We start from the raw sequence: 57,671 nt of genomic DNA, 5'->3' as shown, positions 1-57,671 counted from the left end.
GAAGCGGCCGTGGCGAGCCCGAAAATCATGTGGCCGCAGAAGACGTGTCTGAACAACAAACGCCGGAACAAAACATGGTGACTTACATAAAGTCGGAAATCGCCAGGTTGATCAATCGTCCGGCACAGGATATTGATGTGCGGAAAGGCTTTTATGATATGGGGCTTGACTCGGCGCATTTGCTGAAGCTTGTAAAGATATTAGAGCAGACTTTTCAGCAGCAGTTTTATCCGACACTGCTTTTTGAATATTCATCTGTCCGCCGCCTTGCGGATTACCTTATCAATGAAGCGGGCTGTGTGCTGAAAGATTCGGCCGAAGAACGGCATACATCAGAAGCTGACATTGCTGATGAGGTTCTGTTTTTTGAACCCGCCTGGAAAGATCAGCCGCTGGAAACGGCAGTGCAGAACGGGCAAAAACACACCCGTCATCTCATTATCGCTGCCGATGCAGGACCCCGTCTCACCGATGAACTCGGCACATATTGCCCGGAAGCGGAAGTGATAGAACTAAAAAAGGAGCATGAGGCTGCAGATGAGCAGTTTGAAGCAGATGCCGAGCGCATATTTCGTATGCTCAAACGGGAACTGACAGACCATCCGAAAGAACATACATTGATTCAGCTTGTATGTGCCGCTGAGGATGGAGCGGCATTGTCTTCCGCTCTCGGGGCTATGCTGAAAACGGCACATCTTGAAAATCCGGCTTTTCGCACTCAGGTGATCACCTTCTGTAACAAGAATGAGAGATTGCCAAGTGAGACGGCTGCAATCATTAGAACAGAAGCAGACTGCTCTTATGCGGGCTGCACAGACATTCGGTATAAGGACAATATGCGGCAGATCAGATTGTTCGAACGTATTGAGAAACCGGACGGGCAGACACAGTCTCCTTGGAAACAAAACGGCGTATATGTCATTACAGGAGGCCTCGGCGGTCTTGGATTTCTGCTTGCCCGTCACCTTGCAGAAAAAGAAAAGGTGAAGCTCGCACTCATCGGCCGTTCGCCGGAACAGTCTGAGAAGATCAGCAGACTGAAAGCATTGGGCGCAGAAGTTCTTTACGTTCAAGCGGACATCGGCAGCAAAGCCGAAACAGAGCGGGCATTTGCTCAGATTACAGAAACTTTCGGCCGGCTGACGGGCATTTTTCATTGCGCCGGTGTTTTAAAAGATCAATTTATCATCCAAAAAGACAGTTCTGATTTGAAGCAGGTGTTCCTGCCGAAAATCAGCGGCCTGATTCATGCGGACGAAGCTTCACGGCATGAACCGCTTGAATTTTTCGCCGTATTTTCCTCATTTTCGGCGTTGGCCGGAAATGCGGGCCAGACAGATTATGCCGCAGCGAACGCTTTTATGGATGAATATATGAAATATCGCGATTGCAAAGCGGAAAAAGGCGAACGGACCGGGGCTTCTATGACGATCAACTGGCCGCTTTGGGAAGATGGCGGCATGCAGGTTGACAGCTTGATGAAAGAGATCATGAATGATGCAACCGGCACCAGCCCGATTCCGGCCGGGGAAGGGATGGCTTCACTTGAATATATGCTGCGTCTCGGCAAGCTGCAATCCGTTATTTTATACGGGAAGGAGCCGGCTGTAACTGAAAGCATGGCCCGATTGGTTCCGATGGCAGACAAGAACCGCTCTTCATTATCCCATGCAGCTGTCAAGAGAAGGAGCCGAAAACAAGAGAGACACACAGAAGAGCACGATATTGCGGTAATCGGATTGGCAGGAAGATACCCGCAGGCGGGAAGCATCGATGAATTTTACCAAAATCTGCGCTCAGGTAAAGACTGCATCACAACAATGCCGAAAGACAGGTGGAAAGGTTATCCTTTCTCCTATGAAGCAGATCAGTTCTATCGTTACGGAGGCTTTTTAGATCGCATAGACTGCTTTGATCCGCTGTTTTTCAATCTGACTCCGCGCCAGGCTGAAATGATGGACCCGCAGGCGCGGCTTTTTTTAGAGACGGCTTGGGAAGCTTGTGAAGATGCCGGTTTTTCTCAGGACAGAACGGCGCGCGGGCCATCTTCACAAAAGAGAAAACGCGTCGGGGTATTCGCAGGTGTGTTTTGGAGCCATTATGAGCTGTTCGGCGCTGAAATCACACAGCGGGGCACACCGCTGTCTATGGGCGTGACGCCTGCCTCTGTTCCGAATATCGTGTCTCACTGCCTGAACTTTACAGGGCCGTCAATGGCTGTTGATACGATGTGCTCTTCTTCGCTCACATCCATACATTTGGCATGTGAAAGCATTAAAAGGGGAGAGTGCGAATTCGCCATTGCCGGCGGTGTTAATGCGGTGACACATCCGCATAAATATGCGTTTTTGGCGAATGCCGGATTTCTGTCTTCAGAAGGCGTCTGCAAAAGCTTCGCCGCCGGCGGTGACGGCTATGTGCCGGGAGAAGGCGTCGGCGCGGTGTTGCTGACAACCGTTCAAGAAGCGGAAAGAAGGGGCTGTCCGATATATGGCGTCATAAAAGGCTCCGCTTTAAACCATGTCGGAAAAACATCCGGTTTGACAGTGCCTGATCCGGCATCACAGGCGGAAGTCATTACAGATTCTTTTCAGAGTGCCGGCGTTGATCCGGAGACACTGAGCTATATTGAAGCCCACGGAACAGGCACGTCTCTGGGTGATCCGATTGAAATTGAAGGGCTGAGCCGCGCATTCCGCAAATGGACAAACAAGAAGCGGTTTTGCGCCATCGGCTCTGCCAAATCAAATATCGGCCATTTAGAAGGAGCCGCCGGAATCGCCGGATTAACAAAGGTGCTTTTGCAGCTGAAGCATGGAGAAATCTTTCCGTCATTGCACGCGGACACGCTGAATCCCCATATTCCATTTTCGGACACGCCGTTTTATGTTGCGGATCGGCTGGTAGAATGGGAACGGCCGTTACATCCTGACCAGCCGAGAAGAGCGGGTTTAAGTTCTTTTGGCGCCAGCGGGAGCAATGCCCATTTTGTCATAGAAGAATATCTGCCGCCGCAGGCTGAAAAGAAATCGGTGAGTATACGGGAAGACGAGCCGGTTCTGTTTCTGCTTTCGGCAAAAAATGAAGAACGCCTATTAGAATATGTAAAACGGTATGACCGCTTTTTACGGGAAAAAGAAGTCAACCTTAAAGACCTGGCCTACACGCTTCAAGCGGGCAGAGAAGCGATGCCTGAACGGCTGGCATTTATCGTTACATCCGTTTGCGGCCTGCAAGCGAAACTGAAAGATGTGCTTGAACGGAAAACAGAAATTGAAGGGTGTTTCCGCGGACGTGCTCACGACGATATGTCATCAAGTGGAATGGCCGAGTTTTTGAAAAACAAGCAATATTCCAGATTGCTCACTGAGTGGACAAAAGGAGCCGCCGTTGACTGGAGCCGGTTATACGAAGGAGAGAAGCCGAAACGGGTCAGCCTTCCTGTATATCCGTTCGCGAAGGAGCGGTATTGGGTGCCTGTGCCTGCGGATATCCGGAAACAGACAGACGAACCGGCGGAAAACCAAAAGATCATTCTTCAAAAAGAATGGAAGCAGCAAGATCCGGCGGAATCTGAAGCATTATCAGGAACAGTAATGATACTTGCAACTGATAAGACGAGGCGATTGGCCGATGCTCTTTTTAAAGGAAACGGCCATATTGAAACGATCTGCTTCATTCATCAGGCAAAAGACGGCGCCGATTATTACGCCGCCGCATCGGGGCGAAACCTTTACGGCAGAGTGCGGGAGTCTCTTAAAAACAAACAGATACTCGGGGTCATCGACATAACCGCATATGATGCGGAATATGAACGGCAGGAAGAGATAGAACACGGAAAGCTTGCCTTTTTACAGCAGGCTCTTGAATCATTCCGTCATAGAGGCGCTGTGTTCAGCCAAGTGACACACCGCCTCCAGCCTTTCAAGGAAAGTAAACCTCTGATGCAAGGGGCGAAAACGGCGGGGCTGTACCGGATGCTGGGCGCTGAGTATACCAACATTCATTCTTTTACGATAGATAGCGATTGTGCGATTGAGCACACAGAAGAATTAAGCAGACAGATTGAGACTGAATTTTTACAGCCGCGGGCCAAAAGCGGCAGTGAATGCTGCTACAGGCTGAATCGCCGTTATGTGCCGTTTCTGAAGCAGGGTATGAATGTTTCGGCTGCGCCTGAGCTTTCCTATTCGTCTGATGATGTGCTGTTAATAACGGGCGGATCGCGCGGGATCGGCGCAATTGCGGCGGAGCATGCCGTTTCATGCGGATGCAGGAAACTGGTCATCATGGGGCGGGAGCCGCTTCCTGATTCCTCAAAGTGGGCAGACATGAAAAACGACGGCATTCTCCCGGAAAAGGCCGAGCGGATGCAGAGGTTAGCCGAGCGGGGCGCGGAGATCCGTTATTACAGCGTTTCTCTTACGGATCAAAAGGGCCTCCGGAAAATGACAGACAGCATCCGCGGCACGATGGGACCGATTACCGGCGTTTTTCATTGCGCGGGTGCAATGGGAGAACACCCCGCTTTTTATAACAAAACCGAAACGGAAATCGAAAGCGTTTGCGCGCCGAAAGTAACAGGGCTTCGCAGTCTCTATGAAGCCGTTCAGAATGAGCCGCTGTCGTTTTTTATTTTGTTCTCATCCGTTTCGGGTCAGATCCCTTCGCTTGCTGCGGGGCAAAGTGACTACGCGATGGCTAATTCATTTATGGACTCTTTTGCAAATCATCAAGCAGGTAAAGGAAACGTGTTTGTTAAAGCTGTTCAGTGGCCCGTCTGGAAAGAAACCGGCATGGCTGAAGGCCTGCCGGAAACACCTGCTTATCAAAAATCAGGACTTTCCAGGCTGTCTGCCGAAGACGGACTGAAGTTTTTAGATTACATCATATTAAACGGACAAAGCTGCGGAATTCCTTGTGTTCCCGAAGACAGTGAGGCTGATTTTGGTGATCTTTTGAAGGTGAAGAAATCTGAAGCTCCCGTGAAAAAAAGCATTTCCAGTGACCAAAAGGTGAAGGATACGATTCGTCAATGGGTGCGCACCGTTTTCAGCGAAGAACTGAAAATGACGGATGAGCAGATAAAAGATGATATGCCGTTTGATGAATACGGGATTGACTCAATACTCTTTGCGGAATTGGTTCAATCATTGCAAAAACGGATCAGCATAAAGCTAACACCGTCCTTCATGCTTCAATATCAAACGATTACAGAAATGGTTGACTATTTCGCAGTGCATCATAAAGCCGATTTTGTGACAAAAGAAAATGGTTTCGTTCAAGACATGGACGTCCAGCCTGATGTAACCGCCGCCGCTGAAGAGAGAACATCCATGAAGCCGAAAGCGGATACCGAAGACGATATTGCCGTCGTCGGCATGTCCTGCCGTTTTCCGGGGGCGGGCGGAACGGATGCTTTTTGGGAGCTGCTGATGAAAGGGAACACCGCCATCCGGCCTGTCCCCGCATCGCGCTGGCATGCAACAGCGCATACAAAGGATTATGCGGGATGGACTGATGATATCGACATGTTTGATGCGGGCTTTTTCGGCATCTCTGAAAAAGACGCGGCAATTATGGACCCGCAGGCGCGGATCATATTAGAAGAAGCGGTTCATTCCGTTTATGATGCCGGGTACGGACAAAAGGATTTGTCGGGCCGGAAAGTCGGCGTGTACATCGGCGGCAGGGCGCAGCCTTCAGCCGGTATGGAACATATCCTGCAGGCGCCTAACCCGATTTTGGGGGCGGGGCAAAACTATTTGGCGGCCAACATTTCACGATTTTTTAATGTCACAGGGCCGAGCCTTGTCGTGGATACAGCATGTTCCTCAGGGCTGATCGGGCTGTCCTTTGCAAAAGACGCCCTTTTGGCCGGCAGGATTGACGCGGCCTTAGTCGGTTCGGTGAGTCTGCTCTTATCTCCGTCCGCGCACCGGTTATTCGGAGCGCGCCATATTTTAAATGAGAACGGCGTGTTTCATATATTCGACCGTGAATCAGCGGGAGAAGTGCTCGGAGAAGGAGCGGGGGCGGTGTTTATCAAGCGATTGAGCGATGCGGTGCGGGACGGAGACCGTATTTACGGCGTCATAAAAGCCGTCTCGGTAAACAATGACGGCAGGACGCTCGGTCCCGGTTCACCGAATATAAGAGCGCAGAGAGACGTCATTCAAACTGCGCTTAATATGGCGGAAAAGTCGCCCGAAGACATTGGATATATAGAAGTGAATGGAGGCGGTTCCCCAATCGTTGATTCGGTGGAAATCAAGGCGCTCTCAGATGTCTATCAGCTGGACCGGAAAACGCTTCTGCCCTGCCGGATCGGATCGGTGAAACCGAATGTAGGGCATTTGCTTCTGTCTTCAGGACTTGCGGGCTTCATCCGATGTGTGCTGAGCGTCTATCATAAGCGGATTCCGCCTTTCTTATCAGCGCGTGAGCCATTTGAACATTATGACTTTGAAGCGTCGCGTATTCATTTTAATCGTGAACCCGTTGATTGGCATTCAGAGAAGAAACCCCGCGTCGCAGCTCAGAGTTCATTTCCTGACGGCGGGACAAATGCTCATATCCTCGTTGAAGAATACAGGGGTGAAAGGCAGCGGGAACATCACCGGGCGCCCCAGCCGCCGGAATTCAGAAAAAAACACTACCCGTTTTTGGGCGGCTGGAACAGCACGGAAAATGAAGCGGAAAAAACAAGTAATGAAAAAACGGACATTGTGGATCTTTTAAAGAGATATGAGAAAAAAGCAGAGACAAGCACTGCACCTGCAGACTCGTTTTGGCAGGTGACAACGTGACGTTTTTAAAAGGGGACTAACCATGAAAAAAACAGTGAATCTGCGCCTGACGGCAGAACATCCCATTATGAAAAACCATCTTATTCACGGAGAATCTGTCATGCCCGGTCTGGCCTATATTGATATGCTGTATCAGCTGGCAAAGCAATGCCTTGATCTTTCATTCCGTTCCATCTGTCTGAAACGGATGACCATTTATCATCCTTTATCAGTGAAACGGTCAGAGCAGCTTGATGTGAGTGTCATATTCAGTAAAGAAAAGGAGTTCTGGACAGCCTCGATTTGCGGGGCGGATTCCGGGACGGTTTTCTTATCAGCGGAGGTGCATGAAGGAGTCTTCTCATCAGATAGACGCCTTGACGCAGGGGAGAAAAAACAACAAGCCGCACTTCCGTCAGTCTCTTTGCATACAGTTTACGAAGCCGCGAGGAGCCGCGGACTGTCGCATGACGGGCTGATGAAGCCGGAGGGAGAGATCTATGCAAATGAAGAGGAATGTTTCCTTGATATTCGGCAGTCTGATTCATGCCGGGAAAATCTCCCCGGCGCTCTCTTTCACCCCGCGCTGATGGACGGTGCCGCCATGGCTTCCGGCGTATTGCAGACAGCTGCAGGCGCCGGTTTGTTTTTACCGATTTATTATGAGTCGTTTATTGCCGCTGAGACCGTTACGGAGCGCTGTTACGCGGTGATTTCGAAAAAATCCGGCACACCTTCAGAAATGGTGAAAATGGATATTGACTTCTACAGCCCCAGCGGTGCGCATATTGCTTCACTGCTCGGCCTGACAGCCAAAAAGGTGCGGACAGACCGGCAGCTGATACCAGGCATTCAGCAGATTGAGGAAACCTTATACCGCATTTTCTCGACACACGCAGGCCGTCCTGTCACAAGAAATGATGCGCACACCGTGTTTTTTGAATTAGGTCTTGAATCATCACAGCTTCTGGCCATTATTAAAGACATCGAAGTAGCGTTTGATCTGCGGCTGAATCCGACTCTTTTATTTGAGTGCAGCAGCATATCCGAACTGCTTGAAGACATAAAAACAAAAGGAACAGATGAATCTTCCGGCCTTGTCGCGGATGAAGCACCGGTCTCTGAAACGCAATCGGGCAGTCAGACATTTACTTTCTATGAACATGAAGCATTCCTTCAGGATCATCTGGTTTTCGGCAAACCGGCACTGATGGGTGTAGTGTATCCGTGTCTGGTGCTTGAAGCATCCGGAGCGTCTCATTCCGGCACGTATTCCGCCGAACTGAAAGATATCCGTTTTACGGGAGGGCCCGTCACGCTGGAGCCGGGAGAGGCCGCGCAGATTGACATTTCATTTACGGCAGAAAAGAGTGCCGAACGCTTTACCGCAAGCTGCACTGTCTCCGGTAAAGAAAGCCGGAAGACATGTGCCGAAGGAGAAATAAGCAGATATACAGAGGCACCCATAAAAAAATCATATGACGTTGAACAAATGAAGTCGCATGCACAAAAGGTGGCGCCGGATGTCATTTCCCGTCTGTACGATTCGGTTGCCGACTTCACGATAGGCCCGATGCTGAAAACGGTAACGGCGGGATACAAAATGAGTGAGAGCTCCTTTTTATTGCAGCTGGACTTATCAGGAAAAAAAGAAAAAGGCGATCTCCATCACTTTGCATTTGACCCGCTTATATTGAATTCTTGTTATATGTCGCTCGGTGAAGAAGAGTTGCAGCTGAAAAAGCGGATTCACATACCGCTCATGATTGAGAGGCTGACGCTTTACGGACCTGTCATGTCTGATACCGTCTATGTGGTGAATACAATCAAACATAAAAAAGACGGGTTTCTCTCATTTGATGCCGCAGTCCTCAGTCATACCGGGGAACAGCTGGCGGAATTGAAAAATGCGTCTGTGAAAGAAGTGCTTCAGCCAAATCGGCTTGAAAATGCGTCTTTTGCCCCGTCCGGGAATCAAAGCCGTCAGAAAACGAAAGGAAACCCGCTGGATATTGCCGTTGTCGGAATTTCCGGCAAGTATCCGCAGGCAGATGATATCGACGCGTTTTGGGATAATCTCAAACAAGGAAAGGATTGTATTACCGAAATTCCGAAAGACCGCTGGAAATGGGAACATTACTTTTCCGAGGATCGGACGGCGCCGGGAGCGATCTACAGCAAATGGGGCGGATTCATTGACGGGATCGCCGATTTTGATCCTGAGTTCTTTAAGATTTCCCCACGTGAAGCGGAACACCTTGATCCTCAGGAACGGCTGTTTTTAATGCATGCGTGGATGGCCATGGAGGATGCGGGATATACGAGGACATCACCTGAACTGGGCCGTCAGGTAGGTGTGTATGCCGGTGTCATGTATCAGGAATACCCGCTATTCGCGGCTGAAGCGGGAGTGAAAGGACGGCATATCGGGCTCCCAGGCGGGATTTCATCCATTGCTAACCGTATCTCCTATTTTTGTGATTTTCAAGGGCCGAGCATTTCGGTCGATACGATGTGTTCGGGTTCGCTGACTTCATTGTACATGGCGTGCCGGGATCTGCGGGATCATCGGATTCGCGCGGCGCTTGCCGGCGGAGTGAATCTCACCGTTCATCCTAACAAGTACTTCATGCTGAGCCAGGGGCAGTTCATCTCATCTAAAGGACACTGCGGGAGTTTCGGCGCCGGGGGTGACGGCTATATTCCGGCAGAAGGGGTCGGGGTGCTGCTTCTTAAACGTTTAGAAGACGCCGTACAAGACGGAGACCGGATTTACGGCATCATTAAAGGAGCTGCCATTAATCATGGCGGGAGAGCGAGCGGTTACACCGTACCGAACCCCAAGGCGCAAAGCGAAGTCATTTCTCAAGCTTTACAGGAAGCGGGGGTATCCCCGGGCCAGATCAGCTATGTGGAAGCGCACGGGACAGGGACGATATTAGGCGATCCGATTGAAATCCGGGCTTTAACCGATGCATTCGGTGATGTTCCTGAAACATGTCTCATTGGGTCTGTCAAATCAAATATCGGACATGGGGAATCGGCAGCAGGCATCGCTGCTGTCACAAAAGTGCTGCTGCAGATGAAGCACAAACAAATCGTCCCATCTTTGCATGCAGATATTTTAAATCCGAATATCCAATTTGATGAAGGACCGTTTTCCGTCTGCCGTGAATTAACAGATTGGAAACGGATTTCAGCAGACGGAGAAGAACAGCCGCTCAGGGCGGGGATCAGCAGCTTTGGTGCGGGCGGTTCTAACGCGCATATCATTATTGAAGAATATGAGGCTCCTGTAAAACAAGCAATCAGCGGCCAAGAGCCGGCTGTCATTCTGCTGTCTGCAAAAAATGGGGAGCGTCTGACAGAATATGCGGAGCGCCTTCTTGCTTTTCTTCAAAAGAAGCATATGGATAAGCCGGACTTATTTGATGTCGCATATACTTTACAAGCGGGGCGGGAAGCGATGGATGAGCGGCTGGCTCTCATTGCGGACTCCCTTAAGGAGCTGGAGGACAAGCTCAGATCGTACTTGGAAAATGAAAACGCACCGCATCTTTACAGGGGGCGGGCGAAGCGAAATCATGAGACAGTGGCTGTGTTTGAATCTGATGAAGATTTGCAGGAAGCCATGGTCAAATGGCTGAAAAAGAGAAAGTACGATCATTTGCTGAAAATGTGGGTGCAGGGAGTCGATGTGGACTGGAACTTGTTATATTCGGGACAAAAACCCCGGAGAATCAGTCTTCCCGCCTATCCGTTTGCAAAGGTCAGATGCTGGATTCAAGATGAAGCCGAGGCGGTTCCAAAAAGGGATGACGGCAAAACGGTGATCCATCCGCTGCTTCATGAAAACACATCCGATCTTTGGGAGCTGAAATTCACCTCTGTTTTTACCGGACGGGAATTCTTTTTCACTGATCACACAGTCAATGGGCAGAAGGTGCTCCCGGGAGCCGCCGTGATCGAAATGGCCAGGGCGGCCGTTGAGCGTGCCGCATACGCTGTGCCGGAAGGACGTAAAGGAATGTATTTGAAAGATCTCATATGGATGAGGCCTGTCGTTCATCAGGGGACGGATGTAGAAGTCCATATCAGCCTTATTCTTAAGGAAAATGAAGACATTGAATTTACGATTTACAGCCTATCGGAAAAACCTGGGGGAGAACGGATTTTATACAGTAAAGGCACCGCGGTATCAGGAGAGATAGCAGCGGTTCCGTCAGTTCACTTAGAGGGCTGGCTGTCCGGCTGCAGCCAATCGGTTATGACGTCTGATGAGGTTTATCAGGCTTTCCGGCATGCGGGTATGATATACGGGCCGAGCCATCAAGGGATTGATCAGCTGATGATCGGAGAGAGGGGTGCTGCAGCCCGGCTGTCGCTGCCGGAAACGGCAGACAGTACCGCCGATCAGTTTGTCATCCATCCGAGCCTTCTGGATGCCGCGTTTCAGGCGTCACTGGGTGCCGGTTCAGATACTGCCGGAGACACTCCGATGCTGCCGTTTTCCCTGCGGCAGGCAGAAATATTTCAGCCGACTCAGAAAACGATGTGGGCGCTTGTCCGCAAACAGTGCGATCGGTCAGATAACGAAGCGCTGACGCTGGACATTGATTTATGTGATGAAAACGGCGCTGTTTGTATGAGATTGACAGGCTTCTCCTGCCGGGCTGTCCGGCAGACAAACCAAACCGAAAGCAAACGGCAGGAAGTTCAGACGGCGATGCTTGCCCCTGTTTGGGACAAAACTTTCTTTTCTCTGGAAGAAAATCGAGCGGTTGATCAGGAACAATTGCTGATCATCGGAAAGCCGGGAGATACCATAAAGGCTGCGGCAAAAATGTGGCCCCGCGCCCATCTGGAGGAGACGCCGGATCATTCAAGCGAGCAAACATTACGTGAATTGACAGCCGGGTATCAGGATATCCGCCATTTCTTATGGATTGCGCCGGATCGTTTCGCACCTGCATCCGTCAGTCAGGAAATGCTTGATGAGCAGGAGAATGGGGTGATTCAATGTTTCCGTTTCATCAAAGCGCTGCTGTCACTCGGGTATGGAAACCGAAACATCAGCTTTACGGCGGTCACCCGGCAGACACAGTCCGTGTATCTGGGTGATCTGCCGCAGCCTGAGCATGCAGGCGTACACGGTTTGATCGGTTCATTGGCAAAAGAATATCCGAACTGGGACATCAGGCTGATTGATGCAGAAGAAGGCAGTGATTCGTCTGAGATGAAAAACATCTGGTGCCTTCCTCCAGATCCGGACGGAAATGCTGCCGCGTACCGTAACGGAGCTTGGCACAAGCAAAAAACAGTCCGGGTGCTGACAAGTTCCGCTCCGCGTATGTCGTACAGAGAAGGCGGTATTTATGCTGTCATCGGCGGAGCGGGCGGTATCGGAGAAGCATGGAGCAAATACATGATCACCCGTTACAAGGCACGGATTATATGGATCGGCAGGCGGCCGAAGGATCAGGAGATTCAGAGCAAAATAGACAGGCTGGCGATATCAGGCCCCGCCCCGCATTATATACAGGCTGATGCTCAAGATGCCGCAGCGCTTAAAGCGGCCGTCCGTTCCGTAAGAGAGCAATATGGCAATATAACGGGAGTCATCCATTCTGCGATAACGCTTGCCGACAAAAGTATGGCGAATATGGATGAAGCTTCTTTCAGAAACGCTTTTTCAGCTAAGGTGAATACGAGCGTCCGAATGATCGAAGCTTTTAAGGGAGAACCGCTTGATTTTGTGCTGTTTTTCTCCTCCGTTAATTCTTTCACAAAAAATGCCGGGCAAAGCAACTATGCGGCAGGATGTACATTTCAAGACGCCTTTGCCCGCCATATCGCTTCCTTGCTTGATTGTGAAGTGAAAGTCATGAATTGGGGATATTGGGGCAGTCTGGGCGTTGTATCAGACCCGTCTTACAGAAAACGGATGGAGGCGTCAGGGATCGGTTCTATTGAACCCGATGAAGCAATGGAGGCGCTGGAAGTCTTACTATCAGAACCGTTCAGCCAAGCGGCATTCATCAAAGCTGCTCCGCACGGCTTAGCCGCACTGACGGATCAAGATGCAATATCGGTTGTATCTGGTCCGGAGCCTTCATTTATGGAAAGCGTCAAGCGGCAAAATCCGGATCGGAATGAACGGCTTGAGACTTTAAAACGAGAAATGGAGTTGCGCATATGAACAGCCTTCTTTGCAAACTGCTATTTTACCAATTACAATCACTCGGTTTTTTCAGCGAGCCTGTCACCACAGCTGCAGCATCCATGCGGAACGCCGGTGTGATCGGCACATACGGCAAATGGCTGGAAGAAAGCCTGAATCTATTAAAAGAAAACGGATATATCGCGTATGACGGATACACGATCACTCTTCTCACGGATCAGCACCCGGACGGCCGCACAGTCTGGAATGAGTGGAATGCCCATAAACGCCTGCTTCCAAATGGGGAGCTTGCGCAAGCTGAATTGGCCGAGGCGACGATAAAAGCGATGCCTTCAATTTTAAAAGGAGAACGTCCGGCTACGGATATCGTATTTCCCGATTCATCAATGCAGCTCGTTGAAGGTGTTTATAAGCATAATCCCATTGCGGATTATTTTAATGAAGTGTTAGCAGATTCCGCGGCCGCTTACCTGAAAGCCTATCTTACAGAACACCCCGATGCCGGCATCAGGCTGATAGAAGTAGGGGCCGGGACGGGCGGAACGAGCGCCAAACTGTTTGCAAAACTGCAACCATTTGCAAAACAGATTGCGGAATATTGTTATACGGACGTTTCTAAAGCTTTTTTAATGCATGCCGAACAGGAATACGGACCTGATGTGCCGTATTTGACAACAGCCTTGTTTAATGCGGAGGAGCCTTGCGAATCACAAAATATCAAAACGGGTGTTTACGATATTGTCATCGCCGCCAATGTGCTTCACGCCACAAAAAATATCAGTTTGACACTGCGCCGTCTGAAAGCGCTCCTGAAATACAACGGGATGATTCTGATAAACGAAATCAGCGATCGTTCTGTTTTTACCCATTTAACCTTCGGGCTGCTTGACGGCTGGTGGTCCTATGAGGATGATGAGCTTCGGATTCCGGGAAGTCCCGGCTTATATCCAAAATCGTGGGAGCATGTGCTGCATTCGGAAGGATACAGAGCGGTTTGTTTCCCTGCTGAAACGGCTCATGATTTAGGTCAGCAGATTATCGCAGCTGAGAGTGACGGACTCGTCCGGATGCAAGGGATCAGAGACGGCAGAAAGCCATACGCCGCCCCGTCCGAAGTTTTCCGAAAGCCCGCACAGCCTGTTTCCCGCAGCCGCGCGCCAGAGGAGCATCAAGCTGTTAAGGCTGATGGGGAATCGGTCGCTTCCCATGTCCGCTCTGTCATCAAAACAAGTATTGCCGATGTATTAAAAATGAAAGAAGAGGATATTCAGGAAGAACTGAATTTCTCTGAATACGGCATTGATTCCATTTTAGCCGTCAATGTGATTAACGAGATGAATAAGCGATTGAATCTTACACTGCAGACAACGATTTTATTTGATTACTATCATGTGAAACTGCTGACCGGTTATATCTCGGCAGAATATGAAACCACCATAGCCTCATCTTTGGAGACCGAAAGAGCGAAAATCCGTCCGGCGCTTCAGGAAGAACGGCCTGCCGAAAAACCTTTGCAGACGGAAAGAAAGGAAAACGGTTATCAGAAACCGAAACAAGAACGTATGCCGCCTTCTTTCGCAAAGTCCGATGACTCGGGAATGTTCCGGGTTGTGATTGACCGTCCGGGCGGCATTGAAGATCTGACGATTGCCCGCAGTGAAGTGCCCGAGACAAAAGATGACGAAGTTCAAATAGCCGTCCGCGCCTTTTCTTTAAACTTCGGAGACTTACTTTGTGTCAGAGGGCTGTACCCGACGATGCCGCCTTATCCATTCACTCCCGGATTTGAAGCAAGCGGCGTCGTGATCAAGACAGGGAGGCATGTAACATCCATCATTCCAGGTGATGAAGTGATTGTCGGCATGGGAGAGGAATTTGGATCTCAGGCGAATCTCATCACATGTAAAGAACATCAAGTCTATCATAAACCGGCCCGGCTGACCTTTGAAGAAGCATGCGCTCTTCCCACCGTGGCGGTGACAATGATAGACGCCTTCCGGAAAGCCGGACTTAAAAAAGGCGAAAAAATATTAATTCAGACCGCGACGGGAGGAACGGGGCTGATCGCGGTGCAAATGGCCCGGCATATCGGCGCGGAAATATATGCCACGGCCGGATCACAGAAAAAAATTGAGTATTTGCATTCGCTCGGGATCCGCAATACCATTTGCTATTTAGAAGAAGACTTTGAAACGGAAATCATGCGAATGACCGGCGGCCGCGGGGTGGATGTAGTCATTAATACCCTGGCCGGTGATGCCATGCAAAAAGGAATGAATTGCCTGGCGCCGGGCGGAAGATATATCGAAATTGCCATGACTGCGCTGAAATCCGCTAAGTCAGTCGACTTGTCCGTCCTTCATAACAATCAATCGTTTCACAGCGTGGATTTGCGGAAGCTGTCCCTTCAAAATCCGGAACAGGTCAAGGACTATCAATTGGAACTGCAGCGGCTGGCGGAAGAGGGAGTCATTCAGCCTGTCATCTCAAAAATCTTTTCCTTTGAAGACATAAAAGAAGCGTATCACTGTCTGGATGACCGCGGAAATATCGGGAAAATCGTCATCAGCGTTTCTGAGCCGTATCAAAGGACGTACCGCCCCGAACAAAAGGGTCCGGCCGATACAGTCAAATCAGCAGCTGTGTTACCTGAAAAAGAACCGATCGCGATTATCGGGATGAGCGGGCGGTTTGCTGAATCGGAGAATGTCCATGAGTTTTGGGAAAACTTAGCCGCCGGACGGGATCTGATTAAAAAAGCAGACAGATGGGATCTCTCTGACAGCCAATGCCAGTATGGCAGTTTTATAGAGGACATTGAATGTTTTGACCCCGTTTTCTTTAATATATCGGGACGTGAAGCGACCTATATGGACCCTCAGCAGAGGCTGTTTTTGGAAGAAACATGGAAAGCGCTTGAAGATGCGGGATATGCGGGAGACTCGGTAAGAGGCCGGGAATGCGGCGTGTATGCCGGCTCCTGCGGCGGAGATTACCAGGCCATTTTTAAACAGCAGGGGCCCGCGCAGGCTTTTTGGGGCAATCATAATTCCGTCACTCCGGCAAGGATCGCCTATCACCTTAATTTACAAGGTCCGGCGATCACTGTTGATACAGCATGTTCCAGTTCGCTGACAGCCATTCATTTGGCATGTCAGGGGCTCTGGACGAAAGAAACGGAAATGGCGGTGGCGGGCGGGGTTTTCATTCAATCCACTCCCGCTTTTTATCAGTCGTCAAATAAGGCGAATATGCTGTCGCCGACCGGGCGCTGCCATACGTTTGATCAAAGCGCGGACGGCTTCGTGCCGGGTGAAGGCGTGGGAGCCGTGGTGCTGAAACGTCTTAGCGACGCGGTTAGTGACGGAGATCATGTGTACGGCATCATAAAAGGCTCTGCAATGAATCAGGATGGCACTACAAACGGAATAACCGCTCCAAGCGCGCTTTCTCAAGAACGATTGGAACGGCATGTCTATGATACTTTTCACATTGATCCGGAAACCATTCAAATGGTGGAAGCTCATGGAACGGGCACTGCACTGGGCGACCCGATCGAATTCGGCGCCTTAACGCGCGCTTTCCGCCGCTATACGGATAAAAAAGGATATTGCGCCATCGGCTCTGTGAAAACCAATCTCGGACATGCCGCTGCGGCCGCGGGGATGGCCGGACTGTTTAAAATCCTGCTGTCGCTGAAGCATCGGCAGATTCCGGCTTCCCTGCATTTTCATCAAGCCAATCAGCATATTCAAATTGCCGACAGTCCGTTTTTTGTTAATGAAAAGCTGATACCGTGGGAACGGAATCCGGATGCACCGCGCAGAGCCGCCATCAGTTCATTCGGATTCAGCGGAACAAATGCCCATCTTGTTATTGAAGAGGCGCCGCAAACCGTGCGCCGGTCACCGGCAAAACCGGCCTGCCTCATTCCTTTATCTGCGCGGACGGAGCGTCAGCTGGAAATTCAGGCAGAACGCCTGCTGGATGTACTCAGCAAGAACAAAGATAGCGATCTGGGAAATATAAGTTATACGCTCCTCCTCGGCAGAAAGCATCTGCATCACCGGTTTGCCTGTATCGTAAGCAGTGCGGACGAACTGAAGCGGGTATTATCGGAGTGGCTAGTAAAAAGAGAGCTTCCGGGTGTGTTTGTGTCCAATTTGAAGGATCAGAAGCCGGCAGAGGAAGCCGGAATGAAAACATTCGGAATGGAGTGCATTGAACAGTGCCGCTCGGCGGCTTCGCCCGCACAGTACAGAGAAAGCCTGGCACATATCGCTGATCTTTTTTGCAGAGGATATGATCTTCCTTTTACACGGCTTTTTGACGGAGGGCAATATTATAAAACGCCGCTGCCTGCCTACCCGTTTTTAAAAGAAAGGTATTGGGCGGCTGATGTAAACAGTTCTTTATCAGGTCAAGTCATGAAAAAGTCTGAAACGCAAACCTTTCTCCCGTCTTCGCCACAGCCTGAACATGAAGGGCTGATTTCTCTGAGTCCTTTAACTGAGATCGAAATGACAGCGTTTGAACCGGAGACATTGCAAAAACCGATCGTGTTACAGCCTTTGGATTGTACTGGTTCTGTCCAGCAGCCAGAAAAAGCCGTTTCCGAAGACAATAGAACATTGCTTGAAGAATTGAGGATAAGCCTGGCAGATATTTTATTTTTGTCACCGGAAGATATTGATGCTGATGAGCCTTTCATCGATATGGGGCTTGACTCCATTATCGGGGTTGAATGGATACAAACAGTAAATAAAACGTACCACACTGAGATTACTGCCAATAAGGTGTATGAACACCCGACGCTTGAGGAGCTTGCGGAATATATAGCGGGGCAAATAAAGAAACCCGAGTATGCTGAAGCGGAGGAAACAGCGGTACGTCCGCAAATCCCGGAAGCAGAAGCTCCCCTTGCCGGCATCTCTGACGGCACTTTGCGCAAAGAGCTCAAAGAAAGCCTTGCGGACATCCTGTTTCTGAAGCCGGAAGATATTGATGAGCATGAGGCATTCATTGATATGGGGCTGGATTCTATTATCGGTGTGGAATGGGTTCAGTCCATTAATAAAACCTATCAAGCGTCTATTACGGCAAATCTTGTCTATGAATATCCGACAATCGCAAAATTAGCCGGGTATCTGACCGGTTCTGTCCAAAAAGATACTGAGGAAGTACATGGGGAACATACGAAACAAAACGATATATCAGAAGAGACAGATGATCAAGAGCCGCCCGAGCTGATCTGTCTTAACCCGGAAGGAAAGGGAAGACCGATTTTCTGGTTTCATTCCGCGCTGGGGGCAGTGGAGCTGTACCAGCCTGTTGCCGAACGGACCGGGCGTCCTTTTTACGGAATTCAGGCAAGAGGATGGATGACAGACCGGGAACCGATCCGCGGCATTAAACACATGGCGGAATATTACGTTAAGCTCATACGTACCGTGCAGCCCCGGGGTCCTTACGATGTAGGCGGCTATTCATTAGGGGGCATGCTCGCTTATGAAGTCACCCGGCAATTGCAGCTGGCTGGAGAAACCGTTGAGTCAATCGTCATGCTCGACTCCTTTGACTCAGCGGGTGCGCGGGAAATAAACATTCCTGATGAATTATTTGATAAAAATATGATGCTGCAGACGGTGAACATGGCTTTATTTGCACCAATTTATCAACATCCGGAACGCATTTCTGAAACCTTGATTCACCGTGATGAACTGAATGCCGATCTTCATGAAGACATATTTTTAGAGCAATTAATAGCAAAAGCCAAACAGCGGGGGTTAACGAAGACGGACGCGTTGGTGAAAAATCTGATCAGGCAGAATATAAACGTTCAGGACGCTTACGAAATCACTGATTACGAACTCCTGCCGCTTCCGGATCCGAACGGGGTGACGTGCTATTATTTCCGAAATAAAAACGGTATTTTCTTGGGTGAGCTTGATCCGTATTTTACGATCAGGGCCGATATTTTATCTGCTGATTTCGTCAACTACTGGAGCCAGTGGGAAGAGCATATGACAAATATCGCCATCATGGATGTGGCAGTATCCAACCATATGACGTTATTGGCTGAAGACAGCGCAGCCGAAACGATTTCTGAATTTTGCGGCGTTTTATATTCGGCAGACGGAATGACAGAACACAGCTTCCTGCAGCTGCAGGAAAAGATCATGAACGTGCATGGTGAGATGCTGAAGCAGCCCGCCAAAACAAGACCTTAAATTCACATATCCGCCCGCCGGGTTTACTTGTAAACTTTGGCGGGTCATTTCAAATCTTGGACACATCTTGGAGGAATGAAAATGACCAGTTTAACAAAAATCAGACAGCAGCAGCCGTACAAGTGGTACCAAACGATGAGAGAAACCTCTCCCGTTCATTACAATGAAAAGGAAGATTGCTGGGAAATCTTCACCTATGATGAAGTGAAGCGGGTGATTTCTGACTACAGTCATTTTTCTTCCGATCATAAATACTTAAGTGCGGACAAGCAGGAAAAAATGATCCGGCATATTAACAAAGACAGCCTTTTGAAAATGGACCCGCCTGAACACACCGTCTTCAGAAAATTGGTCAATCAGCCGTTCATGCCGAAATCGGTTGAGACTCTTACACCGCGTATAGCCGCTATCGCTGATGACCTGCTTCAGGCCGTCCGTTCAAAAGGCAGGATGGACATTATTGAAGATTACGCATTTCCGCTTCCGATTATCGTGATCGCAGAGCTTTTAGGATTTCCTCCGAAAGACAGGGATATCTTTAAAAGCTGGGTCGACCAAAGCCAGAATGTAAAAGATGAAAAGAAAATGAATGAAGTGCAAAAGCAGATGATCGGATACTTCATGCAGTTTATTTTACAGCGGAGAAAACAGCCGGAAAATGATTTAATCAGCCATTTAATTTCAGCTGATTTAGACGGAGAGCCGCTGTCAGACAAGCAATTAATCGGTTTTTGCGGCTTGTTGATCGTCGCGGGGCACGTAACGACGGAAAATGTGATCGGAAATTCATTTCTCAGTCTCAAGGAGTTTCCGCATATTCTGCCCCGGCTGCTTGAAAATAAGGCGCTTCTCCCTGACTTTATTGAGGAAGTCATCCGCCTCAGACCTTCCATTCAGCGGGTAACCCGCTACACCGCGGTTGAGAGCGAGATTGGCGGAAAAACGATTCCGGCCGGAGAAAAAGTGTATGCGTGGATTGGATCGGCGAACAGAGATGAAAAGAAGTTTGAAAATGCCAATCAAATTGATTTAGGAAGAAAGCCGAATCAGCATTTGTCATTCGGTCAGGGCAGCCATTATTGTTTAGGAGCGCCGCTTGCCCGGCTTGAAGCGAAAATCGCACTTTCCCACTTTTTTGAACAGATGCCCGCATGGCGTTTTACTGAGGATCAAGAGCCGAATCTGGTTCCGAGCCCTGTATTTCACGGCGTTGACAGGCTGCTTGTCGAGTTTTGAACGAAAAAATAAAAGAGGCTTCACGGGAAGCCTCTTTACTCTGGGGGCTTGGAGAAATGAATGTAGGAATTGAAGCAATGAACGTGTTTGGCGGAACCGCGTATGTAGACGTCATGGAGCTTGCGGAACATCGGAATCTGGATAAAAAAAGGTTTGAGAACCTGCTGATGAAAGAAAAAGTGGTGGCGCTTCCGTTTGAAGATCCGATCACGTTCGCCGTAAATGCCGCAAAACCGATTATCGACTCTCTGTCAGAAGAGGAACGGAATCAGATTGAAATGGTGATCACCTGTACGGAATCCGGGATTGATTTTGGCAAATCCATCAGTACATACGTCCATGATTATTTGCAGCTGAAGCGGAATTGCCGGTTATTTGAGGTAAAACAGGCTTGCTATTCTTTAACGGCCGGGTTTCAGACGGGCGTGAATTTCATCTTATCGCAAACATCACCGGGAGCGAAAGCGCTCATCATCGGAACGGATATTTCCCGCTTTTTAGTGGCTGAAGGCGGTGACGCGTTGACGGAGGAATGGTCCTATGCCGAACCGAGTGCGGGGGCGGGAGCTGTGGCGCTTTTAGTCAGCAGCACCCCTCATGTCTTTTTGCTTGATCAAGGCGCAAGCGGGTATTACGGGTATGAAGTCATGGATACCTGCCGCCCGATTCCGGATAGTGAAGCGGGGGATGCTGATCTGTCGCTCATGTCTTATTTGGACTGCTGTGAAAAATCATTTCAGGAATACCGAAAGCGTGTGAGCGGGGCGGATTATAAGAGCTCATTTCAATACCTTTCTTTTCACACTCCGTTTGGCGGAATGGTAAAAGGAGCGCATCGGACGATGATGAGAAAATTGGCAAAGGCTAAGCCGCAAGACATTGAAGCAGATTTTCAGCAACGCGTGCTGCCTGGGATTCAATACTGTCAGCGCGTCGGCAACATCATGGGGGCCACCGTATTTTTATCTCTTGCCAGCACGATTGATAACGGCTCTTTTGAAACGCCGAAACGCGTCGGCTGTTTTTCATACGGTTCGGGCTGCTGCTCTGAATTTTACAGCGGTGTCGTTATGCCGCAAAGCCGGACGCGGCAGAATCAATTTCAGATCAGCCGGCATTTGGATGAACGCGTCCGTTTATCGATGGCTGATTATGATCGGCTGCTCCAAGACAGCGGCATCGTAAAATTCGGCACAAGAAATGCCGCGCCCGCAGCAGACATCCCGAATGCGCATCAAGGAAAAACGCGATTGGTGCTGACTGAAATAAAAGAGTTTCACAGAAAGTATGAATGGATGACCTAATATCAGAAACACTCAGAGCCGGAAAGGCTTGAATATTTTTTTAGAAGCGGAGAATAAACATGAATCCAATGATTGATGTACAGGAAACAGAACCGGGCATTGTGCAGGTCACAATGCAGGATACGGCCGGGAAAAACGGGCTGTCAGAAGAGTTTGTAAGAGAGCTGCACCGGGTATTCCAAGACATCAATGCCCATCCGTCCTATAAAACCGTCCTTCTGACGGGTTACGGAAATTATTTCTGCACGGGAGGAACGCAGGAGGGGCTTTTGACCATTCAGAGCGGAAAACTCCAATTTACAGATTTAAAGCTTCATAGTCTTTTATTGGATTGCAGGATTCCCGTGATTTCCGTCATGCAGGGGCATGCGATCGGAGCCGGCTTTACGATCGGTCTGAGCTCGGATTTCGTAATTTTAAGCAGAGAGAGTTTTTATTCTTGTAATTATATGAAGTACGGATTTACACCGGGAATGGGCGCGACGTATATTGTGCCTGAAAAACTGGGAATTGTCCTCGGGGAAGAAATGCTGTTTACGGCCGCGAATTTCAGCGGCGCCGCTCTGGAAAAAAGGGGAGTTCCGTTTGAAGTGCTGCCCAAAAAAGACGTCCTTCAAAGAGGCCGCGAATTGGCCCGGCTGCTGGCGGATAAACCGAGAGCCTCACTGGTTGCGCTGAAAACCAATGTGACCGCACGGATCAAAAGAGAGCTGACAAAAGCGGTTGAGGAAGAGGTGAACATGCATGAAGCCACATTCCATCTTCCTGAAGTAAAAGAGAGAATCAGCCGCTTATACGGCAGTTAAACAGAATGAAAAAAGCATGGGAAGCCCCCATGCTTTATGATTTGTCCGTCTTTTGCAGCACGGAGCCTGCGAATTGTTCTTTAATTTCGGCGCTTCGGGCTGCGGTTTCTGTAATGCAGTGAATGATGGCTTCTTCAAAGCGGCGCTCGTTTAACGCGCGAAGGCCTGCCTCAGTTGTGCCGCCAGGGCTTGTGATTTCCTTGCGCAGGCGCTCAGGTCGTTTGCTGCTTTTTCTGAGCATTTCCGTTGCCCCGGCCATGGTTTGTAAAATCAGCTCTTTTGCCTTTTCTTCCGGCAGACCGACTTGAAGGGCGGCTTTTTCCATCGCTTCGACATACCGATACACATAGGCGGGGCCGCTTCCGGCGATGGCTGTGACGGCATCAAGGTGTTTTTCTTCAAAGAGCGACGCTTCTCCGATTGTTTCCAGCAGCTCTTTTGCCGTCCGGATTTCTGCCTCACTCGCCTCAGAGCTTGCGGAAAAACCGGTCGCCGATTGCTGAATGGCCGCGGATGTATTCGGCATCGCCCGGATGATGGTGAGCTTTCTGCCGAAATATTGCTGAATGGTGTGAATCGTCAGCCCTGCGATGACGGAAATCACAAGCTGATCTTTCACGTATTCGCGAATGTTTTCAATGCTTTCTGCCGCATCTTTCGGTTTAAAGGCGAGAACGATAATGTCGGTCTTGCTGAAAAACTCTTCTTTATCCCGGCACGGTTTCACTCCGTACGTTTTATGGAGTTCTTCAAGCCGGCTGTCATTTGACCGGTTTGTCATATATATATGCCCGGGGGCCGTCAGTCCGCTTTGCAGCAGTCCGTTCACCATTGCTTCCGCCATTGATCCGGCTCCGATAAAACCGATTTTCTTCATATAAATCCTCCTTCTTTCCAAAACACAAAAAAACCTTCCCGTCAAAAAGGACGAAAAGGTTTCGCGGTACCACCTTACATTAGCACGAATCAGCCGTGCTCAGCTCAAATCCCGTAACGAGGGGATACGTTTAGGTTTTCCTAACCGCTCTGAGGGCAGGTTCTGTAAACAAGAGGGCCGCAATGTCTTTCAGCCGGGGACATTGCTCTCTGCTGCCGTTGTTTATATACTAGTTCCTCGTCATCGCGTTCCGTTTTTTCTAGTTTGTTGTTCATTATGCTATGCGGCAGAGCGGGATGTCAATCTTTTTTTCTGATATACGGCAATAATGACACAGGGAAGAGAAAAGGCTAAAATATGAGTATTCAGGAATGAAAAGAACGAAGGAGCGTAAATATGGCAGCGAGAAAGATCATTCCGATACGTGTACCGACTCCGTTTGCAGTCGGCGACGTTATCGTTTATTTAGTAAAAGATGAAGCCTTAACCCTCATTGATTGCGGCCCGAATACAAAGGAAGCGGCTGAATCGCTCTTCATGCAGCTTAAAGAACACGGTGTTTCTGCAGCAGATATAGATCAGGTGGTGCTCACTCATCATCACGCAGATCATTCAGGTTTGCTGCACCTTTTTTCCGATGATACGGAAGTAATCGGGCATCCGCTGAATGACAGGTACATTACTCAGAACCAGTCGTATATCGCCCGGCAGGAGGATTTTTTTCTGTCGCTTATGACAGAAATGGGCGTTCCTCTGACATATAAAGACATACATAAAACAGTTAAGCTGTCATACTTATTTTCTGCAAACCGTCCATTAACGAAAACAGTGGGAGAAGGCGGAAAAATTGACGGGCTGGATGGCTGGACGGTGCTCGAAATCCCGGGGCATGCCGCTTCCCACATTGCGCTTTACCATGAAAAAAACGGTGAAATGTTCAGCGGCGATCTGCTTTTGTCCAACAGCTCCACAAATCCGATTTTGGAAGCTCCGGAAAAGGGGAGCGTGCGCACGTCTCCGATGCTGGACTATTTGAAATCAATGAAGCGGCTGTATGATATCAACCCGTCCCTTTTATATCCGGGACACGGCGAGCTGCTGAAAGACGTAAGGTCTGCTGCTGACAGGCGGCTTGAAAAACAGCAAAACCGGGCGGAATATGTGCTGCATCTGCTGTCAGAGGAAACGCTGACGGCTTTCCAAGTATGCAGGCGGCTGTTTCCGGCTGTGTACGAAAATGAATTATTTTTAACGATGTCAGAAACGATCGGCCATCTTGACGTGCTGGCTGCAAAAGGGAAGGCCGAATCCTTTCAGTCGGGAAATACTCTGATGTTTAAAGCTGTGAAGGGGTGAAGGAAATGGGCAGATTAACGGATAAGCGGATTTGGATCACCGGGGCATCCGGCGGACTCGGCGAACGGCTTGCATATTCCTGTGCGGCAGAAGGGGCTCATGTTTTTTTATCCGCAAGGCGGGAGGACCGCTTGCAGGAAGTGAAAAAAACGATTACCGCGCGGGGCGGACAGTGTGATGTCATTCCGTTTGACGTCCGGCATGCAGAAGAGGCTGAAAACGTAAGGCGTTTGATCGGTCATGTTGATGTATTAATCAATAACGCCGGGTTCGGCATTTTTGAAACTGCCGCTGATGCATCTTTGGATGATATGAAGGCGATGTTTGAAGTCAATGTATTCGGATTAATTGCCTGTACGAAAGCCTGTCTTCCGGTGATGCTTCACGCCAAAAGCGGCCATATTATCAATATCGCTTCACAGGCCGGCAAACTGGCGACACCGAAATCAAGCCTTTATTCTGCTACGAAACACGCCGTTTTAGGGTATTCCAATGCGCTGCGGCTCGAGCTGGCCGGTTCAGGTGTAGCTGTGACAACGGTTAATCCCGGCCCGATCAAAACAGACTTCTTTACAATTGCAGATAAAGAGGGCGGTTATGTGAAAAGCGTCGGCAGATGGATGCTTGATGCCGACCATGTGGCAAAGCGCATTACGTCCGTGATTTTGACGGATAAACGGGAAATGAATCTTCCGCGATGGATGAGTTTCGGGACGAAGCTGTATCAGCTTTTCCCATCGTTTACAGAAAAACTGGCCGGCCGCGCATTAAAGAAAAAGTAACAAGGGGGAGACAGTAAATGTCCGATCGGGATATACGCACGGCATTGATGGAAGAGCCTTTAGTCAGACAAATGGCGGAGGCGCGGGAAGTATTTTGGATCAACCCGCATAAAACCGATGATCCAGTAAAACATGGCGCTGAATGGAAAAAGGAGATTGCCGAAGCGGAAGAAAGGCTGCGCCGGTTTGCGCCTTATATCGCGTCGGCTTTTCCGGAGACGGAAGAGGCGGGGGGCCTCATTGAATCTCCGCTTGTCTTGATTAATGAAATGAAGAAGCGTCTGGAACACAGATCCGCTCAGGCTTTCCCCGGGCGCCTGCTTTTGAAGTGCGACCATGAACTTCCGATTTCCGGTTCCATTAAAGCGCGCGGCGGGATTTACGAAGTGCTGAAGCATGCCGAAGATCTCGCGGTAAAAGCGGGAATGCTCTCAGCAGACGACGATTACAGCATATTGACTGAGGAACGGTTTACCGCTTTTTTCTCGAAATATTCTATAGCCGTCGGTTCTACGGGCAATTTAGGTTTGAGTATCGGCATAATCGGCGCGAAGCTCGGTTTTTGTGTGACCGTGCATATGTCCAGTGACGCCAAGCAGTGGAAAAAAGAGCTGCTCCGGGAAAAAGGGGTTCGGGTCATCGAATACGAAGCAGACTACAGTCTGGCTGTCAAAGAAGGGCGCATTCAGGCGGAGCAGGACCCTTATTGTTATTTTATTGATGATGAGCATTCCCGAGATCTGTTTTTGGGGTATGCAGTTGCGGGAAGCCGTGTAAAAAAGCAGCTGGATCAAATGAACATTAAGCCTGCTGCAGATGAGCCGCTTTTCGTCTATCTGCCGTGCGGGGTCGGAGGAGGACCGGGCGGCGTCGCGCTCGCGCTAAAGCTGATCTATGGCGAACATGTCCATATTTTTTTCGGTGAGCCGACGCATTCACCGTGTATGCTGTTGGGCCTGTTTTCCGGCTTGCATGACGGAATCAGCGTGCAGGATATCGGTCTTGATAATCAAACGGCCGCCGACGGACTTGCGGTGGGAAGGCCGTCCGGACTGGCCGGCCCCCTGATGGAACCTATACTCAGCGGCTGTTATACCGCCGATGACGGCACGCTTTTTTCGCTGCTCTATCAATTAAGAACGGCTGAGAATAAGAGCCTTGAGCCTTCTGCCCTCGCCGGCATGGCAGGAGCTGTCAAGTTCGTTCAGACTGAAGCGGGAAACCGTTACATAAAAGAGCGGGGGATTGAGATGGAAAATGCTGTGCACCTTGTGTGGAGCACCGGCGGGAGCATGGTTCCGGAGAAGGAAATGGAAGAGTACAGCAAGATCGGTTCCTCATTTGCGAAAAAAATGGGCAGACAGTGAAGCGGTTTTCCGTTACAATCTTTGTAAGCGTTTGTTTTTTTACCGGAAAGCCATACAGAGAGATTGGTGTGAATTGTGAAAAGTAAAGAATTGAACTTACATACATTGTACACGCAGCACAGCCGCGAGTCTTGGGCCGGATTCGGCGGTCATCTTTCCATTGCCGTTTCAGAAGAAGAAGCCAAGGCCGTAGAGGGGCTGAATGACTACCTATCGGTGGAAGAAGTAGAAACGATTTATATTCCGCTTGTGCGACTGCTCCATCTTCATGTCACGTCTGCCGCAAAACGTAATCAGCATGTCAACGTGTTTTTGAAGCATCCGCATTCAGCCAAAATCCCGTTTATCATCGGAATCGCGGGCAGCGTCGCCGTCGGCAAAAGCACCACCGCAAGAATTTTGCAAAAGCTTCTTTCCCGTCTGCCCGACAGGCCGAAGGTGAGCCTGGTGACAACTGACGGGTTCTTGTATCCGACGGCGGAATTAAAAAGGAAAAACCTTCTGTCCAGAAAGGGATTCCCGGAAAGTTACGACGTGAAAGCGCTGCTTGAGTTTCTGAATGATATAAAATCAGGGAAAGAGAGAGTGGAGGCGCCCGTATATTCCCATCTTACTTATGACAGGGAAGAGGGCGCCGTCGAAGTGGTCGAAGGTGCGGATATCGTTATTATCGAAGGAATCAACGTCCTGCAGTCGCCGACCTTAGAGGACGACAGGGAAAATCCGCGGATTTTTGTATCGGATTTCTTTGATTTTTCGATTTATGTGGATGCTGAAGAAAGCCGGATTTTCACGTGGTATTTGGAGCGTTTCCGTCTTTTGAGGGAAACCGCTTTTCAGGATCCGGCCTCTTATTTTCATAAATTTAAGGATTTATCTGATGCAGAAGCGGATACCATGGCCGCCTCCATTTGGGAGAGCGTCAACCGTCCGAATCTGTATGAAAATATTCTGCCGACAAAATTCAGGTCGGATTTGATTTTGAGAAAAGGTGACGGCCATAAAGTTGAAGAGGTGCTGGTAAGGCGTGTGTGATGTAAGGAGGAAGCCAATATTATGATGCATCATATTGAATTGTATGTATCTGACTTGAAAGCCTCCGCCCGGTTTTGGGGATGGTTTTTAGGTGAGCTCGGTTATAGGGAATTTCAAAATTGGGACTCCGGCATCAGCTGGAAAAACGCAGGATTTTATGTTGTGCTTGTCCAGACAAAGGAGCGTTTTTTAACACCGGAGTACCACAGATGCCGGGTCGGGCTGAACCATCTGGCTTTTCATGCTTCATCAAGAGAGCAGGTTGACGAGATGACAGAAAAGCTGCTTGCCAGAGGATGCCCCGTGCTTTACAGGGACCGCCATCCATATGCAGGCGGAAGCACGCATTACGCCGTATACACGGAGGACCCGGATCGGATAAAGGTGGAGCTGGCTGCTCCTGCCTCTGATTCTGAATGAACTATACCTTTTCGTTTTTTTCTTCGCGCAGCGCGTCGAGTTTCTTTTCGATTCTGTCCAATTGTATGCGGCGCTTGTTCAAGCTTCTGAATACATATATCACGGCAAACAGGAAAACCGCGGCTGCGGCGAATGAAATCAATTGAAAAATGACATCACCGATGTTCATCATTTTACCTCCGTGTGCGGCGGGCGCTTCTCTGAGCCCGCCATTTTTCATTTTAGTTCTCTCTAGCCTTGTTTTTTTCTGAGTATGAACAGTTTCTGCATGTGGCTTATGATCACCTTTGCGGCCGCATATCCCGGAATGGCCAGCAGCATCCCGGCAATACCCGAGAATTTGCCGGCGGCCAGCAGAAGAAAAATGATGGTCAGCGGGTGAATGTCCAGCTTCCGGCCCATAATTTGCGGGGAAATCAGTTGGCTTTCAAGCTGCTGGACAATGACGACAACCGTAATCACAAGCACCGCCTCGGTCGGTGAATCGAACAATCCGACAATGACTCCGGGAAATGTGCCGATCCAAGGTCCGATAAACGGAATCAGGTTTGTCACCATGGCGAACGCGCCCAGAACGAGCGGATAATCGAGCCCGATGATGAAATAGCCGATCGTGACGAGAACGCCGACACAGAAACTGACGAGCAGCTGTCCTTGTATGTATGAACTGAGAGCCTCATCCATGTCCCGAAGGATTTGTTTTCCTTCCTTTTGATGTTTTTCCGGAAGAAGCCGGAGCAGCCGCCGGGGCGCTTTATTTCCTTCTTTTAACATGTAATACAGCGCAAACGGAATAATGGCGGCGGTGATGGCGGCATTGGCAGCCGCACCGGCCAGGCTGCTGAGAGAATCAGCGATTGAACCGGAATAATTTGCAGCTTTGTCTGCTAATTTTTTGAAGGAATCCTCATGCTGAAGCCGGGAAAACCATTTACTGTCCTGGAGATGCCCAATCCAATTTTCAGCTTTTGCGGAAAGCTCGGGAATGTGATCTGTGAAGGCTGTAAACTGTTTTTGAACGGCAGGGCCCGCCGTGTAAAGGAAGAGGACAAAAAGGCCGGCTGTTCCCGCATAAATCGCTAAAATTGCGATTCCTTCAGGCAGCTTTAATTTCGCATGCAGCACTGTGACGAGCGGGCGGCACAAATAGTAAAGGACGCCCGATAACACAATGGGCGGAAACAAGGTTTTAACCGTAATCACAACAGGCTGGAACAAAAAGTCTATTAATGTTCCGAGATAAATGATGAGAAATAACAGAAGAACGGCATAGCCGATCTTGAAATAAGGCCCGACAGGCATATTCTGCACACCACGCAATCTTTAAGGGTTTACTCTCGGACGTTTCCCTTATCGCCCGGCGCATAAACGTCCGTGTCAGGAGAACTGCCCCTGATTGGTGACATAATCGTAGATAATATCTTCTACATGGGCATGGAGGTCCTCATCGGGTTCTTCGTTCCTTCTTTCTTCCAAAGCTTTTTTCAAACTCTGTTTTTCATAGGGGCTCAGCGGATCTGTCGACACATTCCGTCCATACTGGCGGAGGGCCTGTCCCAGCATTTTTTCTACAAATTGATCCATCGTATATTCTCCTATTCTTATCATTCATCCTTATTCTACTAAATATCATGTGATCCTCCCACTCTTCTATCATATTTTCTGTCAGGCCGCTTTAGGTTCTTTTATTCCAGTTCAGCTGAGAGAATAAGATGAAACGGCAGGGTTAACGCATCTTCATCGTTTATGATTTTTAAACGCTTTTCGTCATGCTTCACTTGTTTTACCCATCCCCAAAACCGGCGGGGGCCGTGTGCGGAAGCGTAGATGACTGAGATGGCCCTGTCTTCTTCAATCGCCGCCGCAATGATGCGGTTCATGTCGTTCATTTGCTCTTCGCTCAGTTCCGGCGGCCGGAATTCCCGTTCTTTTCGTTTCTTTGCAAGCAGCTGCTCCCGGTGTTCGGGGAGCATCATCCGGCTTGACTCCCACATGACATTATATCCGGGTGTTAATTTGTTCGGATTCATGTATATCACCTCAATTATTTGTAATGCCCGCCGATTTTTTCAGCCCGGTGAAAGGCTTGGCCGGCCTCTGTCAGCGACACGGCATGGAGCAGCGACGCAGGGCCGTACCGCTCATGGATATCATCCAATACTTTGCCGAGACTGATCTTTTTTTCCTGGGCATCGAACAGGCTCAGCTGAACATAATCACAGGGCTCCAGCTGGGAAAGGGCGACGCCGGCGCTGCGGACGGGCTCCCCGTTCCAGTGCTCTTTGAAGAGCTTGACCGCCGTTTTAAAAATATCCATTCCGAAATTGGTCGGAGAGACGAGCTTTTTCTGTCTGTGAAAACCTGAAGGGAAATCAAAATCGGCGCCCCTGATGCTGACTGAAACCGTATGGCCGATGTATTGTTTAAAACGGGCGCGGCGGGCCACTTCTTCGCTTAACTCCAGCAATACGACTTTGATATCCTCAAAGCGGCTGTAGTCTCTCGGAAGGGTCATGTTATGGCCGATCGCTTTTTGCCGGCTGTGCGTGTTGACGGTGACCGGAGAGGGATCGATGCCGCGGGCTGTCCGCTGAAGCAATTCGCCGTTAATGCCCCAGCGCTTTTTCAGCAGTTCGGGAGGATGCGCGGCAAGCCCGCCGATCGTGCTGATGCCCATCCGCCTTAAATGATGCTCCATCCGTTTTCCGATGCCGAATAATTTTCCGACCGGCAGCGGCCACAGATCCTGCCTGATATTTGACATATCCAATCTGTAAATGCCGGATGCGTTTTTTTTGGCAAAATGGTCGCAAGCCATTTTCGCAAGCGCCTTATTCGGCCCGATGCCGACACGGGCATAAATTCCGAATTCACGCATAATCGCTTGTTGAATGTTTTTGGCGATTGTAAAAGGATCACCGAACAGCCGCCTGCTCCCGGTCACGTCGAGAAACTGCTCATCGATGGAGTAGGGTTCTACAAGATCGGTATACCGCTCGAACAGCTCGGTAATCATAACGGAAACATCAATATACCGCTGCATCCGCGGCCGGATGATAACGGCGTCTGGACATTTGGCCTGCGCTTCCCCCAGCCGTTCAGCATTTTTTACGCCGTATCGTTTGGCGAGCGGACAAGCCGCAAGCACGACGCCGCTGCGTCTTTCGGGATCTCCCGAGACAATGACGGGCCGGTTTTTAAGATGAGGCGCTTCCGCTTTTTCCACAGACGCATAAAACGATTGCATATCAACAAGAAGAATATCAGCCATAAAAAAACCTCCGGGAACGTTTGTTCTGTTTTTCATTTTACCCGAACAATGACCGCGTTCATACTGGTAAATCATTCCCCGGTTGGAAGACGGGCTGATTCGTCCGCTTGAAAAGAAATCATTTACAATTGCAAACAACCCACATATAATTTTTTATATTCCAATGAGAAGAGCTGACATTCATTTTGCCGGACGAAAAGGAGAGTCAATCGATAATGGATATTCGAACAATTACCTCTGAAGACTATGAAATGGTTACGTCTGTTTTGAATGAATGGTGGGGCGGCAGGCAGATGAAAGACAAACTGCCGCGTTTGTTTTTTGAACATTTTCAGGACACAAGCTTTATTACGTTCGGGCCGGAGGGAATGACCGGTTTTTTAATCGGGTTTCAGTCACAATCAGACCCTGAGACGGCATACATTCATTTTTCCGGTGTGCATCCGGATTTCAGAAAAATGCAAATTGGAAAACAGCTCTACGATCGATTTATGGAGACGGTGAAAGAAAGAGGCTGCACAAAAGTCAATTGTGTGACGGCGCCTGTCAATAAAGTATCAATCGCTTATCATACAAAATTAGGCTTTGAAGTTGAAAAAGGAACCAAAACCGTAAACGGAATCCCTGTTTTTGCGAATTATGACGGTCCGGGAGAAGACCGGATTCTGTTTGTGAAATATATGTAGAGGAGGCCGAAAATGGGTTTTTTAGCTGACACGCCCAAACCGCCTTATGATGCGGTCATTTTTTCATCAATCAAGAGAGAATATGATGAGGAATATGAACAAACGGCAGAGCGCATCACGGTTCCCTGCTGGGACAGCATGGATGCGATTAAACGGTGGAAAGACCGGGCGGCAAAACAAAAAGGAAGAAGCGCCTGGTATGAAGCGTACGCGTTCCGCATGACGAGGACGGAGCCGCAGCGGATGTTTGCGTCAAAAGGAGCGGAAGATTGATTGCATTTTTACAGCATACACAAGAACAGACGGCGCGGGAAATTGCGGCGGTTCAGCGCTGCTCTTATCAAAAAGAAGCCGAGCTGATCGGCTTTTTCGGTATTCCCGGTCTGCATGAAACAGCCGAAGACATACAGCGGTCACAGGAGACGTTTGCCGGTTTCAGAGTAAAAGATCAGCTCGCAGGCGTCATTTCGTATGAAAAAAAGGGATATGACCTTGTCATATGCAGGCTGACGGTGCACCCATCCGGCTTTCGGAAAGGAATCGGACGGGCGCTTATTCAATTTGTGATAGACCAAAACCGGGATGCCCAAAAAATAGAGGCGGCTACCGCCAGTCAAAACGTTCCGGCAGTCTCTCTCTATTTAAAAGCAGGGTTCACGGAAGCCGGACAGACTAAGACGCCGGAAGGGCTGACTCTCTCATTTTTTCATCTTTATCCGAAGAGAAAAGCGGAAGTTATTCCGCACCAGCCGGAATGGAAAGAGATGTTTGAAAGGGAGAAGGCGAATTTGCTCCGAATCTTCGGCTGCGCACTTCATTCGGTCAGCCACATCGGCAGCACCTCCATCCCAGGGATGGCCGCAAAACCCGTCATTGATATACTGGCGGAGGTTAAAGATATTTCGGAGGCTGACCGATTCAGTCCGCAGCTGGAAGCACTCGGCTATGAGGCGAAAGGGGAAAACGGGATAGAGGGCAGGCGTTTCTTTCAAAAAGGCGGCAACAAGCGCACACACCACATCCACATATACGAAACAGGCCATCCGGACGTGGGGCGTCATCTGCTGTTCCGGGATTACCTCACCGCAAAGCCTGAAAAAGCGGCTCGCTGAGACATACCCGTACGATATGGCAAAGTATAGTGAAGGGAAAAAGGACTGGATCAAGGCGGCTGAACAAGAGGCAAAGGACTGGGAGAGCGGGCTGCTGTAAAAAAAGCAGAAACAATGCATACAGCGGCTCGGTATGCTACAATGGCGAAAATGAAAAACGGAGGATCACCTATGCAAATACATGTGACAGATGCGGCGAAACACACGCTTTTGCAGGCAATGGACGCCAACCCGGAGAAAAAAGCGCAGCTCCGCTATGACGCAGAAGGCTGCGGGTGCGCGGTCAGCGGCGTGCCGGCTATCTGGCTGGCGGACGAATTAACGGGACAATGCGAACGCATTGAAACCAACGGACTTCCGCTTTACATCCAGACTTCTCAAAAAGTGTTTTTTGACGAGGAAATGACAATCGATTACAATGAAAAGGCAAAAACGCTCGTCTTAAAAAGCCCGGCAGAAATACTGAGCCCGAGAATGAGCATATTAGTAAAGCAGGGAGAAACTGAAAGTGAATCAAAAGCTGAAAGCCATTAAACAGACGGCACAGCATAAAACGTGGGTATCCTTTTTGAACAACAACCATCCGTACAGTCTGCTGCACTGGTCCATCGGAGGCGCTGAATCCGTACAAAAGGATGTCTGGCTGCTTCAGGATGAGATGACCTTCAAAGCGCAGGAGTTTACGACAATCGACCTCGCCATTGACTGGATCGGAGAAAATATGGACGGGATTACCGACGTTTTATGACGGGAAAGCGAAAGAACCAGTATACGTTCTTTCGCTTTTTTACGTTTGCGTTATGGTATCTAAAAAGGTTTGCACGGCTTGACGGTAGCTCTCCGGATTTTTGGTGTACGACATGGCATGACCGCCCGATTCGGCCAGATACAGCATCTTCGGGCCGCGTTTTCTGCGGTGCAGCATTTCGGAGGAAGCGGGAGGTATATAATCATCCTCCTTACTGTGAATAAACAGAACGGGCTGCCGGATGCGGCTGATAACCGATAAAGGCGAGACGTCACGGATGCGGTATCCTTCTCTCACCAGCAAAAAGAAATCAGCCAAAGGCAGCAGCGGCCACCGAGGCAGCCGGAATTCCCGCTTCAGTCTGTAGGCTAACTGATCGTGAAAACTTGCGAACGGACAGTCCGCAATATAAAAATCAGCGCCGTCTCCATCCTGATGATCTCCCGCGTATAATAAGGCCGTCACCGCTCCCATTGATTCGCCGTGGATACCGATTTGGCCGCCGTCCCCGATTTTGTTTCTCACCCAATTCACGGCTTCTTCCAAATCATCTTTTTCAAAATAACCGTAGCTCGTTGTTCGACCGCCGCTTTTTCCGTGCCGGCGGTGGTCATACACGAGCACATTCCAGCCTAAATCCAGAAACAAATCCATGTATTTCAATGAATTAAACAAATTGACGGTAACACCGTGACAAATAATCATCGTGTTTGCCGTACGATGCGGGGCGATGTAAAAGCCTTTGATCTCATACCCGTGGCGTGACAAGATGACGGCCTCTTCTTTTTCCATGGCCTGAAAGGAATCAAATACCCCACGCCAGTCTGCCCTTTCTCTTTTTATGATGTCTTCATCCGTCTTTTTCTTCATAAACATGATCAGATTCGTAAAAGCAAATCCGGCGGCCAAAAAGACCGCACAAGCCGAACCGAACACCGCCAGCCATTTTTTCACGCAGGCACCCTCCTTTAATATGAAAAATCCTTCCCTATGAACGTTGCCGGCCTCCGGCGCTCCATGGTACACTTACTTCACCATTATTCAGATACGGGGGTATAATGATGAAAAAGCAGCTGCCTAAAGAAAAACACAGCTTAAAAGACAATCTGGAGGAAGATCTGAAGGCCAGGCTTTTGCAAATGAAAAGTGAGCTGAAGGAAGAAGACGAGAAAAAACAAGCGCAGCAAAAGGCGGAACAAATCAGAAAACGAAAAGAAAAAGAAAAAAATAAAAGCTTTGAAGAGCTGCTGAATGAAAGCAGTCTCGATTGGCACAAATATAAATAAACCGGCATCTGACAAGGTGCCGGTTTTATTGTTTAAGAACGATGGGCTTCGTATACGTCCTGTTTTGTATGGTATTGCAGGGCTTTGATTTCCTGACTGCTTAAACGCCGGGCTTCTGCAGCCGAACAGTTTTCTCTCAGCTGTTCAGGCGAGCTTGCTCCGGTGATGACAGAAGCGACGGCCGGCTGTGAAAGCAAGTATTGAAGAGAAAGCTCCGTCATGCTCAGATCAGGCACGGCAGCGTTAATCGCTTTTTTGGTTTCTGCCAGTTCTTCAAAAGAATATGTTAAATAGCCGTTCTCTTTTACGCTTGCGGCTGCTTGATCGAGCGGTTTTTCCGTAAGAAGCCCTTTAGCGACAGGCCCTCTGGCGACGACGCTGATTCCGTTCTCCTCTAAAAGGGGAAGCCACTCCTCGGGACGCCGGTCCAGCAGGCTGTATTGCATCATAATACTTGTGATATTTGATTTTTTCACATATTCTTTAATGACATTCGGACGAATCGAGGAAATGCCGTAATACCGGATGACACCTTCCTGTTTTAAGTCCTCGAACGCTTCGATCGTTTCATCAATCTGATCCTCCATCGTGCCGCCATGCAGCTGATAAAGGTCGATATAGTCCGTTTTCAGCCGGCGCAGACTGTTTTTGACCGCTTCTTTTATGTATCCTTTGGAAGCGTCCCAATGCCAGCCGTCTTTCTCATCATTCCAGCGGTTTCCGGCTTTCGTGGCTAAAATGATGTCGTGTCTGCGGTTTTTGACGGCCTCCCCGACGATTTCCTCATTTCTGCCGAAATCATAAAGATCAGCGGTATCTAAATAATTGATTCCAAGCTCGATCGCTTCATCCAAAATAGACAGCGCCTTAGCTTTATCCGTGCCGAGCGACATACAGCCGAGCCCGATTTCGCTTATTTCTAAATCAGAACGTCCCAATTTGCGTTTTCTCATCATTTTGCTCCTTTTTATGGTCTTTTATTGACCGTAATATAAAGGCGCGAAGTTTTCAACTGTTAAGGCCCGGTGATCCAATCTCCGACATAGCGGAATGTCCGTCCGTACTCTTTCAATTTAGCCCGCACTTCCCAAGCCTTTCCGACCAATACGATGCTCTTATCCTTCCGGTACACCTTCAATCGAAAAGCACCTCCCTCTTATGCATGTATGATAAAATATATGAGGCATAATAGAGAGACAGAACGGGAGATGACATGATGAAACATTTAGAAGAAAAAACACTTGCGAAAAAAAAGCTGTATGACGGGAAAGTCATAGATCTTTACTTAGAGGATGTAGAGCTCCCGAACGGAAAAACAAGCAAGCGGGAAATCGTCAAACATCCGGGAGCGGTGGCCGTACTTGCGATAACCGAAGAAGGAAAAATCATTTTGGTGAACCAGTTCAGAAAGCCGCTGGAACGGACAATCGTTGAAATTCCGGCCGGCAAGCTGGAAAAAGGAGAAGAGCCCGAACATACCGCATTAAGAGAGCTAGAAGAAGAAACGGGATATACGGCGGAAACCTTGACGAAAATCACCGCTTTTTATACATCACCCGGATTTGCTGATGAAATCGTGCACCTCTTTCTTGCTGAAGGGCTTTCATTGCTTGAAGAAAAGCGCGAACTGGATGAGGATGAATTTGTCGAAGTGATGCAGGTCACGCTTGAAGAGGCCGTGAAGCTGGTTGAATCCCGCCGGGTGTATGACGCTAAAACGGCATACGCGATTCAGTATCTCCAGCTGAAAGAAGCGCTGAAGGAAAAATGATGAAAACCGTTTATGCGGATCTGCATATTCATATCGGGCGCACCTATACGGGAAGACCGGTCAAAATCACCGGGGCTAAAACGTTGACGCTGCAGCGGATTTTGGAAGAAGCAAGCGAGGGGAAGGGAATTGAACTATTGGGCATCATCGACTGCCATTCCCCGGAAGTCTTGGAAGAAATCGAGCTCGGAATTGATGAAGGCAGATACCGTGAGCTGAAAGAAGGCGGCATCCGCTATCGGAATACGACGCTTCTGTTGGGCAGTGAGCTTGAAATTTATGATCACACATGCCGCGGACCGATTCACGTTCTCGTCTTTATGCCGGCTCTTGCCGAAATGAAGATGTTTTCTGAGTGGCTCGCAAAAAGGCTTAAAAATATCCATCTCAGTTCCCAGCGTATTTACGAGACCGGTTTGAATCTTCAAAAGAAAACAAAGGAATTGGGCGGGCTGTTTATTCCCGCCCATATGTTCACCCCGCATAAAAGCCTGTACGGAAAAGGGGTCAGATCTTCTTTGACAGAAGTTTTCGACCCGGCGCTTATTGACGCGGCGGAACTCGGATTAAGCTGCGACACTGACATGGCTTCACGATTAACGGAACTTGATCCGTATACATTTTTAACAAATTCTGATGCGCATTCCTTAGGAAAAATCGGCAGAGAATATAATGAAATGCTTCTGAAGAAAGCGAACTTTACGGAATTTTCGCTGGCTCTAAAAGGGAAGGGCGGAAGAAGAATCACGGCGAATTACGGACTGAACCCGAAGCTCGGGAAGTATTACAGGACGGCTTGCGACCGCTGCGGCAGCCCGGCTGAAAAAGGAGCTTTAAAATGTACGGAATGCGGCGGGAAAACAATGACAAAAGGGGTCAGTGAACGGCTGGAGGAACTGAGCGGACCGAAAAAAAGCCGCGTGCCGCGGCCTCCGTATATTCATCAAATCCCTCTGCAGTTCATTCCCGGAGTCGGGCCGAAAACATTGGAAAAACTAAAGCGGACTTTCGGGACGGAAATGGCGATTCTTCATCAGGCAGAAGAAGAGGACCTGGCACGCATCGTGCAGCCCAAAATAGCGGCTGTCATTCATAAAGCGCGCACCGGGCAGCTCGCCCTTGAGGCGGGAGGCGGAGGAACATACGGCCGGATCAAGCCGTAAAGCCGGTTTTTAGCGGAGCTCCTCCTGTACCTTTTTTTTCGTGCGGACAAACGCAATCAATTCGATGATTTCATCCTGATTAAGCGGCTCCCCGTCAACGGTCAGTGTGCCGCGGCCTTGTGCGGCTTTTGTTAATTCGATGGTCTGGGCAAACGGCTCCGCCTTTTTTTCAGTGCGCCCCAGTAAATCGTCGCACGTCGTGTCAAACAGATCGGCAAGCGTGCCCAGCGCTTCGAATGACGGGCGCCGGTAGCCTGACTCATACCCGGCGTATGTGCTTTTTGCGATGCCGAGCCGGTCAGCTGTATATTGAAGAGACCAATTTTTCTTTTTTCTCAGTTCAGTTAAACGATCTAAATTCATATTCAAAACCGCTCCTTTTCACTTGAGCAAAATTATATCATATCGATGTGTAAAAGTGTACGCGAATTGAATAATAATCACTTGATTAATTTCATTCGTCTGTCTATAATTTGATTAAAAGTATGCGAAAAGCGAATGCTTAAACATCTTGAGAAATGATGAAGAGGTGCAGGGTATGAAAAAATTATTGCTGTTAACAACCGGAGGAACAATCGCCTCAGTCGAAGGAGAAAACGGGCTTGCACCCGGGGTGAAAGCAGACGAATTGTTAACCTACGTATCAAAACTTGATAACGATTACACGATGGAAACCCATTCGTTAATGAACATCGACAGCACCAATATGCAGCCTGAATATTGGGTCCAAATAGCTGATGCTGTCAAAGAAAAATATGACGCGTATGACGGGTTCGTCATCACGCACGGCACAGACACAATGGCATATACATCAGCGGCGCTGTCTTATATGCTTCAGCATGCCGATAAACCGATCGTCATTACGGGTTCGCAAATCCCGATTACATTTCAAAAAACCGATGCCAAAAAAAATATCACGGACGCGATCCGCTTCGCATGTGAAGGGGTGGGCGGCGTATACGTCGTATTTGACGGCAGAGTCATTCAAGGCACCCGCGCCATTAAATTAAGAACGAAAAGCTATGATGCATTTGAGAGCATTAACTACCCGTATATCGCGTTTATTACCGAAAACGGAATTGAATACAACAAACACGTGCACATGCCAAAAGACGACGCCTTTACGGTCAATACGTCACTTTGCACGGACGTGTGCCTGCTCAAGCTTCATCCGGGTCTTAAACCGGAAATGTTTGACGCGTTAAAGGGTATGTACAAAGGAATCGTCATTGAAAGCTACGGCAGCGGCGGCGTGCCGTTTGAAGGAAGAGACATTCTCGCCAAAGTCAATGAAATGATTGAAAGCGGCATTGTCGTTGTCATTACGACACAATGTCTTGAAGAAGGAGAAGACATGAGTGTCTATGAAGTCGGACGGAGAGTCAATCAAGATCTCATCATCCGTTCAAGAAATATGAACACAGAAGCCATTGTGCCGAAATTAATGTGGGCGCTCGGCCAGTCTCACAATTTGGCCGAAGTCAAAAACATAATGGAGACACCGATCGCAGACGACGTTGTACTGTAAAAAAGACCACCATCAAAGAGAAAGTAGGGTTTTAGCATGACAAACGCGCAAAAAGAATATCGTCAGGAAAAAGATTTCCTCGGAGAAAAACAAATTGAAGCTGATGTGTATTACGGAATCCAAACGCTGCGCGCGAAAGAAAACTTTCCGATTACCGGCTACCGCATCCATGAAGAAATGATTAATGCGCTCGCCATCGTCAAAAAAGCGGCGGCGCTTGCCAATATGGATGTAAAGCGCCTCTATGAAGGAATCGGCAACGCGATTGTCCAGGCCGCAGACGAGATTCTTGAGGGTAAATGGCATGACCAATTCATCGTCGATCCGATCCAAGGGGGAGCCGGAACGTCCATGAACATGAATGCCAACGAAGTAATCGGCAACAGAGCGCTTGAAATCATGGGACATAAAAAAGGTGAATACATTCATCTCAGCCCGAACACACACGTCAATATGTCACAATCGACAAACGACGTGTTCCCGACGGCGATTCATATTTCTACCTTAAAACTTCTGGATAAGCTCCTTGATACAATGGCGCATATGCTGAGTGTCTTTAAAGATAAAGCGAAACAATTTGATTCTGTCATTAAAATGGGACGCACACACCTTCAGGACGCTGTGCCGATCCGTCTCGGACAGGAATTTGAAGCGTACAGCCGCGTGCTTGAGCGTGATATAAAGCGAATTAAACAATCCCGCCAGCATCTGTATGAAGTAAACATGGGGGCAACGGCTGTAGGTACGGGACTTAACGCTGATCCGCGCTACATAGAACAGGTTGTAAAGCACCTGGCTGACATCAGCGGACTGCCTCTTGTCGGCGCCGGCCATTTGGTTGATGCCACACAAAACACTGATGCTTATACGGAAGTTTCAGCCGCGTTGAAGGTATGCATGATGAATATGTCTAAAATCGCCAACGATCTGCGCTTAATGGCCTCAGGTCCGCGCGCGGGACTTGCGGAAATTTCACTGCCCGCCCGTCAGCCGGGATCATCCATTATGCCGGGGAAAGTCAACCCTGTCATGGCAGAGCTGATCAACCAAATCGCCTTCCAGGTCATCGGGAATGACAATACGATCTGCCTCGCTTCAGAAGCGGGCCAGCTGGAGCTTAACGTGATGGAGCCGGTGCTCGTATTTAACCTGCTTCAATCCATCAGTATTATGAACAACGGTTTCCGATCATTTACCGATCATTGCCTGGCGGGGATTGAAGCCAACGAAAAACGCCTGAAGCAATACGTGGAAAAAAGCGTCGGCGTTATTACAGCGGTCAACCCGCACCTTGGATATGAGGCGGCTGCGCGAATTGCCCGTGAAGCAATCATGACGGGGCAATCTGTAAGAGATCTCTGTCTCCAAAACGATGTACTGACAGAAGAAGAATTGGATATCATTTTGAATCCGTATGAAATGACAAAACCGGGGATTGCCGGAAAAGATCTTTTAGAAAAATAAATTTTGAAGCAACAACAGCCGCCTTTTCACGTTTTTCAGTGAATAGGCGGTTGCCATACAAAGGGATGAGGAAGTATAGTATAATTTGTTATATCATTTTATGAAAGCGTTTTAGCTTTTTCTTCTAGGGGGATTTTTTTGTGAAAGAGGTCAGATTGCCAAATTTATTGGAAATTATTATCTTATTATTCGGGTTTTTAGCGCTTGTTTTGTCATTCACAGTGTTTTTAGACCTGCCGATCCAGCTTGCTCTCTTTATATCCTGGTTTATCGCTATTATTCTCGGAATCAGGCTGGGACATTCATATAAAGACTTGCAGTCATCCATTGTCACCGGGATATCAAACGGTCTTGAAGCCGTTCTGATCCTAGTTTCAGTCGGTGCCCTTATCGGGACATGGATTGCCGGCGGCGTTGTGCCGACTTTAATTTATTATGGTTTAGAGTTTATTAATCCTCATGTGTTCCTGCTTGCTACATTGGTTATTTGTTCGGTTATGTCCGTTGCGACCGGGACGTCCTGGGGAACCGTGGGGACGGCGGGAATCGCCATGATTGCCATCGGAGAGGGAATGGGCATACCGCTTCCGATCGTAGCGGGGGCCGTTTTGTCCGGCGCTTACTTCGGGGACAAGCTTTCACCGCTGTCTGACAGTACGGTGCTTGCCTCCACGCTTTCTAAGGTGGATGTGCTGTCACACGTCAGAGCGATGATGTATCTGTCCATTCCGTCCTATATCATTACGGCCATTCTTTTTACCGTTACGGGATTTATATACGGCGGAAAAAATATTGATCTTGATAAAGTGGAATTTTTAAAGTCTGCATTGCAGAAAACGTTTGATATTCATATATGGATGCTTATCCCGGCGGTTGTCGTCGTCGTCCTGCTGATTTTGAAAAAGCCGTCTATGCCCGTTATCGTCATCGGTGCCTTGCTTGGCGCCATCTGGGCTTCTGTTTTTCAGGGAATGAATTTTGCAAGTGCCATCGCGACTGCTTACAATGGTTTTTCCATTAAAACGGATGTCGAATTTTTAAATGGGCTGTTAAACCGCGGAGGCATCACCGGCATGCTGGATACGTTGGTCGTTATCCTTTTCGGTCTCGGGTTTGGAGGAATTCTCGAGAAGCTCGGCGTATTAAAAGTGATTGTCTCAACTTTTGAGAAAAAACTGACCACACCGGGAAATGTAACGCTTTCGACGCTGATCGTCGCCCTTTTAGCAAACATTTTCGGCTGTGCGATGTATGTGTCATTGATACTGACGCCGAAAATCATGGAGAACAGTTATGATAAACTGAAACTTGACAGAAGAATTTTATCCCGGAATGCCGAGGTGGGCGGCACGCTTACTTCAGGGATGGTGCCATGGTCTGACAACGGCATCTATATGGCCGGCATTCTCGGCGTGTCCACGTTTTCTTATCTGCCGTTCATGTGGCTCAGTTTTGTATCTATCGGACTGGCCATATTGTACGGATACACGGGTAAATTCATTTGGTACACGAAAGAAAAATCCTTGCAATCTCAAAAACTGGGTTAGGGGGGTATTTTATGATTACAAAGCATATGATTCGGACGTTAATGATAGAAACGCCGACTGTTCCCGGAAATCTGGGAAAAGTGGCAACAGCCATCGGAGTGATGGGGGGAGATATCGGGGAAGTTGAAACCGTTAAAGTCGGCCCGAACTACACCATGCGCAACATTACGGTGCAGGCCGAAAATGAGGAGCAGCTGCAGGAAATCATTCAAGCCATTGAAGCTCTCGGTGAAGGCATCCGGCTTCATACCGTCTCAGATGAAGTGCTCTCTGCTCATGAAGGCGGAAAAATTCAGATGAAAAGCAAAATGCCGATCCGGACATTGGCTGAGCTTGGCCGTGTTTATACGCCGGGCGTGGCCGATGTGTGCAGACTGATCGAAAGCGAGCCTGAAAAAGCATCCATCTATACGACCATCAGCAATTCTGTCGCCATTGTCACCGACGGAACGGCGATTCTCGGTCTCGGCAACATCGGCTCTGTCGCCGGAATGCCCGTAATGGAAGGGAAGGCAGCGCTTTTTGACCAGCTGGCGGGCATCAGCGGAATTCCGATTTTGCTCGACACTTCTGATCCGGAAGAAATCATCCGCACGGTAAAACATATTTCTCCGGGATTCAGCGGAATTCTGCTTGAAGATATCGGTTCGCCTCACTGCTTTGACATTGAAGACCGCCTGAAGGAAGAATTGGACATTCCGGTTATGCACGACGACCAGCACGGCACGGCGGTCGTCACTCTCGCCGCCGCCATTTCCGCTTGTAAAAGCGCAGGTCTTGATTTAAAAGAAGCGAAAGTCGGACAGATTGGTCTCGGCGCGGCGGGCGTCGCCATCTGCCGTATGTTTATGGCATACGGAGTCAAAGCAGTCTGCGGAACGGACAAGTCAGAAGAAGCAATGAACCGCCTCGCTCAATACGGAGGTCAGCCGCTTGAAAGCATTAAAGATTTAATGGACACGTGTGACATTGTGATCAGCACGACAGGAGTTCCGGGGCTCATTAAAAAAGAGGATGTCAGAAAAGGACAAGTCATTCTGGCCTTATCTAATCCGAAGCCGGAGATTGAACCGGAAGAGGCGCTGCAGGCCGGAGCCGCTTATGCAGCCGACGGCCGTTCAGTCAATAATGTTCTCGGCTTCCCGGGTATTTTCCGCGGTGCGCTGAACGCCAAAAGCAAGAAAATTGACCATGAAATGCTTGTGGCGGCCGCTGAAGCCATCGCTTCTTGTACGAAACACGGTGATCTCGTGCCTCAGCCTTTGGACGCGGACGTGCATCACGCCGTATCGGCAGCTGTAGAGCGGGCCGCGGCGGGAAAATAAATAACGCTCAAAGCACCGGATATGTATCCGGTGCTTTTTTTATCATGAATAGGAAGCGGAATTCTTTGGCAGGCTAACATATAGAAAAAGACGGAATAAAGAGGTGTCAATGTGGATTATTTTCCGCTGATCCATACAAATATTTGGGATGCTGTGATCGGCGTGCCGGTCGTCTTATGCGTCACACAGCTGATCAAAGTGTTCTGCAGGGTTCCCGGCATATTCGTTCCCACGATTGCCCTTGTTGTCGGAAATATTGTGTCTATCGTTTTCGGTCACCACGAACACGTGTATGAGGGGAGTTTTATGGGATTCTTTTACGGATACGCCGCAATGGGGAGTTTTTCATCTGCCAAAACATCTCTGCGCGCCTACCGGAAGAAACATGAGCCCTATTCATGAACACACCTGGATTTTTTTGTTATGATAGAGAAAAGGCAAAAAGGAGCGATCTGCACATGGCGAAAAGCAAAGCGAAAAAAATGCGGGAGCATCTCAGAAGAAACGGGTTGCGTGACGCAGTCTTATCAAGAGGGGCGGCGCCGTCCTTCAGCACGCATGAAAGAGTGACAAAAACCAAAAAAGACAGGCTGGAAAGAATAAAGCATAAAAAAAGGAATCCCCATGATCGCAAGAGTGATGGCGGGGATTCTTTTTTTTTTGCCGGAATCTCGGAGCCTTTCTATGATTTCTCTGTCATGTTTTCTCTTTTCTTTCATACAATCTACTAAATCAAGTCAATAGATTAGCGGGAGGAAAGCGGTATGAGGAAACAATCGTACAAAGAACTGTTTTTTCGCCATATGAAGGATCATCTGTCACTTTATATATTTGTGTTTGTCTTGTTTTTAATGGGTGTCATTTTCGGCGCGATCATTGTCAACAGCATGACAATCACGCAGAAAGAAGATTTGTATTACTATTTAAGCAAATTTTTCGGACAGCTGTCTGACGGAAAACATGCCGGCGCCTCAGACATGTTTTGGCAGGCCGTCTTTCATGATGTAAAATATTTGGGGCTGATGTGGATTCTGGGTATTTCCGTAATCGGTCTCCCGGTGATTTTTATCATGGTGTTTTTGAAAGGAATCGTCGTCGGTTTTACGGTCGGATTTTTAGTGAATCAAATGGGGATGAACGGATTTTTCCTTTCTTTCATCTCGGTGCTGCCGCAAAACATCGTTCTCATTCCGGCATACCTTATCATGGGGACATGCTCTATCGCTTTTTCGCTGAAACTGATCCGGCAGCTGTTTGTCAAACGGAGCCTCCATGATACGCCGATCCAATGGTTCGGACGCTACGCCTTCGTGCTGATTCTCATCATTTTCTTCTCGGTCATCGCTTCACTGCTGGAAGCATATGTGTCTCCGCTGTTTATGGAAAAGCTTTCATCACGGATATTTTAGAATGATTATCACAAAATAATACTTTTATTTATCAGTTTATAATAATTATAGTTGGAACTCTGCGCGTATTTTGTTATAATGAGTCATGGAATGCGGCGTAGGAGGGAAAGACATGGAAAACCGTATTGATCGAATTAAAAAGCAGCTGCACTCATCAAGCTACAAGCTTACACCACAGCGTGAAGCAACGGTAAGGGTGCTGCTTGAAAATGAAGAAGACCATTTAAGCGCAGAAGATGTATACCTCCTCGTAAAAGAGAAATCTCCTGAAATTGGTCTCGCTACAGTATACCGTACATTAGAATTATTAACAGAATTAAAAGTCGTTGATAAAATTAACTTCGGGGACGGCGTATCCCGCTACGACCTTCGCAAAGAGGGCGCGGCCCACTTCCATCATCATCTGGTGTGCATGGAGTGCGGAGCCGTCGATGAAATTGAAGAAGATCTGCTTGAAGACGTTGAAGAAGTGATTGAACGTGATTGGAAATTTAAAATTAAAGATCATAGATTGACTTTTCACGGAATCTGCCACCGCTGCGGCGGGAATGAAACAGAATAAAAGCCTATGAACCTTTTCTGCCAGGAAAGGGTTTTTTGCTGTTTTTATGTATAAAAGCCTTTGAAATTGGCATAAGGTGTACTAACAGCCGCCAAAGAAAGGATCGATCGAAAGATGGGCAGATTCCTAAAAACAGCCGCGGATACGATCAAAGTGTTTATTCTGTTCACAGGTTTTACCGCGCTGTTCTATTATGCTATGATATGGGTGAATTCAGAGTATGAAAACTATCATCGGTACGATAAACCGGAAGGCTCCGCCGTCAAAGTGGCCAAAACGGAACATGAGGAGAAGGACGGCTGGTTCGGCCGGTTGATCTTTTTTTACCAAAACGGGGAGTAGATCAAGAGTGAAGGATCAAATTAAGGATTTCATCCATTATGTGAGGGTTGAAAGAGGGCTGTCCCAAAATACGATGATGTCCTATGAGCGTGATCTGAAAAGTTATTCTCTCTTCTTAACTGAAACCCTTCAGATCACTTCTTGGAATGATGTGACCCGTCTTCATATTATTCAATATTTAAAGCATTTGAAGGATTCGGGGAAATCAGGGAAGACGTCTGCCAGGCATTTGGCGTCAATCCGGTCTTTTCATCAATTTCTGCTAAGGGAGAAAGCCGCGGATAAAGATCCTTCTGTACATATTGAAACACAAAAAACAGAGCGGGCCCTCCCAAAAGTGCTGGCGCTGAACGAAGTAGAGCAGTTATTGGACACGCCTAAGCTTAACAGCCCGTTCGGTCTCAGGGATAAAGCCATGCTCGAATTGCTGTATGCAACCGGCATCAGGGTCAGCGAGATGATTGAGCTGAAATTATCCGACGTTCATTTGACGATGGGATTTGTCCGCTGCTTCGGAAAAGGCCGGAAAGAGCGGATTGTACCGATCGGTGAAGCCGCCTCCCATGCGATCGAAGCATACATCGAAAAAGCCAGAGGGAAATTATTAAAGAAAAATGTGACCGAAGCGCTTTTTCTGAATCATCACGGCAGGCAGATCAGCCGTCAGGGATTTTGGAAAAACCTGAAGAAAATCGCCCTTGAGGCAGGCATTAAAAAAGAACTGACACCGCACACGCTCCGGCACTCTTTTGCAACGCACCTGCTTGAAAACGGGGCGGACCTGCGCGCCGTGCAGGAGATGCTCGGACATGCTGATATTTCCACGACGCAAATTTACACGCATGTGACGAAAACAAGGCTGAAGGACGTGTACAAGCAGTATCATCCGCGCGCCTAGGAGCCGCTGGCAAAGGTGCCGCGGCTTTTTTCTGTCCGATTGGCGGAATACAGAGAAGGTTCTTATTATTTGAATAGGCATTGTCAACAAGAATGTAAACGGTTTATACTTGAGTTGTCTGACCTCTGTAAGCTAAAATGGACAGATGGAAGAAAAGGAGGCTTTTATGATGTCTGAATACAAATATAAACGTGTGTTTTTGATCGTAATGGATTCGGTCGGAATCGGTGAAGCGCCGGACGCCGCCGATTTTAATGATATAGGCGCAAATACGCTCGGACATATCGCAGAGCACATGAACGGTTTACATATGCCTCATATGGCACAGCTCGGTCTCGGACTGATCGGGGATATTAAGGGTGTGGAAAAAACGGAGCAGCCTCTGGCGTACTACGGTAAAATGCAGGAGGCGTCAAACGGAAAAGATACGATGACGGGGCACTGGGAGATTATGGGCCTCTACATTGAAAAACCGTTTAAAGTGTTCCCGGAAGGATTTCCGGATGAGCTTCTTCAGGAGCTTGAAAAGCGTTCCGGACGCAAAATCATCGGGAATAAGCCGGCTTCAGGGACGGCGATTCTGGACGAGCTCGGAAAAGAACATATGGAAACGGGTGCGCTGATCGTTTATACATCAGCCGATTCCGTTTTGCAGATTGCGGCTCACGAAGATGTCGTTCCGCTTGACGAGCTGTACAGCATCTGTGAAACAGCCAGAGAACTGACGCTTGATCCGAAGTACATGGTCGGCCGGATTATCGCAAGACCGTTCATCGGAGAACCGGGCAGCTTCAAACGCACGCCGAACCGCCATGATTATGCGCTCAAACCGTTCGGCCGCACGGTAATGAACGGAATGAAAGACAGCGGATTAGACGTCATTTCCATCGGGAAAATTTCTGATATTTACGACGGAGAAGGCATCACATCATCCCGCCGCACGGTATCTAACATGGATGGCATGGACAAAGTGATTGAAACGCTCGGTGAAGATTTTACGGGCCTGAGCTTTGCCAACCTCGTTGATTTTGATGCGCTGTACGGACACCGCCGTGATCCGGAAGGGTACGGAAAAGCGCTTGAGGAATTCGACGCAAGGCTTCCGGAAGTGTTTGAAAAAATGAAAGAGGACGATCTGCTCATCATCACGGCGGATCACGGCAATGATCCTGTCCATCACGGGACGGACCACACGCGGGAGTATGTGCCGCTTCTTGTCTACAGCAAAAAGCATAAACACACTGAACAGCTGCCGCTTGCGGATACATTTGCCGATATCGGCGCAACCATTGCGGATAATTTCAAAACGGAAAAGCCGGAATACGGAAAAAGCTTTTTATCAAGATTACAGTAGGGGGACTTTTTTTGAAACAAAAGATCGAACGTGCTGCTGCATTTATTAAAGAACACGTGAAAGAAACACCGAAGATCGGTCTGATTTTAGGTTCAGGGCTCGGCGTATTGGCCGATGAAATTGAAGGAGCCGTCAAGCTTACATATGAAACGATCCCTGATTTTCCGGTCTCAACGGTAGAAGGCCATGCCGGCCAGCTTGTGATGGGAACGCTTGAAGGTGTGCAGGTCATCGCGATGCAGGGCCGCTTTCATTATTATGAAGGCTACTCAATGGATCAGGTAACGTTTCCGGTCCGCGTGATGAAGGCGCTCGGCGTTGAATCTCTCATCGTGACGAACGCAGCGGGCGGTATCAACACTGACTTCCGCGCCGGTGATCTGATGATTATTACCGACCATATCAACTTTACGGGCACCAACCCGTTAATCGGGCCGAACGAAGCGGAATTCGGAGCCAGATTCCCGGACATGTCAGAAGCCTATGACAAAGAGCTGTCAAGCTTGGCTGAAAAAACGGCGGCTGAGCTTGGCATCCCTGTTCAAAAAGGTGTGTATACGGCTGTTACGGGGCCATCTTACGAAACGCCGGCTGAAGTCCGGTTTTTAAGAACGATGGGGTCTGACGCTGTCGGAATGTCGACCGTGCCGGAAGTCATCGTCGCCAACCACGCGGGAATGCGTGTGCTCGGCATCTCGTGCATTTCAAACGCGGCAGCCGGCATTCTTGACCAGCCGTTATCCCATGATGAAGTAATGGAAATGACGGAAAAAGTAAAAGGCGGCTTTTTGAAGCTTGTAAAAGCCGTAGTCGCACGATCTCAAAACTAAATCAGCATAGATCAGCTGTTTCTTCGGAAGCAGCTGTTTTTTTATGTCCTCAAAACGAAACATTTTCCAGATGAGGCGTATAAAACCACCGGGCTTGGAAAAAATAAAAAGGATTATGAAATGGAGGGCTTTGGAGATGAAACGTCTTATATCCACTTTGTTGATTGGCATTTTAATAACCGCATCAGCACCGTCCGCTTTTGCAAAGCCGGACGGAAAACATACATCGGAGCTCGCTCATGAAGCCAAAAGCGCCGTGCTGATTGAACGCGATACGGGAAACATTCTTTACAACAAGAACAGCCGGGAGCGTCTGGCGCCGGCGAGCATGACAAAAATCATGACCATGCTTTTAATTATGGAAGCGCTTGACAAAGGTAACATTAAGATGAGCGATAAAGTCAGGACGAGTGAACATGCCGCATCTATGGGCGGATCGCAGATTTTCCTCGAACCAGGTGAGGAAATGACGGTAAAAGAAATGCTCAAAGGAATTGCGATAGCTTCCGGAAATGACGCATCCGTCGCGATGGCAGAGTATATCGCCGGTTCGGAAGAGGATTTCGTCAATCAGATGAACAAAAAAGCAAAAGAATTGGGATTGCAAGATACCTCTTTCAAAAACCCGACGGGATTGCCTGAAAAAGACCACTACAGCTCTGCTTATGACATGGCGAAAATGGCGAAGGAATTATTGAAGTATGATAAAATCACTCAATTTACGGGAACGTATGAAGATTATTTAAGAGAAAACACAGACAAAAAGTTCTGGCTCGTCAATACAAACCGGCTGATCAAATTTTATCCGGGTGTTGACGGTGTGAAAACGGGTTTTACAGGTGAAGCAAAGTATTGTTTAACCGCCACCGCTAAAAAAGGAAATATGAGGGTCATCGCAGTCGTTTTCGGAGCCAGCACTCCGAAAGAAAGAAATGCCCAAGTGACAAAAATGCTTGATTATGCTTTCAGCCAGTTCAAAACACACCCGCTGTATAAACGGAATCAAATCATCGGAACGGTAAAAGTGAAAAAAGGAAAACAGAAACTGATCAAGCTGACCACATCTGAACCGATTTCCCTCCTGGCCAAAAAGGGAGAGAACATGGACAAAGTAAAAAAAGAAGTGAAAATCAACAGCAATATAACGGCCCCGGTTAAAAAAGGGGAGGTGCTCGGCAGCCTCGTGCTGAAAAAAGACGGAAAAGTGCTCGTTGAAAGCCCGGTCACGGCAAAAGACGACATGGAAAAAGCGGGTTTTCTCACTTTTCTGAAGCGGACGATGGGAGATTGGACAAAATTTAAATAATCGTGGCGAACGGGCACTAGTTTTGTCATGGTGAAGGAATTGCATTCCCGAAAATCGAAACACTCATTATCCGATCATATCAAGGAGGAATGAGCATGAGCCTTGGAATTGACTTGCATGTCAAAGAATCCGTGCTTTGTATTCGATTAACTGGTGAACTCGACCACCATACGGCAGAATCATTAAAACAAAAGGTTGCTGAATCGCTGGAGGCTGACGGCATCCGTCACATCGTGCTGAACCTTGAAGATCTTTCCTTCATGGACAGCTCCGGCCTCGGCGTGATTTTAGGGCGTTATAAACAAATTAAACAGCTCGGCGGAGAAATGGTCGTGTGCGCGATTTCGCCTGCGGTGAGACGTCTGTTTGACATGTCGGGCCTGTTTAAAATCATCAGGTTCGAACAATCAGAACAAAAAGCGCTTTTAACGCTGGGGGTGGCATCATGAAAAACGAGATGCATCTTGAATTTTCAGCCCTCAGTCAGAATGAATCGTTTGCGCGTGTAACGGTTGCTTCTTTTATCGCGCAGCTCGACCCGACGATGGACGAGCTGACAGAAATCAAAACCGTCGTATCAGAAGCGGTAACAAACGCAATCATCCACGGCTATGAAGAAAACTGCGACGGAAAGGTGTACATCTCCGTTACCCTGGAGGATCATGTCGTCTATCTGACCATACGTGACGAAGGCCTCGGGATCACGGATCTTGAGGAAGCGCGCCAGCCGCTCTTTACGACAAAACCCGAGCTTGAGCGCTCCGGAATGGGCTTTACCATTATGGAAAACTTCATGGATGATGTCTCGATTGATTCCTCGCCGGAGATGGGGACGACGATACGCTTAACAAAACACCTATCAAAAAGCAAAGCGCTTTGTAATTAAGGAGATTTGTTATGGATGTGGAGGTTAAGAAAAACAGCAAAAACGCGCAGCTCAAGGACCATGAAGTCAAAGAATTGATCAAAAAGAGCCAAGAGGGCGACCAGCAGGCAAGAGACCTCCTCATAGAAAAAAACATGCGTCTTGTATGGTCCGTCGTGCAAAGGTTCTTAAACAGGGGCTATGAGCCGGACGATCTGTTTCAGATCGGCTGTATCGGGTTGTTAAAATCCGTTGATAAATTCGATTTGTCCTATGATGTCCGTTTTTCAACTTATGCCGTGCCGATGATTATCGGAGAAATCCAGCGCTTCATCCGGGATGACGGAACCGTCAAAGTATCAAGATCTTTAAAAGAGCTCGGCAATAAAATCCGCCGGGCGAAAGATGAACTGTCAAAAACATACGGAAGAGTGCCGACCGTCCAGGAAATCGCTGACCACCTGGAAATTGACGCGGAGGATGTGGTGCTTGCGCAGGAAGCGGTGCGGGCGCCTTCGTCCATTCATGAAACGGTGTATGAAAATGACGGAGACCCGATCACCCTGCTCGATCAGATCGCCGATCATTCAGAAGAGAAGTGGTTTGACAAAATCGCTCTCAAGGAAGCGATCAGTGATTTGGAAGAACGGGAAAAGCTCATTGTCTATCTGAGGTATTACAAGGATCAGACGCAGTCGGAAGTAGCCGAACGGCTCGGGATTTCACAAGTGCAGGTATCGAGGCTGGAGAAAAAAATATTAAAGCAGATTAAAGTGCAGATGGATCATACGGAAAGCTGACCTTTTACAGGCCGGCTTTTTTTATTTGCGCCCGAATGGTAATTTATGGTCTTTTGCTGCTGATGAATGAGAACAAAAGTGAACCACATACTACATATATAACCACCCGAAAGATGGTGATGCAAGATGGAAAGACGAATATTTCTCAGACTTCGCCACCGCGTGAAGGCTCATACCGGAGATATCATCACAGTCGGTGACGCCGCCCAGATCGCAGGACAGCAAAAGCTGAAAAAAAAACTGTCGGCACTGCCGCTGTATCAGATCACGAAAAAAGACAAAAATATCGTCGTGCTGGACATCATAAAAGTGCTGAAGGCCATTCATACCGCTTTTCCCGCTCTTGATGTGCAGACCGTCGGCGGCGCTGAAACGATAGTGGAAATCCATTACCAGAAAAAGCAGCTGTCAGCCGTTTTGTTTGTCGGTGTCTGGCTGCTGCTTTTTATCGGTTCATGTCTCGCCATTATGAATTTTCATGAAGATGTCAGCATGAGAGAAGTTCATATCGCCTTATATGAAATCATAACGGGCAGGCGCAATGAGTATCCGTACCTGCTTCAGATTCCGTACAGCATCGGCCTCGGTCTCGGGATGATCGTCTTTTTTAATCACATCTTTAAAAAACGCCTGAATGAAGAGCCAAGCCCGCTGGAGGTCGAGATGTTTAATTATCAGCTTGATCTCGATCATTATGTCGCAATACACGAAAACGAAGAGACGATGAAAGATCTGCATGATCGTTAGCATTCTTTTCGTTATGTTTGTCGGGCTTGGCGGCGGGCTGACCGTGGGAGCGGGCTTTGTGGCTTTTTTAACCGTTATGGGAATCATCCCCCGCCTTATGCAGCTGACAAAAACCATGCGCTTTGTACAGGCCTACGAAGGGGCTGTTATTTCCGGGGCGGTGTTCGGCGGCTGGGAAACCTTAAATATGAATCATTTTTTTTTATCTGAATGGCTTGCCGTTCCGGTCGGGCTTCTGGCCGGCATGTTTGTCGGCATGCTGGCCGCGGCGCTTACAGAAGTGCTGAACGTGCTTCCCATTCTTGCCAAACGGATCGGTTTCGGGAGCAAAATCATCATTTTGCTGATGGCTATCGTGTTCGGCAAAATAGCCGGCTCATTATTTCATTGGCTGTATTTTATCCATCATTCATAAGGAGGAACAGACGTGACAAACTTAAAAGAAAATTACAAAACAAAAGTGAAAGACTATCAGCCGAAACCGCCATACGTCTGGAATTGTGTCAAAGCCTTTCTGATCGGCGGTTTGATTTGTCTGATTGGGCAGGCTCTTCAAGACTTTTACATCCATTTTTTTAATTTTAATGAAAAAACAGCGGGAAACCCGACGTCCGCCACTCTTATTTTAATTTCCGCCCTCTTGACCGGATTCGGCATTTATGACAGGCTCGGTCAGTTTGCCGGAGCGGGTTCAGCCGTGCCGGTGACGGGGTTTGCAAACAGTATGACAAGCGCGGCTCTGGAACACAGAAGTGAAGGTCTTGTGCTCGGTGTAGCGACAAACATGTTTAAACTGGCGGGAAACGTCATTGTATTCGGCGTCGTGGCAGCCTATATCGTAGGCCTGATACGGTTTGCTTGTGAAAAACTGTTTTCATAGGAGGAGAAAAAAATGAAATTGACCGGAAAGCAAACCTGGGTGTTTGAAAACCCGTTATTTATAAATGCGGCGGGAACGGCAGCCGGACCGAAAGAAAAAGACGGCCCGCTCGGCTCGCTGTTTGATAAAACATACGATGAAATGCATTGCAATCAGAAAAACTGGGAAATGGCGGAACGTCAATTAATGGAAGATGCCATCAACTCCGCTTTGCAAAAACAGAATTTGAAAAAGAGCGACATCGATTTGTTACTCGCTGGCGATCTTTTAAATCAAAATGTGACGGCCAATTACGTCGCAAGACATCTGAAAATTCCGTTCCTCTGCCTGTTCGGCGCCTGCTCGACGTCAATGGAAACGGTCGCCGTCGCATCCGCGCTTATTGACGGCGGTTTTGCGAACCGGGCGATTGCAGCGACGAGCAGCCATAACGCGACGGCTGAAAGACAATTCCGTAATCCGACGGAGTATGGCGGGCAAAAGCCGGATACCGCCACTTCAACGGTCACGGGGGGCGGAGCGGTCATCATCAGCCAAAACCCTTCTGATATCCGGATTACAAGCGCGACAGTGGGAAAAGTAAGCGACCTCGGAATTACAGACCCGTTTGATATGGGCTCAGCCATGGCGCCCGCTGCCGCCGATACAATCAAACAGCACCTGAAGGATTTGAACCGCACGGCGGATGATTACGATCTGATTTTAACGGGAGACCTTTCAGGCGTAGGCTCGCCGATCTTAAAAGATTTGCTTAAGGAAGAAGGCTATCCCGCGGGAACGAAACACGATGACTGCGGTCTTCTCATCTATACGCCGGATCAGCAGGTGTTTGCGGGCGGAAGCGGCTGCGCCTGCTCCGCGCTCGTTACGTACACACATATCTTTAATCAACTGAAATCGGGCTCTCTTAACAGGGTTCTCGTTGTCGCGACAGGAGCGCTTTTAAGTCCGACAATGATTCAGCAGAAGGAAACCATTCCGACCATCGCCCACGGTGTGGTATTTGAGCGAGCGGGAGGTGCATCATAAATGGAATATCTGTGGGCTTTTGTTTGCGGAGGAATCATATGCATTATCGGTCAGCTGCTGCTTGACATTTTTAAACTGACACCCGCCCATGTGATGACAACTTTTGTCGTCATCGGCGCCTTGTTGGATGGGTTCGGAATATATGACAAATTTATCGAATTCGCAGGTGCGGGCGCGACGGTTCCCATCGTCAGCTTCGGTCACAGCTTATTGCACGGCGCCATGCATCAGGCTCACGAGCATGGATTTATCGGGATCGCCATGGGGATTTTTGAACTGACCTCCGCCGGTATATCTTCAGCGATTTTATTCGCATTTCTTGTAGCCGTTATTTTTAAACCGAAAGGATAATGTCTGATGACGAAACGGAAGGTCATCCTTGTGACAGACGGAGACGTATACGCCGCCAAAACGATTGAATATGCCGCGGAAAAAGCAGGCGGACGATGTATTTCCCAATCAAAAGGCAATCCGTCAACCAGAACCGGCCCGGAACTCGTTCAGCTGATTAAAGCCGCGCCGCATGATCCGGTGTTTGTCATGTTTGACGATTCCGGCCTGCAAGGGGAGGGGCCGGGCGAAACGGCGCTGAAATATGTCGCCTCACATCAAGACATTGAAGTGCTTGGAGTGATTGCGGTCGCTTCTAAAACCCATCAGGCTGAATGGACAAAAGTCGATGTCTCCATTGACCGTGATGGAGAAGTGACGGAGTTTGGCGTCGATAAAACCGGAATGAGAGAAATGGACGAGCACAGAATGAACGGAGATACGGTGTATTGTCTTGACAAACTGGACGTTCCCCTCGTTGTGGGCATCGGCGATATAGGAAAAATGGGAAGAAAAGATGACATATCCAAAGGCTCGCCGATCACGATGAAGGCTGTCGAATTCATTTTAGAAAGGAGCGAATATCATGCCGGAAAAACCGGAAAACATGATAAAAGTATACCGGGATCCTAGAAAAAATGAACAATTTTTTAAAGACCGCGTCGGTATGGGGACGAGCTACGATATCGGAGTCCGCAAAGTTCAAGTATTAGACCGGGAAGTCCAGATTTACTTTGTCAACGGGTTAACCGATACATTGTTTATCATTCATTTAATAGAACAGCTCGTCGATGTCAATAATTATGACGAGAACGCGGATGAAGCGCTTGATGTTGTTGAAAACAGGCTTGTGAACCAGCAGGTCCAAAAAGTCAAAACGCTCGACGAAGCGACGGATCAAGTGCTTTCCGGACTTGTGGCCGTTATCGTAGAAGACGCCGGTTTCGCCTTCATCGTTGACGTCAGAAATTACCCCGGACGCACACCCGAAGAGCCGGATACAGAGAAAGTCGTTCGCGGGGCAAGAGACGGATTTATCGAAAGTATCGTCATTAATACAGCGTTAATCAGAAGAAGGATCAGAGACGAAAGGCTCCGCGTCAAAATTACGAAAGTCGGCGAGCGTTCTAAAACGGATCTTGCCATTGTGTATATAGAGGACATCGCGGATCCGGACCTTGTCAGCATCGTTGAAAACGAAGTGAATGCGATTGACATTGACGGACTGACGATGGCTGATAAAACGGTGGAAGAATTTATCGTCAAACAAGGCTACAACCCGTTTCCGATGGTCAGATACACGGAGCGTCCTGATGTGGCCGCCAATCATATATTAGAAGGGCACGTCATTATCGTCGTTGATACGTCACCGAGCGTGATCATAACGCCCACAACGATTTTTCACCACGTTCAGCATGCGGAAGAATACAGACAGGCGCCTTCTGTCGGAACATTTTTAAGATGGATCAGGTTTTTCGGTATTATCGCTTCAACTGTTCTGCTTCCGATCTGGTTCCTCTTTGTTCTCGACCCGTCACTTTTGCCTGAAAGATTGGATTTTATCGGCTTAAATAAAAATACGCACATTCCGATCATTCTGCAGATCTTTCTGGCTGATTTGGGGATTGAGTTTCTCAGGATGGCCGCGATCCATACGCCGACCGCCTTATCGACTGCCATGGGCCTGATAGCGGCAGTGCTGATCGGACAAATTGCCATAGCGGTGGGGCTGTTTTCCGCCGAAGTCATTCTGTACGTATCGATCGCCGCCATCGGATCATTTACCACGCCGAGCTATGAACTCAGCCTCGCTAATAAAATGATACGTCTCATCTTAATGGTGCTCGTGGCCATTTTTAAAGTAAAAGGTTTTGTTATCGGCTTTACATTGCTGCTGATTTTAATGGCGGGTATCCGCTCGTTTCATACACCGTATTTATGGCCATTTTTACCGTTTAACGGAAAGGCGCTGTGGCAGGTGCTCGTCAGGACGACAGTGCCGGGAGCGAAAGTCAGACCGAGCATTGTTCACCCGA

General features: G+C 48.6%; 50 protein-coding genes and 2 pseudogenes (2 of these 52 only partly in view). 42 read left to right on the top strand and 10 right to left on the bottom strand.

What is annotated here, in order from left to right; translation table 11 throughout:
* The 6 genes from Y79_RS0119610 to Y79_RS0119585 all read left to right on the top strand — a co-directional run.
* Positions 1-6,809, top strand: partial view of an SDR family NAD(P)-dependent oxidoreductase gene (locus Y79_RS0119610; protein ID WP_016939197.1) — the 3' portion only. 910 nt of this gene lie to the left of the window's left edge; the window shows 6,809 of its 7,719 coding nt (coding positions 911-7,719); its start codon lies off the left edge, out of view; the stop codon is at positions 6,807-6,809.
* Positions 6,810-6,831: 22 nt separating this feature from the next.
* Positions 6,832-12,987 (top strand): type I polyketide synthase, encoded by a 6,156-nt coding sequence (locus Y79_RS0119605; RefSeq protein WP_016939196.1) that lies wholly within the window; start codon positions 6,832-6,834, stop codon positions 12,985-12,987.
* Positions 12,984-19,199 (top strand): beta-ketoacyl synthase N-terminal-like domain-containing protein, encoded by a 6,216-nt coding sequence (locus Y79_RS0119600; protein ID WP_016939195.1) that lies wholly within the window; start codon positions 12,984-12,986, stop codon positions 19,197-19,199. Before Y79_RS0119605 ends, Y79_RS0119600 begins: the two co-directional genes overlap by 4 nt.
* Before the next feature lie 81 nt (positions 19,200-19,280).
* A complete protein-coding gene (locus tag Y79_RS0119595) occupies positions 19,281-20,435 on the top strand; it encodes a cytochrome P450 (protein ID WP_016939194.1) in 1,155 nt (384 codons plus the stop codon).
* A gap of 56 nt (positions 20,436-20,491) precedes the next feature.
* Complete coding sequence (locus tag Y79_RS0119590) at positions 20,492-21,739, top strand: hydroxymethylglutaryl-CoA synthase family protein (protein WP_016939193.1); 1,248 nt, start codon at positions 20,492-20,494, stop codon at positions 21,737-21,739.
* A gap of 59 nt (positions 21,740-21,798) precedes the next feature.
* Positions 21,799-22,545, top strand: coding sequence for a polyketide synthase (locus tag Y79_RS0119585; protein ID WP_016939192.1), 747 nt, complete (start codon positions 21,799-21,801; stop codon positions 22,543-22,545).
* 34 nt (positions 22,546-22,579) lie between these two features.
* On the opposite strand, the gene proC is transcribed toward Y79_RS0119585, so the two are convergent.
* On the bottom strand, positions 22,580-23,422 hold the full coding sequence (gene proC / locus Y79_RS0119580; protein WP_016939191.1) for a pyrroline-5-carboxylate reductase: 843 nt from the start codon (positions 23,420-23,422) through the stop codon (positions 22,580-22,582).
* 396 nt (positions 23,423-23,818) lie between these two features.
* Between proC and Y79_RS0119575 the strand changes: the two genes are divergently transcribed.
* The 5 genes from Y79_RS0119575 to Y79_RS0119555 all read left to right on the top strand — a co-directional run bounded on the left by Y79_RS0119575 (position 23,819) and on the right by Y79_RS0119555 (position 28,382).
* A complete protein-coding gene (locus Y79_RS0119575; protein ID WP_016939190.1) occupies positions 23,819-24,778 on the top strand; it encodes an MBL fold metallo-hydrolase in 960 nt (319 codons plus the stop codon).
* Positions 24,779-24,783: 5 nt separating this feature from the next.
* Positions 24,784-25,560 carry an SDR family NAD(P)-dependent oxidoreductase gene (locus Y79_RS0119570; RefSeq protein ID WP_016939189.1) on the top strand — a complete coding sequence of 259 codons (777 nt, stop codon included), beginning with the start codon at positions 24,784-24,786 and terminating at the stop codon, positions 25,558-25,560.
* Positions 25,561-25,577: 17 nt separating this feature from the next.
* Positions 25,578-26,927: a D-serine ammonia-lyase gene (gene dsdA / locus Y79_RS0119565; RefSeq protein WP_016939188.1), complete on the top strand. Its 1,350-nt coding sequence runs from the start codon at positions 25,578-25,580 to the stop codon at positions 26,925-26,927.
* 75 nt (positions 26,928-27,002) lie between these two features.
* Positions 27,003-27,962: a type I pantothenate kinase gene (gene coaA / locus Y79_RS0119560; RefSeq protein ID WP_016939187.1), complete on the top strand. Its 960-nt coding sequence runs from the start codon at positions 27,003-27,005 to the stop codon at positions 27,960-27,962.
* 24 nt (positions 27,963-27,986) lie between these two features.
* Positions 27,987-28,382 (top strand): VOC family protein, encoded by a 396-nt coding sequence (locus tag Y79_RS0119555; protein WP_029575378.1) that lies wholly within the window; start codon positions 27,987-27,989, stop codon positions 28,380-28,382.
* A gap of 1 nt (position 28,383) precedes the next feature.
* On the opposite strand, the gene Y79_RS01000000120265 is transcribed toward Y79_RS0119555, so the two are convergent.
* From Y79_RS01000000120265 to Y79_RS0119530, 5 genes are all read right to left on the bottom strand, one after another.
* Positions 28,384-28,551, bottom strand: a complete 168-nt coding sequence (locus Y79_RS01000000120265) for a DUF4083 family protein (protein WP_095241772.1) — start codon at positions 28,549-28,551, stop codon at positions 28,384-28,386.
* 62 nt (positions 28,552-28,613) lie between these two features.
* Positions 28,614-29,684: an AI-2E family transporter gene (locus tag Y79_RS0119545; protein ID WP_016939184.1), complete on the bottom strand. Its 1,071-nt coding sequence runs from the start codon at positions 29,682-29,684 to the stop codon at positions 28,614-28,616.
* Between the two features lie 75 nt (positions 29,685-29,759).
* Complete coding sequence (locus tag Y79_RS0119540; protein ID WP_016939183.1) at positions 29,760-29,966, bottom strand: YqzH family protein; 207 nt, start codon at positions 29,964-29,966, stop codon at positions 29,760-29,762.
* Between the two features lie 101 nt (positions 29,967-30,067).
* On the bottom strand, positions 30,068-30,412 hold the full coding sequence (locus Y79_RS0119535) for a YolD-like family protein (RefSeq protein WP_016939182.1): 345 nt from the start codon (positions 30,410-30,412) through the stop codon (positions 30,068-30,070).
* A 14-nt stretch (positions 30,413-30,426) separates the two neighbouring features.
* Positions 30,427-31,653 (bottom strand): DNA polymerase IV, encoded by a 1,227-nt coding sequence (locus Y79_RS0119530; RefSeq protein WP_016939181.1) that lies wholly within the window; start codon positions 31,651-31,653, stop codon positions 30,427-30,429.
* A gap of 215 nt (positions 31,654-31,868) precedes the next feature.
* On the opposite strand from Y79_RS0119530, the gene Y79_RS0119525 reads away from it, so the two are divergent.
* From Y79_RS0119525 to Y79_RS0119505, 5 genes and pseudogenes are all read left to right on the top strand, one after another.
* Positions 31,869-32,339, top strand: coding sequence for a GNAT family N-acetyltransferase (locus tag Y79_RS0119525; protein ID WP_016939180.1), 471 nt, complete (start codon positions 31,869-31,871; stop codon positions 32,337-32,339).
* A gap of 12 nt (positions 32,340-32,351) precedes the next feature.
* Complete coding sequence (locus Y79_RS0119520; protein ID WP_016939179.1) at positions 32,352-32,612, top strand: hypothetical protein; 261 nt, start codon at positions 32,352-32,354, stop codon at positions 32,610-32,612.
* Positions 32,609-33,548 (top strand): annotated as a pseudogene (locus Y79_RS1000000120450) (GNAT family N-acetyltransferase); the annotation flags it as partial. The gene Y79_RS0119520 and the pseudogene Y79_RS1000000120450, both read left to right, overlap by 4 nt.
* A 74-nt stretch (positions 33,549-33,622) precedes the next feature.
* Positions 33,623-33,985 (top strand): iron-sulfur cluster biosynthesis family protein, encoded by a 363-nt coding sequence (locus tag Y79_RS0119510; protein WP_016939178.1) that lies wholly within the window; start codon positions 33,623-33,625, stop codon positions 33,983-33,985.
* Positions 33,960-34,199: a DUF2552 family protein gene (locus Y79_RS0119505; RefSeq protein ID WP_003153307.1), complete on the top strand. Its 240-nt coding sequence runs from the start codon at positions 33,960-33,962 to the stop codon at positions 34,197-34,199. Before Y79_RS0119510 ends, Y79_RS0119505 begins: the two co-directional genes overlap by 26 nt.
* A 39-nt stretch (positions 34,200-34,238) precedes the next feature.
* Here the strand turns inward: Y79_RS0119505 and Y79_RS0119500 are convergent, their stop codons facing one another.
* Complete coding sequence (locus Y79_RS0119500) at positions 34,239-35,153, bottom strand: alpha/beta hydrolase (protein WP_016939177.1); 915 nt, start codon at positions 35,151-35,153, stop codon at positions 34,239-34,241.
* Between the two features lie 107 nt (positions 35,154-35,260).
* Between Y79_RS0119500 and Y79_RS0119495 the strand changes: the two genes are divergently transcribed.
* Positions 35,261-35,485 carry a YqkE family protein gene (locus tag Y79_RS0119495; RefSeq protein ID WP_016939176.1) on the top strand — a complete coding sequence of 75 codons (225 nt, stop codon included), beginning with the start codon at positions 35,261-35,263 and terminating at the stop codon, positions 35,483-35,485.
* 32 nt (positions 35,486-35,517) lie between these two features.
* Here the strand turns inward: Y79_RS0119495 and Y79_RS0119490 are convergent, their stop codons facing one another.
* Together Y79_RS0119490 and mciZ are read right to left on the bottom strand one after the other, a co-directional pair.
* Positions 35,518-36,438: an aldo/keto reductase gene (locus tag Y79_RS0119490; protein ID WP_016939175.1), complete on the bottom strand. Its 921-nt coding sequence runs from the start codon at positions 36,436-36,438 to the stop codon at positions 35,518-35,520.
* 62 nt (positions 36,439-36,500) lie between these two features.
* Positions 36,501-36,623: a Z-ring formation inhibitor MciZ gene (gene mciZ, locus Y79_RS0119485; protein ID WP_003153315.1), complete on the bottom strand. Its 123-nt coding sequence runs from the start codon at positions 36,621-36,623 to the stop codon at positions 36,501-36,503.
* Between the two features lie 78 nt (positions 36,624-36,701).
* Here mciZ and Y79_RS0119480 point away from each other — a divergent pair, with 78 nt between their 5' ends.
* Complete coding sequence (locus Y79_RS0119480) at positions 36,702-37,256, top strand: NUDIX domain-containing protein (protein ID WP_016939174.1); 555 nt, start codon at positions 36,702-36,704, stop codon at positions 37,254-37,256.
* The gene (locus tag Y79_RS0119475) at positions 37,256-38,419 is read left to right on the top strand and encodes a TIGR00375 family protein (protein WP_016939173.1); all 1,164 of its coding nucleotides are present in this window, start codon (positions 37,256-37,258) and stop codon (positions 38,417-38,419) included. The genes Y79_RS0119480 and Y79_RS0119475 overlap by 1 nt, the downstream gene beginning before the upstream one ends.
* Before the next feature lie 9 nt (positions 38,420-38,428).
* Here the strand turns inward: Y79_RS0119475 and Y79_RS0119470 are convergent, their stop codons facing one another.
* Positions 38,429-38,782 carry a helix-turn-helix domain-containing protein gene (locus Y79_RS0119470; RefSeq protein ID WP_016939172.1) on the bottom strand — a complete coding sequence of 118 codons (354 nt, stop codon included), beginning with the start codon at positions 38,780-38,782 and terminating at the stop codon, positions 38,429-38,431.
* A 175-nt stretch (positions 38,783-38,957) separates the two neighbouring features.
* Between Y79_RS0119470 and Y79_RS0119465 the strand changes: the two genes are divergently transcribed.
* The 23 genes and pseudogenes from Y79_RS0119465 to Y79_RS0119350 form a co-directional block, all read left to right on the top strand.
* Positions 38,958-39,947 carry a type I asparaginase gene (locus Y79_RS0119465; RefSeq protein ID WP_016939171.1) on the top strand — a complete coding sequence of 330 codons (990 nt, stop codon included), beginning with the start codon at positions 38,958-38,960 and terminating at the stop codon, positions 39,945-39,947.
* Positions 39,948-39,983: 36 nt separating this feature from the next.
* Positions 39,984-41,411, top strand: coding sequence for an aspartate ammonia-lyase (gene aspA, locus Y79_RS0119460; protein WP_003153322.1), 1,428 nt, complete (start codon positions 39,984-39,986; stop codon positions 41,409-41,411).
* A 140-nt stretch (positions 41,412-41,551) separates the two neighbouring features.
* The gene (gene nhaC, locus Y79_RS0119455) at positions 41,552-42,958 is read left to right on the top strand and encodes a Na+/H+ antiporter NhaC (RefSeq protein WP_016939170.1); all 1,407 of its coding nucleotides are present in this window, start codon (positions 41,552-41,554) and stop codon (positions 42,956-42,958) included.
* Positions 42,959-42,969: 11 nt separating this feature from the next.
* Positions 42,970-44,283 (top strand): NAD-dependent malic enzyme, encoded by a 1,314-nt coding sequence (locus Y79_RS0119450; protein ID WP_016939169.1) that lies wholly within the window; start codon positions 42,970-42,972, stop codon positions 44,281-44,283.
* 111 nt (positions 44,284-44,394) lie between these two features.
* The gene (locus Y79_RS0119445; RefSeq protein ID WP_016939168.1) at positions 44,395-44,685 is read left to right on the top strand and encodes a hypothetical protein; all 291 of its coding nucleotides are present in this window, start codon (positions 44,395-44,397) and stop codon (positions 44,683-44,685) included.
* A gap of 56 nt (positions 44,686-44,741) precedes the next feature.
* Positions 44,742-44,942 (top strand): annotated as a pseudogene (locus Y79_RS0119440) (hypothetical protein); the annotation flags it as partial.
* A gap of 105 nt (positions 44,943-45,047) precedes the next feature.
* Complete coding sequence (gene spoIIM / locus Y79_RS0119435; protein WP_016939166.1) at positions 45,048-45,692, top strand: stage II sporulation protein M; 645 nt, start codon at positions 45,048-45,050, stop codon at positions 45,690-45,692.
* 112 nt (positions 45,693-45,804) lie between these two features.
* Positions 45,805-46,254, top strand: a complete 450-nt coding sequence (fur, locus tag Y79_RS0119430; RefSeq protein WP_016939165.1) for a ferric iron uptake transcriptional regulator — start codon at positions 45,805-45,807, stop codon at positions 46,252-46,254.
* A 114-nt stretch (positions 46,255-46,368) separates the two neighbouring features.
* Positions 46,369-46,596 (top strand): YqzK family protein, encoded by a 228-nt coding sequence (locus tag Y79_RS0119425; protein WP_003153331.1) that lies wholly within the window; start codon positions 46,369-46,371, stop codon positions 46,594-46,596.
* Positions 46,597-46,603: 7 nt separating this feature from the next.
* Positions 46,604-47,494 carry a site-specific tyrosine recombinase XerD gene (gene xerD / locus Y79_RS0119420; protein WP_016939164.1) on the top strand — a complete coding sequence of 297 codons (891 nt, stop codon included), beginning with the start codon at positions 46,604-46,606 and terminating at the stop codon, positions 47,492-47,494.
* A 169-nt stretch (positions 47,495-47,663) separates the two neighbouring features.
* Positions 47,664-48,848: a phosphopentomutase gene (gene deoB, locus Y79_RS0119415; protein ID WP_016939163.1), complete on the top strand. Its 1,185-nt coding sequence runs from the start codon at positions 47,664-47,666 to the stop codon at positions 48,846-48,848.
* Positions 48,849-48,859: 11 nt separating this feature from the next.
* Positions 48,860-49,678, top strand: a complete 819-nt coding sequence (locus Y79_RS0119410; protein WP_016939162.1) for a purine-nucleoside phosphorylase — start codon at positions 48,860-48,862, stop codon at positions 49,676-49,678.
* 136 nt (positions 49,679-49,814) lie between these two features.
* Positions 49,815-50,984 (top strand): D-alanyl-D-alanine carboxypeptidase family protein, encoded by a 1,170-nt coding sequence (locus Y79_RS0119405; RefSeq protein WP_016939161.1) that lies wholly within the window; start codon positions 49,815-49,817, stop codon positions 50,982-50,984.
* Between the two features lie 95 nt (positions 50,985-51,079).
* Positions 51,080-51,433, top strand: a complete 354-nt coding sequence (spoIIAA, locus tag Y79_RS0119400) for an anti-sigma F factor antagonist (RefSeq protein WP_016939160.1) — start codon at positions 51,080-51,082, stop codon at positions 51,431-51,433.
* Positions 51,430-51,870: an anti-sigma F factor gene (spoIIAB, locus tag Y79_RS0119395; protein ID WP_016939159.1), complete on the top strand. Its 441-nt coding sequence runs from the start codon at positions 51,430-51,432 to the stop codon at positions 51,868-51,870. The genes spoIIAA and spoIIAB overlap by 4 nt, the downstream gene beginning before the upstream one ends.
* 11 nt (positions 51,871-51,881) lie before the next feature.
* Positions 51,882-52,649, top strand: a complete 768-nt coding sequence (gene sigF / locus Y79_RS0119390; protein ID WP_003153348.1) for an RNA polymerase sporulation sigma factor SigF — start codon at positions 51,882-51,884, stop codon at positions 52,647-52,649.
* Positions 52,650-52,775: 126 nt separating this feature from the next.
* Positions 52,776-53,396, top strand: a complete 621-nt coding sequence (locus tag Y79_RS0119380) for a stage V sporulation protein AA (RefSeq protein ID WP_016939157.1) — start codon at positions 52,776-52,778, stop codon at positions 53,394-53,396.
* Positions 53,386-53,811, top strand: a complete 426-nt coding sequence (locus Y79_RS0119375; protein WP_007409413.1) for a stage V sporulation protein AB — start codon at positions 53,386-53,388, stop codon at positions 53,809-53,811. Before Y79_RS0119380 ends, Y79_RS0119375 begins: the two co-directional genes overlap by 11 nt.
* 12 nt (positions 53,812-53,823) lie before the next feature.
* Positions 53,824-54,276: a stage V sporulation protein AC gene (gene spoVAC, locus Y79_RS0119370; RefSeq protein WP_007612334.1), complete on the top strand. Its 453-nt coding sequence runs from the start codon at positions 53,824-53,826 to the stop codon at positions 54,274-54,276.
* Between the two features lie 12 nt (positions 54,277-54,288).
* On the top strand, positions 54,289-55,305 hold the full coding sequence (gene spoVAD / locus Y79_RS0119365) for a stage V sporulation protein AD (protein WP_016939156.1): 1,017 nt from the start codon (positions 54,289-54,291) through the stop codon (positions 55,303-55,305).
* Entirely contained in the window at positions 55,306-55,656 is a 351-nt protein-coding gene (gene spoVAE / locus Y79_RS0119360; RefSeq protein ID WP_016939155.1) for a stage V sporulation protein AE, read from the top strand.
* 3 nt (positions 55,657-55,659) lie between these two features.
* Positions 55,660-56,268, top strand: a complete 609-nt coding sequence (spoVAEA, locus tag Y79_RS0119355; RefSeq protein ID WP_095241744.1) for a stage V sporulation protein SpoVABEA — start codon at positions 55,660-55,662, stop codon at positions 56,266-56,268.
* Positions 56,222-57,671: the 5' portion of a spore germination protein gene (locus tag Y79_RS0119350; protein WP_016939153.1), read on the top strand. The gene runs 32 nt beyond the window's last position; only the first 1,450 of its 1,482 coding nucleotides appear in the window; it begins with the start codon at positions 56,222-56,224; its stop codon lies beyond the right edge, outside the window. Before spoVAEA ends, Y79_RS0119350 begins: the two co-directional genes overlap by 47 nt.

It is taken from the genome of Bacillus siamensis KCTC 13613 (assembly GCF_000262045.1).
Lineage (GTDB): Bacteria > Bacillota > Bacilli > Bacillales > Bacillaceae > Bacillus > Bacillus siamensis.
Note: the sequence above shows the minus strand (reverse complement) of the source record. Positions and strands in the feature narration are given on the sequence as shown.

Bases quoted from the DNA above. Each gene is read 5' to 3' on its own strand.
- Y79_RS0119540 (WP_016939183.1), bottom strand. From the start codon at position 29,966: ATGGATCAATTTGTAGAAAAAATGCTGGGACAGGCCCTCCGCCAGTAT.
- Y79_RS0119510 (WP_016939178.1), top strand. From the start codon at position 33,623: ATGCAAATACATGTGACAGATGCGGCGAAACACACGCTTTTGCAGGCA.
- Y79_RS0119480 (WP_016939174.1), top strand. From the start codon at position 36,702: ATGAAACATTTAGAAGAAAAAACACTTGCGAAAAAAAAGCTGTATGAC.
- Y79_RS0119490 (WP_016939175.1), bottom strand. From the start codon at position 36,438: ATGAGAAAACGCAAATTGGGACGTTCTGATTTAGAAATAAGCGAAATC.
- Y79_RS0119465 (WP_016939171.1), top strand. From the start codon at position 38,958: ATGAAAAAATTATTGCTGTTAACAACCGGAGGAACAATCGCCTCAGTC.
- Y79_RS0119575 (WP_016939190.1), top strand. From the start codon at position 23,819: ATGGCAGCGAGAAAGATCATTCCGATACGTGTACCGACTCCGTTTGCA.
- fur (WP_016939165.1), top strand. From the start codon at position 45,805: ATGGAAAACCGTATTGATCGAATTAAAAAGCAGCTGCACTCATCAAGC.
- spoIIAB (WP_016939159.1), top strand. From the start codon at position 51,430: ATGAAAAACGAGATGCATCTTGAATTTTCAGCCCTCAGTCAGAATGAA.
- aspA (WP_003153322.1), top strand. From the start codon at position 39,984: ATGACAAACGCGCAAAAAGAATATCGTCAGGAAAAAGATTTCCTCGGA.
- Y79_RS01000000120265 (WP_095241772.1), bottom strand. From the start codon at position 28,551: ATGAACATCGGTGATGTCATTTTTCAATTGATTTCATTCGCCGCAGCC.
- Y79_RS0119590 (WP_016939193.1), top strand. From the start codon at position 20,492: ATGAATGTAGGAATTGAAGCAATGAACGTGTTTGGCGGAACCGCGTAT.
- Y79_RS0119495 (WP_016939176.1), top strand. From the start codon at position 35,261: ATGAAAAAGCAGCTGCCTAAAGAAAAACACAGCTTAAAAGACAATCTG.
- Y79_RS0119555 (WP_029575378.1), top strand. From the start codon at position 27,987: ATGCATCATATTGAATTGTATGTATCTGACTTGAAAGCCTCCGCCCGG.
- Y79_RS0119595 (WP_016939194.1), top strand. From the start codon at position 19,281: ATGACCAGTTTAACAAAAATCAGACAGCAGCAGCCGTACAAGTGGTAC.
- Y79_RS0119605 (WP_016939196.1), top strand. From the start codon at position 6,832: ATGAAAAAAACAGTGAATCTGCGCCTGACGGCAGAACATCCCATTATG.
- Y79_RS0119405 (WP_016939161.1), top strand. From the start codon at position 49,815: ATGAAACGTCTTATATCCACTTTGTTGATTGGCATTTTAATAACCGCA.
- spoIIM (WP_016939166.1), top strand. From the start codon at position 45,048: ATGAGGAAACAATCGTACAAAGAACTGTTTTTTCGCCATATGAAGGAT.
- Y79_RS0119600 (WP_016939195.1), top strand. From the start codon at position 12,984: ATGAACAGCCTTCTTTGCAAACTGCTATTTTACCAATTACAATCACTC.
- proC (WP_016939191.1), bottom strand. From the start codon at position 23,422: ATGAAGAAAATCGGTTTTATCGGAGCCGGATCAATGGCGGAAGCAATG.
- Y79_RS0119425 (WP_003153331.1), top strand. From the start codon at position 46,369: ATGGGCAGATTCCTAAAAACAGCCGCGGATACGATCAAAGTGTTTATT.
- sigF (WP_003153348.1), top strand. From the start codon at position 51,882: ATGGATGTGGAGGTTAAGAAAAACAGCAAAAACGCGCAGCTCAAGGAC.
- Y79_RS0119570 (WP_016939189.1), top strand. From the start codon at position 24,784: ATGGGCAGATTAACGGATAAGCGGATTTGGATCACCGGGGCATCCGGC.
- spoVAD (WP_016939156.1), top strand. From the start codon at position 54,289: ATGAAATTGACCGGAAAGCAAACCTGGGTGTTTGAAAACCCGTTATTT.
- Y79_RS0119530 (WP_016939181.1), bottom strand. From the start codon at position 31,653: ATGGCTGATATTCTTCTTGTTGATATGCAATCGTTTTATGCGTCTGTG.
- spoIIAA (WP_016939160.1), top strand. From the start codon at position 51,080: ATGAGCCTTGGAATTGACTTGCATGTCAAAGAATCCGTGCTTTGTATT.
- deoB (WP_016939163.1), top strand. From the start codon at position 47,664: ATGTCTGAATACAAATATAAACGTGTGTTTTTGATCGTAATGGATTCG.
- Y79_RS0119525 (WP_016939180.1), top strand. From the start codon at position 31,869: ATGGATATTCGAACAATTACCTCTGAAGACTATGAAATGGTTACGTCT.
- Y79_RS0119475 (WP_016939173.1), top strand. From the start codon at position 37,256: ATGAAAACCGTTTATGCGGATCTGCATATTCATATCGGGCGCACCTAT.
- Y79_RS0119585 (WP_016939192.1), top strand. From the start codon at position 21,799: ATGAATCCAATGATTGATGTACAGGAAACAGAACCGGGCATTGTGCAG.
- Y79_RS0119545 (WP_016939184.1), bottom strand. From the start codon at position 29,684: ATGCCTGTCGGGCCTTATTTCAAGATCGGCTATGCCGTTCTTCTGTTA.
- Y79_RS0119450 (WP_016939169.1), top strand. From the start codon at position 42,970: ATGATTACAAAGCATATGATTCGGACGTTAATGATAGAAACGCCGACT.
- spoVAE (WP_016939155.1), top strand. From the start codon at position 55,306: ATGGAATATCTGTGGGCTTTTGTTTGCGGAGGAATCATATGCATTATC.
- Y79_RS0119535 (WP_016939182.1), bottom strand. From the start codon at position 30,412: ATGAATCCGAACAAATTAACACCCGGATATAATGTCATGTGGGAGTCA.
- Y79_RS0119520 (WP_016939179.1), top strand. From the start codon at position 32,352: ATGGGTTTTTTAGCTGACACGCCCAAACCGCCTTATGATGCGGTCATT.
- Y79_RS0119470 (WP_016939172.1), bottom strand. From the start codon at position 38,782: ATGAATTTAGATCGTTTAACTGAACTGAGAAAAAAGAAAAATTGGTCT.
- dsdA (WP_016939188.1), top strand. From the start codon at position 25,578: ATGTCCGATCGGGATATACGCACGGCATTGATGGAAGAGCCTTTAGTC.
- Y79_RS0119380 (WP_016939157.1), top strand. From the start codon at position 52,776: ATGGAAAGACGAATATTTCTCAGACTTCGCCACCGCGTGAAGGCTCAT.
- Y79_RS0119375 (WP_007409413.1), top strand. From the start codon at position 53,386: ATGATCGTTAGCATTCTTTTCGTTATGTTTGTCGGGCTTGGCGGCGGG.